64 protein-coding genes, 1 tRNA gene and 1 pseudogene (2 of these 66 running past the window's edge) are annotated in these 52,440 nt (G+C 63.5%); 29 read left to right on the top strand and 37 right to left on the bottom strand.

What is annotated here, in order from left to right; all coding sequences use genetic code 11:
* The 10 genes from fliR to NITMOv2_RS10190 form a co-directional block, all read right to left on the bottom strand.
* On the bottom strand, nucleotides 1–112 hold the 5' portion of the coding sequence (gene fliR / locus NITMOv2_RS10145; RefSeq protein ID WP_053379759.1) for a flagellar biosynthetic protein FliR. It extends 677 nt beyond the left edge of the window; 112 of the gene's 789 nt are visible here — the first part of the coding sequence; the start codon lies at nucleotides 110–112; its stop codon lies off the left edge, out of view.
* Between the two features lie 4 nt (nucleotides 113–116).
* On the bottom strand, nucleotides 117–386 hold the full coding sequence (fliQ, locus tag NITMOv2_RS10150; protein ID WP_053379760.1) for a flagellar biosynthesis protein FliQ: 270 nt from the start codon (nucleotides 384–386) through the stop codon (nucleotides 117–119).
* Between the two features lie 95 nt (nucleotides 387–481).
* Complete coding sequence (gene fliP, locus NITMOv2_RS10155) at nucleotides 482–1,243, bottom strand: flagellar type III secretion system pore protein FliP (protein WP_053379761.1); 762 nt, start codon at nucleotides 1,241–1,243, stop codon at nucleotides 482–484.
* A complete protein-coding gene (locus tag NITMOv2_RS10160; RefSeq protein ID WP_053379762.1) occupies nucleotides 1,230–1,631 on the bottom strand; it encodes a FliO/MopB family protein in 402 nt (133 codons plus the stop codon). Before NITMOv2_RS10160 ends, fliP begins: the two co-directional genes overlap by 14 nt.
* Before the next feature lie 108 nt (nucleotides 1,632–1,739).
* Nucleotides 1,740–2,114 (bottom strand): flagellar motor switch protein FliN, encoded by a 375-nt coding sequence (fliN, locus tag NITMOv2_RS10165; RefSeq protein ID WP_053379763.1) that lies wholly within the window; start codon nucleotides 2,112–2,114, stop codon nucleotides 1,740–1,742.
* Between the two features lie 24 nt (nucleotides 2,115–2,138).
* A complete protein-coding gene (gene fliM / locus NITMOv2_RS10170; protein WP_053379764.1) occupies nucleotides 2,139–3,113 on the bottom strand; it encodes a flagellar motor switch protein FliM in 975 nt (324 codons plus the stop codon).
* 11 nt (nucleotides 3,114–3,124) lie between these two features.
* Nucleotides 3,125–3,682 carry a flagellar basal body-associated FliL family protein gene (locus NITMOv2_RS10175; protein ID WP_053379765.1) on the bottom strand — a complete coding sequence of 186 codons (558 nt, stop codon included), beginning with the start codon at nucleotides 3,680–3,682 and terminating at the stop codon, nucleotides 3,125–3,127.
* Nucleotides 3,683–3,980: 298 nt separating this feature from the next.
* Nucleotides 3,981–5,717, bottom strand: coding sequence for a flagellar hook protein FlgE (locus NITMOv2_RS10180; protein WP_053379766.1), 1,737 nt, complete (start codon nucleotides 5,715–5,717; stop codon nucleotides 3,981–3,983).
* Between the two features lie 57 nt (nucleotides 5,718–5,774).
* The gene (locus tag NITMOv2_RS10185) at nucleotides 5,775–6,431 is read right to left on the bottom strand and encodes a flagellar hook assembly protein FlgD (RefSeq protein ID WP_053379767.1); all 657 of its coding nucleotides are present in this window, start codon (nucleotides 6,429–6,431) and stop codon (nucleotides 5,775–5,777) included.
* A gap of 20 nt (nucleotides 6,432–6,451) precedes the next feature.
* Complete coding sequence (locus NITMOv2_RS10190; RefSeq protein ID WP_053379768.1) at nucleotides 6,452–8,110, bottom strand: flagellar hook-length control protein FliK; 1,659 nt, start codon at nucleotides 8,108–8,110, stop codon at nucleotides 6,452–6,454.
* Between the two features lie 229 nt (nucleotides 8,111–8,339).
* On the opposite strand from NITMOv2_RS10190, the gene NITMOv2_RS10195 reads away from it, so the two are divergent.
* From NITMOv2_RS10195 to NITMOv2_RS10220, 6 genes are all read left to right on the top strand, one after another.
* The gene (locus NITMOv2_RS10195) at nucleotides 8,340–8,750 is read left to right on the top strand and encodes a cupredoxin domain-containing protein (protein WP_053379769.1); all 411 of its coding nucleotides are present in this window, start codon (nucleotides 8,340–8,342) and stop codon (nucleotides 8,748–8,750) included.
* A gap of 110 nt (nucleotides 8,751–8,860) precedes the next feature.
* Complete coding sequence (gene pxpB / locus NITMOv2_RS10200) at nucleotides 8,861–9,562, top strand: 5-oxoprolinase subunit PxpB (RefSeq protein WP_053382050.1); 702 nt, start codon at nucleotides 8,861–8,863, stop codon at nucleotides 9,560–9,562.
* A complete protein-coding gene (locus NITMOv2_RS10205) occupies nucleotides 9,549–10,307 on the top strand; it encodes a 5-oxoprolinase subunit PxpA (protein ID WP_053379770.1) in 759 nt (252 codons plus the stop codon). The genes pxpB and NITMOv2_RS10205 overlap by 14 nt, the downstream gene beginning before the upstream one ends.
* On the top strand, nucleotides 10,304–11,293 hold the full coding sequence (locus tag NITMOv2_RS10210; protein ID WP_083447921.1) for a 5-oxoprolinase subunit C family protein: 990 nt from the start codon (nucleotides 10,304–10,306) through the stop codon (nucleotides 11,291–11,293). The genes NITMOv2_RS10205 and NITMOv2_RS10210 overlap by 4 nt, the downstream gene beginning before the upstream one ends.
* 159 nt (nucleotides 11,294–11,452) lie before the next feature.
* Nucleotides 11,453–12,979 carry a DUF4403 family protein gene (locus NITMOv2_RS10215; protein WP_053379772.1) on the top strand — a complete coding sequence of 509 codons (1,527 nt, stop codon included), beginning with the start codon at nucleotides 11,453–11,455 and terminating at the stop codon, nucleotides 12,977–12,979.
* 119 nt (nucleotides 12,980–13,098) lie between these two features.
* Nucleotides 13,099–13,362 (top strand): hypothetical protein, encoded by a 264-nt coding sequence (locus NITMOv2_RS10220; protein ID WP_053379773.1) that lies wholly within the window; start codon nucleotides 13,099–13,101, stop codon nucleotides 13,360–13,362.
* A 42-nt stretch (nucleotides 13,363–13,404) separates the two neighbouring features.
* Here the strand turns inward: NITMOv2_RS10220 and NITMOv2_RS10225 are convergent, their stop codons facing one another.
* Nucleotides 13,405–13,686 (bottom strand): hypothetical protein, encoded by a 282-nt coding sequence (locus NITMOv2_RS10225; protein WP_053379774.1) that lies wholly within the window; start codon nucleotides 13,684–13,686, stop codon nucleotides 13,405–13,407.
* Nucleotides 13,687–13,823: 137 nt separating this feature from the next.
* Here NITMOv2_RS10225 and NITMOv2_RS23870 point away from each other — a divergent pair, with 137 nt between their 5' ends.
* From NITMOv2_RS23870 to NITMOv2_RS10250, 6 genes are all read left to right on the top strand, one after another.
* A complete protein-coding gene (locus NITMOv2_RS23870; RefSeq protein WP_187299425.1) occupies nucleotides 13,824–14,000 on the top strand; it encodes a hypothetical protein in 177 nt (58 codons plus the stop codon).
* 92 nt (nucleotides 14,001–14,092) lie between these two features.
* Nucleotides 14,093–14,320 (top strand): hypothetical protein, encoded by a 228-nt coding sequence (locus tag NITMOv2_RS10230; protein WP_053379775.1) that lies wholly within the window; start codon nucleotides 14,093–14,095, stop codon nucleotides 14,318–14,320.
* A 292-nt stretch (nucleotides 14,321–14,612) separates the two neighbouring features.
* On the top strand, nucleotides 14,613–14,999 hold the full coding sequence (locus tag NITMOv2_RS10235; protein ID WP_053379776.1) for a hypothetical protein: 387 nt from the start codon (nucleotides 14,613–14,615) through the stop codon (nucleotides 14,997–14,999).
* 233 nt (nucleotides 15,000–15,232) lie between these two features.
* Nucleotides 15,233–15,415 carry a DUF6496 domain-containing protein gene (locus NITMOv2_RS10240; RefSeq protein ID WP_053379777.1) on the top strand — a complete coding sequence of 61 codons (183 nt, stop codon included), beginning with the start codon at nucleotides 15,233–15,235 and terminating at the stop codon, nucleotides 15,413–15,415.
* Entirely contained in the window at nucleotides 15,412–15,687 is a 276-nt protein-coding gene (locus tag NITMOv2_RS10245) for a hypothetical protein (RefSeq protein WP_145976265.1), read from the top strand. Before NITMOv2_RS10240 ends, NITMOv2_RS10245 begins: the two co-directional genes overlap by 4 nt.
* A gap of 262 nt (nucleotides 15,688–15,949) precedes the next feature.
* Nucleotides 15,950–16,228 (top strand): hypothetical protein, encoded by a 279-nt coding sequence (locus tag NITMOv2_RS10250; RefSeq protein ID WP_053379779.1) that lies wholly within the window; start codon nucleotides 15,950–15,952, stop codon nucleotides 16,226–16,228.
* 66 nt (nucleotides 16,229–16,294) lie between these two features.
* Here NITMOv2_RS10250 and NITMOv2_RS10255 read toward each other — a convergent pair whose 3' ends face one another.
* Nucleotides 16,295–16,672, bottom strand: coding sequence for a hypothetical protein (locus tag NITMOv2_RS10255; protein WP_053379780.1), 378 nt, complete (start codon nucleotides 16,670–16,672; stop codon nucleotides 16,295–16,297).
* Between the two features lie 176 nt (nucleotides 16,673–16,848).
* Here NITMOv2_RS10255 and NITMOv2_RS23440 point away from each other — a divergent pair, with 176 nt between their 5' ends.
* On the top strand, nucleotides 16,849–17,076 hold the full coding sequence (locus NITMOv2_RS23440) for a hypothetical protein (RefSeq protein ID WP_145976266.1): 228 nt from the start codon (nucleotides 16,849–16,851) through the stop codon (nucleotides 17,074–17,076).
* A 152-nt stretch (nucleotides 17,077–17,228) separates the two neighbouring features.
* On the opposite strand, the gene NITMOv2_RS10260 is transcribed toward NITMOv2_RS23440, so the two are convergent.
* On the bottom strand, nucleotides 17,229–19,196 hold the full coding sequence (locus tag NITMOv2_RS10260; protein ID WP_053382051.1) for an OPT family oligopeptide transporter: 1,968 nt from the start codon (nucleotides 19,194–19,196) through the stop codon (nucleotides 17,229–17,231).
* A 197-nt stretch (nucleotides 19,197–19,393) separates the two neighbouring features.
* Here NITMOv2_RS10260 and NITMOv2_RS10265 point away from each other — a divergent pair, with 197 nt between their 5' ends.
* The 3 genes from NITMOv2_RS10265 to NITMOv2_RS10275 all read left to right on the top strand — a co-directional run bounded on the left by NITMOv2_RS10265 (nucleotide 19,394) and on the right by NITMOv2_RS10275 (nucleotide 21,330).
* Nucleotides 19,394–19,816, top strand: a complete 423-nt coding sequence (locus NITMOv2_RS10265; protein ID WP_187299426.1) for a VanZ family protein — start codon at nucleotides 19,394–19,396, stop codon at nucleotides 19,814–19,816.
* A 381-nt stretch (nucleotides 19,817–20,197) separates the two neighbouring features.
* On the top strand, nucleotides 20,198–20,503 hold the full coding sequence (locus tag NITMOv2_RS10270; protein ID WP_053379782.1) for a ComEA family DNA-binding protein: 306 nt from the start codon (nucleotides 20,198–20,200) through the stop codon (nucleotides 20,501–20,503).
* Nucleotides 20,504–20,511: 8 nt separating this feature from the next.
* Nucleotides 20,512–21,330, top strand: coding sequence for a cyclase family protein (locus NITMOv2_RS10275; RefSeq protein ID WP_053379783.1), 819 nt, complete (start codon nucleotides 20,512–20,514; stop codon nucleotides 21,328–21,330).
* A 10-nt stretch (nucleotides 21,331–21,340) separates the two neighbouring features.
* Here the strand turns inward: NITMOv2_RS10275 and NITMOv2_RS10280 are convergent, their stop codons facing one another.
* The 5 genes from NITMOv2_RS10280 to NITMOv2_RS10300 all read right to left on the bottom strand — a co-directional run bounded on the left by NITMOv2_RS10280 (nucleotide 21,341) and on the right by NITMOv2_RS10300 (nucleotide 26,466).
* Nucleotides 21,341–21,550 (bottom strand): hypothetical protein, encoded by a 210-nt coding sequence (locus tag NITMOv2_RS10280; RefSeq protein WP_053379784.1) that lies wholly within the window; start codon nucleotides 21,548–21,550, stop codon nucleotides 21,341–21,343.
* A gap of 218 nt (nucleotides 21,551–21,768) precedes the next feature.
* Nucleotides 21,769–23,193, bottom strand: coding sequence for a sigma-54-dependent transcriptional regulator (locus NITMOv2_RS10285; RefSeq protein ID WP_053379785.1), 1,425 nt, complete (start codon nucleotides 23,191–23,193; stop codon nucleotides 21,769–21,771).
* An 8-nt stretch (nucleotides 23,194–23,201) separates the two neighbouring features.
* On the bottom strand, nucleotides 23,202–23,966 hold the full coding sequence (locus NITMOv2_RS10290) for a hypothetical protein (protein ID WP_145976267.1): 765 nt from the start codon (nucleotides 23,964–23,966) through the stop codon (nucleotides 23,202–23,204).
* Nucleotides 23,963–25,441, bottom strand: a complete 1,479-nt coding sequence (locus NITMOv2_RS10295) for a sensor histidine kinase (protein WP_053379787.1) — start codon at nucleotides 25,439–25,441, stop codon at nucleotides 23,963–23,965. The genes NITMOv2_RS10290 and NITMOv2_RS10295 overlap by 4 nt, the downstream gene beginning before the upstream one ends.
* Nucleotides 25,442–25,635: 194 nt before the next feature.
* Complete coding sequence (locus tag NITMOv2_RS10300; RefSeq protein WP_053379788.1) at nucleotides 25,636–26,466, bottom strand: hypothetical protein; 831 nt, start codon at nucleotides 26,464–26,466, stop codon at nucleotides 25,636–25,638.
* 147 nt (nucleotides 26,467–26,613) lie between these two features.
* Between NITMOv2_RS10300 and clpB the strand changes: the two genes are divergently transcribed.
* Nucleotides 26,614–29,211 (top strand): ATP-dependent chaperone ClpB, encoded by a 2,598-nt coding sequence (clpB, locus tag NITMOv2_RS10305; RefSeq protein ID WP_053379789.1) that lies wholly within the window; start codon nucleotides 26,614–26,616, stop codon nucleotides 29,209–29,211.
* 2 nt (nucleotides 29,212–29,213) lie between these two features.
* On the opposite strand, the gene NITMOv2_RS10310 is transcribed toward clpB, so the two are convergent.
* From NITMOv2_RS10310 to NITMOv2_RS10320, 3 genes are all read right to left on the bottom strand, one after another.
* Nucleotides 29,214–29,639 carry a hypothetical protein gene (locus NITMOv2_RS10310; protein ID WP_053379790.1) on the bottom strand — a complete coding sequence of 142 codons (426 nt, stop codon included), beginning with the start codon at nucleotides 29,637–29,639 and terminating at the stop codon, nucleotides 29,214–29,216.
* Nucleotides 29,640–29,721: 82 nt separating this feature from the next.
* Nucleotides 29,722–29,937 (bottom strand): hypothetical protein, encoded by a 216-nt coding sequence (locus NITMOv2_RS10315; protein ID WP_053379791.1) that lies wholly within the window; start codon nucleotides 29,935–29,937, stop codon nucleotides 29,722–29,724.
* 150 nt (nucleotides 29,938–30,087) lie between these two features.
* Nucleotides 30,088–31,617 carry a YifB family Mg chelatase-like AAA ATPase gene (locus NITMOv2_RS10320; RefSeq protein WP_053379792.1) on the bottom strand — a complete coding sequence of 510 codons (1,530 nt, stop codon included), beginning with the start codon at nucleotides 31,615–31,617 and terminating at the stop codon, nucleotides 30,088–30,090.
* Between the two features lie 118 nt (nucleotides 31,618–31,735).
* Between NITMOv2_RS10320 and NITMOv2_RS10325 the strand changes: the two genes are divergently transcribed.
* Complete coding sequence (locus NITMOv2_RS10325) at nucleotides 31,736–32,335, top strand: hypothetical protein (RefSeq protein ID WP_053379793.1); 600 nt, start codon at nucleotides 31,736–31,738, stop codon at nucleotides 32,333–32,335.
* A gap of 15 nt (nucleotides 32,336–32,350) precedes the next feature.
* The gene (locus tag NITMOv2_RS10330; protein WP_053379794.1) at nucleotides 32,351–32,587 is read left to right on the top strand and encodes an Lrp/AsnC family transcriptional regulator; all 237 of its coding nucleotides are present in this window, start codon (nucleotides 32,351–32,353) and stop codon (nucleotides 32,585–32,587) included.
* A 61-nt stretch (nucleotides 32,588–32,648) separates the two neighbouring features.
* Here the strand turns inward: NITMOv2_RS10330 and NITMOv2_RS10335 are convergent, their stop codons facing one another.
* Nucleotides 32,649–33,659 (bottom strand): Gfo/Idh/MocA family protein, encoded by a 1,011-nt coding sequence (locus NITMOv2_RS10335; protein WP_053379795.1) that lies wholly within the window; start codon nucleotides 33,657–33,659, stop codon nucleotides 32,649–32,651.
* Nucleotides 33,660–33,798: 139 nt separating this feature from the next.
* On the opposite strand from NITMOv2_RS10335, the gene NITMOv2_RS10340 reads away from it, so the two are divergent.
* Entirely contained in the window at nucleotides 33,799–34,599 is an 801-nt protein-coding gene (locus tag NITMOv2_RS10340; RefSeq protein WP_053379796.1) for a dienelactone hydrolase family protein, read from the top strand.
* 18 nt (nucleotides 34,600–34,617) lie between these two features.
* Nucleotides 34,618–35,535 (top strand): hypothetical protein, encoded by a 918-nt coding sequence (locus NITMOv2_RS10345; RefSeq protein ID WP_053379797.1) that lies wholly within the window; start codon nucleotides 34,618–34,620, stop codon nucleotides 35,533–35,535.
* Nucleotides 35,536–35,549: 14 nt separating this feature from the next.
* Here NITMOv2_RS10345 and NITMOv2_RS10350 read toward each other — a convergent pair whose 3' ends face one another.
* Nucleotides 35,550–35,933, bottom strand: a complete 384-nt coding sequence (locus NITMOv2_RS10350) for a DUF423 domain-containing protein (RefSeq protein WP_053379798.1) — start codon at nucleotides 35,931–35,933, stop codon at nucleotides 35,550–35,552.
* Nucleotides 35,934–36,023: 90 nt separating this feature from the next.
* Between NITMOv2_RS10350 and NITMOv2_RS10355 the strand changes: the two genes are divergently transcribed.
* The 5 genes from NITMOv2_RS10355 (at nucleotide 36,024) to NITMOv2_RS10375 (ending at nucleotide 38,221) form a co-directional block, all read left to right on the top strand.
* On the top strand, nucleotides 36,024–36,581 hold the full coding sequence (locus tag NITMOv2_RS10355; protein WP_053379799.1) for a hypothetical protein: 558 nt from the start codon (nucleotides 36,024–36,026) through the stop codon (nucleotides 36,579–36,581).
* A 392-nt stretch (nucleotides 36,582–36,973) separates the two neighbouring features.
* Nucleotides 36,974–37,279: a hypothetical protein gene (locus NITMOv2_RS10360; protein ID WP_053379800.1), complete on the top strand. Its 306-nt coding sequence runs from the start codon at nucleotides 36,974–36,976 to the stop codon at nucleotides 37,277–37,279.
* Nucleotides 37,280–37,325: 46 nt separating this feature from the next.
* Nucleotides 37,326–37,592: an RNA recognition motif domain-containing protein gene (locus tag NITMOv2_RS10365; protein ID WP_187299427.1), complete on the top strand. Its 267-nt coding sequence runs from the start codon at nucleotides 37,326–37,328 to the stop codon at nucleotides 37,590–37,592.
* Between the two features lie 27 nt (nucleotides 37,593–37,619).
* Nucleotides 37,620–37,916 (top strand): hypothetical protein, encoded by a 297-nt coding sequence (locus NITMOv2_RS10370; protein WP_053379802.1) that lies wholly within the window; start codon nucleotides 37,620–37,622, stop codon nucleotides 37,914–37,916.
* A gap of 8 nt (nucleotides 37,917–37,924) precedes the next feature.
* Nucleotides 37,925–38,221: a hypothetical protein gene (locus NITMOv2_RS10375; RefSeq protein WP_053379803.1), complete on the top strand. Its 297-nt coding sequence runs from the start codon at nucleotides 37,925–37,927 to the stop codon at nucleotides 38,219–38,221.
* 180 nt (nucleotides 38,222–38,401) lie between these two features.
* On the opposite strand, the gene NITMOv2_RS10380 is transcribed toward NITMOv2_RS10375, so the two are convergent.
* Entirely contained in the window at nucleotides 38,402–38,659 is a 258-nt protein-coding gene (locus tag NITMOv2_RS10380) for a hypothetical protein (protein WP_053379804.1), read from the bottom strand.
* Between the two features lie 766 nt (nucleotides 38,660–39,425).
* Nucleotides 39,426–40,052, bottom strand: a complete 627-nt coding sequence (locus tag NITMOv2_RS10385) for a hypothetical protein (RefSeq protein ID WP_145976268.1) — start codon at nucleotides 40,050–40,052, stop codon at nucleotides 39,426–39,428.
* Nucleotides 40,053–40,203: 151 nt separating this feature from the next.
* Here NITMOv2_RS10385 and NITMOv2_RS10390 point away from each other — a divergent pair, with 151 nt between their 5' ends.
* Complete coding sequence (locus NITMOv2_RS10390) at nucleotides 40,204–40,500, top strand: hypothetical protein (protein WP_053379806.1); 297 nt, start codon at nucleotides 40,204–40,206, stop codon at nucleotides 40,498–40,500.
* Complete coding sequence (locus tag NITMOv2_RS10395; protein WP_053379807.1) at nucleotides 40,500–40,727, top strand: hypothetical protein; 228 nt, start codon at nucleotides 40,500–40,502, stop codon at nucleotides 40,725–40,727. The genes NITMOv2_RS10390 and NITMOv2_RS10395 overlap by 1 nt, the downstream gene beginning before the upstream one ends.
* A gap of 142 nt (nucleotides 40,728–40,869) precedes the next feature.
* Here NITMOv2_RS10395 and NITMOv2_RS10400 read toward each other — a convergent pair whose 3' ends face one another.
* The 8 genes and pseudogenes from NITMOv2_RS10400 to NITMOv2_RS10430 all read right to left on the bottom strand — a co-directional run bounded on the left by NITMOv2_RS10400 (nucleotide 40,870) and on the right by NITMOv2_RS10430 (nucleotide 44,042).
* Nucleotides 40,870–41,472, bottom strand: coding sequence for a short chain dehydrogenase (locus NITMOv2_RS10400; RefSeq protein ID WP_053379808.1), 603 nt, complete (start codon nucleotides 41,470–41,472; stop codon nucleotides 40,870–40,872).
* 391 nt (nucleotides 41,473–41,863) lie between these two features.
* Nucleotides 41,864–42,202, bottom strand: coding sequence for a MarR family winged helix-turn-helix transcriptional regulator (locus NITMOv2_RS10405; protein ID WP_053379809.1), 339 nt, complete (start codon nucleotides 42,200–42,202; stop codon nucleotides 41,864–41,866).
* Nucleotides 42,203–42,279: 77 nt separating this feature from the next.
* Nucleotides 42,280–42,480: pseudogene (locus NITMOv2_RS25025) on the bottom strand (DUF2283 domain-containing protein); the annotation flags it as partial.
* Nucleotides 42,481–42,662: 182 nt separating this feature from the next.
* Entirely contained in the window at nucleotides 42,663–42,905 is a 243-nt protein-coding gene (locus tag NITMOv2_RS10410) for a DUF2283 domain-containing protein (protein ID WP_053379810.1), read from the bottom strand.
* 116 nt (nucleotides 42,906–43,021) lie between these two features.
* Nucleotides 43,022–43,207: a type II toxin-antitoxin system HicA family toxin gene (locus NITMOv2_RS25030; protein WP_083447926.1), complete on the bottom strand. Its 186-nt coding sequence runs from the start codon at nucleotides 43,205–43,207 to the stop codon at nucleotides 43,022–43,024.
* Nucleotides 43,204–43,428, bottom strand: coding sequence for a type II toxin-antitoxin system HicB family antitoxin (locus NITMOv2_RS10420; protein ID WP_053379811.1), 225 nt, complete (start codon nucleotides 43,426–43,428; stop codon nucleotides 43,204–43,206). The genes NITMOv2_RS25030 and NITMOv2_RS10420 overlap by 4 nt, the downstream gene beginning before the upstream one ends.
* Before the next feature lie 84 nt (nucleotides 43,429–43,512).
* Nucleotides 43,513–43,600, bottom strand: a tRNA-Leu gene (locus tag NITMOv2_RS10425).
* Nucleotides 43,601–43,775: 175 nt separating this feature from the next.
* Entirely contained in the window at nucleotides 43,776–44,042 is a 267-nt protein-coding gene (locus NITMOv2_RS10430; RefSeq protein ID WP_053379812.1) for a YtxH domain-containing protein, read from the bottom strand.
* 336 nt (nucleotides 44,043–44,378) lie between these two features.
* Between NITMOv2_RS10430 and lgt the strand changes: the two genes are divergently transcribed.
* Nucleotides 44,379–45,188: a prolipoprotein diacylglyceryl transferase gene (lgt, locus tag NITMOv2_RS10435; RefSeq protein WP_053382052.1), complete on the top strand. Its 810-nt coding sequence runs from the start codon at nucleotides 44,379–44,381 to the stop codon at nucleotides 45,186–45,188.
* A gap of 19 nt (nucleotides 45,189–45,207) precedes the next feature.
* Here lgt and NITMOv2_RS10440 read toward each other — a convergent pair whose 3' ends face one another.
* The 4 genes in view from NITMOv2_RS10440 to NITMOv2_RS10455 are tightly spaced (at most 14 nt apart) and all read right to left on the bottom strand, a layout consistent with a single transcriptional unit that may run on beyond the window.
* Nucleotides 45,208–45,594 carry a metallopeptidase family protein gene (locus tag NITMOv2_RS10440; protein ID WP_053379813.1) on the bottom strand — a complete coding sequence of 129 codons (387 nt, stop codon included), beginning with the start codon at nucleotides 45,592–45,594 and terminating at the stop codon, nucleotides 45,208–45,210.
* A gap of 1 nt (nucleotide 45,595) precedes the next feature.
* The gene (locus tag NITMOv2_RS10445) at nucleotides 45,596–46,024 is read right to left on the bottom strand and encodes a tetratricopeptide repeat protein (RefSeq protein ID WP_053379814.1); all 429 of its coding nucleotides are present in this window, start codon (nucleotides 46,022–46,024) and stop codon (nucleotides 45,596–45,598) included.
* Between the two features lie 14 nt (nucleotides 46,025–46,038).
* Nucleotides 46,039–49,410, bottom strand: a complete 3,372-nt coding sequence (locus NITMOv2_RS10450; protein ID WP_053379815.1) for a UvrD-helicase domain-containing protein — start codon at nucleotides 49,408–49,410, stop codon at nucleotides 46,039–46,041.
* Nucleotides 49,403–52,440, bottom strand: partial view of a PD-(D/E)XK nuclease family protein gene (locus NITMOv2_RS10455; RefSeq protein WP_053379816.1) — the 3' portion only. It continues 142 nt past the right edge of the window; 3,038 of the gene's 3,180 nt are visible here — the last part of the coding sequence; the start codon falls outside the window, past its right edge — the gene reads right to left on this strand; its stop codon occupies nucleotides 49,403–49,405. The genes NITMOv2_RS10450 and NITMOv2_RS10455 overlap by 8 nt, the downstream gene beginning before the upstream one ends.

Genomic DNA, 52,440 nt, shown 5'->3' on the forward strand with positions numbered 1-52,440 from the left:
TGCGGCCGCTCAGGACCGGCAGCGCCGCCAGGAGGCCGCCGATCCGGGAGACGAGCACGAGGAAGGCCTCGAATTCCGGCAATGCGATCTGGATGGTGTGGGCCAGCGCCATGGGTTCAGTGGACGTAATTCGGAATGTTGATCAGCAGATTGGTCATGAACGACGTGAGCACGCCCAGCATCCAGGGCAGAAACAACAGCAGCGCGCCGAAGAGCGCCAGCACTTTGGGGACGAACGTGAGCGTTGCTTCGTTCAACTGCGTCATGGCTTGAAACGCGCTCACGAGCAATCCGACGATCAGGCTCAATCCCAAAATCGGCGCGGACACCAGCAACGTGGTCTCCAGCGCCTGCCGGCCCAGCTCGGTCACGATTTCAGGAGTCATAGTTCTCAGACCCGGTGACGAGTGACAAGTGACGGGTGATAAGTGGGATGCCGCAATGCTTGCTCATCACGGATCACTCGTCACCCGTCACGGGTTTATTGAAAACTCCGCACCATCGAGCCGACGACGAGGTACCAGCCGTCGGCCAGCACGAACAGAATCAGCTTGAACGGGAGCGAGATCACGACCGGCGGCAGCAGCATCATGCCCATCGACATGAGAACGCTGGCGACCACCATGTCCACGATCAGAAACGGGATATAGATGAGAAAGCCGATCTGGAACGCGACGCGCAGCTCGCTCAGGATGAACGCCGGGATGACGACGTGCGTGGGGATCTGCTCGACCCGTTCCGGCTTCGGCAGCTTGCCGAGGCTGACGAACAGCTCCAGATCCTTCTCGCGCACTTGCCGCAACATGAAGCCGCGGACCGGCTCGATGCCCTTCGTCCAGGCGTCCTCGTAGGAGATCTGCTCGGCGAGCAGCGGTTGCAGGGCCTGGCTGTAGACCGTCTGGCCGACCGGCGCCATGATGAACAGGGTCAAGAAGAGCGCCAGCGACAGGAGCACCTGGTTGGGCGGCACCGCCTGCGTCCCCAATGCCTGCCGGAGGAACGAGAGCACGATCACAATGCGCGTAAAAGACGTGACCATGATGAAGAGGGCCGGCGCCAGAGACAGAATCGTGAGGAGGAGGAGGATCTGGATGACGACGGCGGTCTGTTTCGGCGCGTCCGATCCGAGATCGAGGCTGACCGAGGGCCCGGCGGCCCAGGCCGGGGCAATCCAGATCGCCGTCAACAGGCACACTGCGCCGAGAAGAATCGGCAGGCGCCACAGCCGATCAGCGGTCCCCATGGGTCTCCTTGCTTCCATCCGGATGCCCGATCCACCGCCGAAGCCACGAGCCGAGCGGCGTCGATTCCAATTGCGATGCGACGGGCGCCGCGGCCGACGCAGCGAGCAACGCCTGCACGGTGGCCGGATCCCCCACCCGTCCCAAATCGATGAGATCGTCGGCCGTCGTCCCGACGATCAGGTACTCGCCCGCGACCGAGACCAGCGCGATCGTCTTGCGCGGCGCGACGTAGCCGCTGGCGACGACCTGCACCAGCGGGCCTCCGCCCGCGATCCCCGTCCGATTCCCCAGCACCCGCCTCGCCGCCAGCGCCAGCAGCCCCATGAGGATCAGGACGACGGCCAGCGCGGACGCGGTGCGGAGCAAACTGTCCCAGAGATCGATCACAGATGCTCCTTGCCGTGACGAGTGACGAGTGACGGGTGGCTAGAGGCGGTCACGTACGGTCCTCCTTCTTTTGACTGGTCACGCGTCACTGATCACTCATCACTGGCTTCACCCCAGCTGCTGCACCCGTTCGGCGGCGCTGACGACGTCGGTGAGCCGGATGCCGAATTTCTCATTGACGACGACGACTTCGCCGCGGGCCACCAGCTTGTTGTTCACCATCACTTCCATCGGCTCCCCGGCCAGCTTGTCCAGCTCGATGACCGAGCCCTGGGCCAGTTGGAGCAAGTCGCGGATGGCCATTCTCGTGGAGCCGACGAAGACCGAGACGCTCATGGGAATATCGAGAATGAAATCGATGTTCTTCGGCGTGCCTCCGGTCTCGCTCTGTTGGACCGCCGGAAACGCCGCCGGTTGTGGGGCGGTGCCCGCGGCGCCGCTCGTCTGTGTCTCCGCCTGCGTGGTGGATTCTGCGTCGCCCATGGTCGCTCTCTCCGTGAGTGGTGATCAGTTGATAATCTTGGTCACGCGGCAGGCGTGATTGCCCTTGAAGACCCCGGGACTGCCTTGAAATTTGTGATAGCCCTCGATGTAGCAATCCAACGGGTCCCCCGGCCGCTGGTCGAGCAGCACCACGTCGCCCGGCGCGAAATTCAGCACGTCCTGCACGGTGACGGTCGCCGTCCCGAGCCGGACGGTGACGGGCAGCGTGCATTCCTGGAGCTTCTCGCGGAACTTCTGCGTCCAGCTGCCGTCCTGCTCCACCTGATCGGACACAAGCCCCGAGTACAGCTTTTCCTTGATGGGCTCCAACATCGCATAGGGGTAGACGATGAACAGATCGCGCGAGGTCTCGCCGATGATGATCTGGAGCGTCACGACGACGACGATTTCGGACGCCGTCACCACCATGGCGAACTGCGGGTTGCTCTCCGAGCGGACGTATTCCACCTTGACCGGCAGGACCGCCTGCCAGGATTTCTCCAGATCGGAGAGCGCCGCGGACAACAGTTTTTTGATGATCCGAAGCTGTACAGGCGTGAAGTCCCGGCCTTCCGGCTTGACATGCGTCTGACCCTTGCCGCCGAAAAAGTAATCGACGATGAGATAGACGAGAAACGCGTCCATGACGAACAGCGCGTTGCCGCGCAGCGGGTGCATGTGGAAGACGTTCAACGAGGACGGCATGGGGACTTTTTTCAAAAACTCGCCGAACTTGATGATTTGTGTGCCGACCACGACGAAATCGATCGCCTCCCGGAGCAGCGCCGTCCAGGCCACCGACTGGCGGCGGATGAACCGGTCGTTGACCAGTTCCAGCGTCGGCATGCGCCCGCGGATGATCCGTTCCTGGTTGAGGAGATCGTATTGCTTGACCCCGCCGGCGGCCGCCGTCTCCTCTTTCGGCGCCGTGTCGACTTCCCCCGACACCACGCCCTTGAGCAGCGCATCGATTTCGTCTTGCGAGAGGATCTTTTCCATGGACACGGAGCCTATTGAACGACGAAATCCGTGAAATAGGCCGATCGCACGCCCGGCTTCGAGAGCAGGCCGTTGACCCGCTGCGTGATCTCGTCGCGGAGCTGGAACTTACCCTGGGGTGTTCTGATCGTCGTCGAATCCTTGCTGCTCAACAGGACGAGAATGGTGTCCCGCAATTGGGGGACGCGCGCGGACAATTCGGCGGAGGCGGCCTCGTTCTCCGCTTCGAGCTTGACCGTCAATTTCAAATAGCGGATCTCCGGCGAGTCCGCGAGATTGACGATGAAGGGCTCGAGATCGAACATCGCGCCGGGGGCCGCCGCCGCTCCGTGCTTTCCGCCGCCGTCTCCGCGGGACTCCGCTTTGGCCTGCGGCTCCGGTTTGCGCTCCTCCGGCGCGGCGGCCGGCTCGCTCTTGCCGCCGAGCATCTTCACGACGACGAACGCGCCGCCAAGTCCGGCGACGAGGGCCGCCACGACTACGATGATGAGCAACTTGATGGGTAACGCGGGCGCCGCCGGGGCCGGCGGGGCTTTGTCGTCTGCTGTCGCCGCTGCTGCGTCTGCCATAGGATCCTCCTCGCGTCAGGCAATGGTTGGGCGAGACTGCAATGCATATGCCATTGTGGAATGAGCGGAGGAGAGAGAAATCGCCGCTCTATTCAATGCGATGGCGCCCGGGCGCAAGCGGGAGGCGCCTGCCGTCATGGGGTCGTCAGGCGCTCGATTGACGGCGTCAGAAAACTGACGGGAGACGGAAAGAAAGTGCCGAGCCGGAAAGGGCCGGGGGCCGAGCTTCGAAGAATGTCGATAACGCGCTTTTCTACTCGGACCTCGAAGCTCGGCCCCTTTCCGACTTGCTTAGAGGCTACCGTTTCAGATTGACGAGCTCCTGCAGAATCTCGTCGGACGTGGTGATGACCCGCGAGTTCGCCTGGAAGCCGCGCTGCGCGGCGATCATGTCGATGAAGCTTTCGCCGAGATCGACGTTCGACAATTCGAGCGAATTGGACAGGACCCGGCCGAGCCCCGCGCTGTCCGGCGTGCCGGTCACCGGCTGGCCGGAGTTGCCCGACTGTGCAAACGTGTTTTTGCCGGTGCGCGTCAGGCCGATCGGATCCGGGAAGCGCGCGAGCACCACCTGCGCCAGCGCGCGCAGCTGGCCGTTGGAGAACCGTCCGCTGATCGTCCCGTTCGCGTCCACGGAGAAGGCCTGCAGCGACCCCGCCGCGAATCCGTCCTGCGTCTGCTGGACGAGCGCGGACGTCGAGCCGAACTGCGTCGTCCCGTCCAAGCCCGCGCCGCCGTCGGTGGTCACGCTCGTGCCGTAGTTCATGACGATGAGCTGATCCTGCGTGGCGCCGTTGAAATCGATCTGCAATTGGCCGGGCGTCGTCCCAGCCGTGCCCGCGAGCGTGCCGGTGTCGTACCGGATGACCGGGCTTTCCCGGTCCAACGTCCCATTGGTGCCGAAGGTCAGCGTGCCCGATCCGACTTTCACGATGCCCAGCGTCGTGTCGATATTCCCGGTGTGGTAATTGGCCGTCACGACGTCCGACGCGGCGGCGACGACATTGTAGTTCCAGCTGTTGGCGCCGATCTTCGTGAAGTAGGTCGTGAGCAGGTGGCTGTTGCCGAGCGAATCGAACACCGTCATCGACGTTGAAAAGTCCGACGTGGCGGGCGGATCGGAAAGCAGGAAATCCGTGCCCGTGGTCGACGTCGGCGTGAGCATGTTGAGGTTGGCCGCCAGGGTGTCGCCGCCGTTGGCGGTCACCACGACCGTGCCGGTTCCGGTGGTCGAATTATTCGTCGTGCCCGTGATGCCGGAGGTGAACGTGAAGACGTTGGAGGCGTTGACCGACGCCGTGAAGCCGGTATAGGCGGCGGCCTTGAAAGGGTCGTTGGGAATCAGCGCGCGCACGGCGTTCTGGATCGCGGTGGCGAGGGCGGAGCCCGTCAGGCCGTTCGCCACGGTGATGGTCCGCACCCCGTCGCCGTTCAGATTGACATTGAACGAGTTGTTGCCGGCCGCGGTGGTCGTCACCGACGCCGCGGAGGCGACGATATTACCCCGCACGCCCGTGGGGGTCGTGGCCGAATTCAAGTTGGCGGCGACCAAGGCCGTCGTCGTCGCGCGCGGCGAGGCCGTGGTCGAGGGTAGCGCGATGTCGCCGATCGTGCCGGTGATGGTGCCGGTGGTGTCGGCCAGGAACCCCTGCAGCTTGAAGCCCGTGGGGTCCACCACATTATTGTTCTTGTCCAGCCGGAACAGGCCGGCGCGCGAGTAGAACGTGCCGCCTTGGGAATCCTCCACGATGAAGAAGCCGTTGCCGTCGATGGCGAGGTCGAGCACGTTGGAAGAAGTCGCCAACGAACCTTGTGAAAAGTTGCCTTGCACGGAGGTGAGCGCCACACCGATGCCGGTCTGGATGGCGCCCGACCCGCCCGAGATCGACGAGCTGATCAAGTCTGCGAACGTGGCCTTGCTCCCCTTGAAGCCGACCGTGCTGAGGTTGGCGATGTTGTTGCCGATGACGGACAGCGCCGTGCCGTTGGCATTGAGCCCGCTGACGCCGGCAAACAGTGACGACAGAATTCCCATGGGTCACTTCCTCCTTCTTGAATCAAACGATAGCCTCGCCCTGAGCCTGTCGAAGGGCTATCGCACTTCGACGATGGCGGATGGCTCCACCGTGACATCCCCGACCGCCAATTTCGGCTTCCCTTGTTCCATGCGCACGCCGGTGACGGTGAGCTGTGCGCGGCTCTCGGTGACGACCGGCGCGCCCTGGTGATCGACGGCGGCGATCAGATACTCGTACACACCGGCCGGCATGGGCGTCCCGTTGTTGTCGCGCCCGTCCCATTGCGCCTCATTGAGCCCGGCCTGGCGGCCGGCGAAATCCAGCGACCGGACCACGTGGCGCTGCTGGTCGAGAATGGTGATCTGCACGCGAGCCGCGTTTTGTTCGAGCGCATAGGTGAGCGGCGCCGGCCCGTTGTCCAATTGGACGAGCGGGCGATCGAGGCTGATGCGGCGGCCGACCATGGGCAGCAGCGTGAACTGCAACGACGCGGTCTGCGCGTCGAGGCTCTGCTGGAGCAGTTGGGCCTGCTTGGCGCTCTGGTCCAACTGGCTGAACTGCGCCAACTGCGCGACGAACTCGGTATTGTCCGTCGGCTTCAGCGGATCTTGGTTCTTCAACTGCGTGACGAGCAGGCGCAGAAAATCCCCTTGCCCCAATTCGCGCGGCCCGGTTTTGGGGGATGGGTCCGGCGGCGGCGTGGTGGTCGTGACTCCGGAGACGATAGCCATGGCGCGCTCCTCTTCCCTCGCTACGCGACGAGATTCAACATGCCCTGCCGGCGCGGATGTCGGGCTTCGAACCGATCGTTGGAACGGTGGTCGCTCTCCGGCCGCCCGGCATGCGGCCGGTCCTCTCGACCCTGCTCGTGAGACGGCTCATGATGGAACGAACGCCCGGCGCTCTGCCGATCGATGTCCACCCGGAACTGTCCCATGTCGAGCCCGTTGGCTTGCAACGCCGCTTGCAGGCGATCTTGACCGTGGATCAAGAACTGGCCGACCTCGGAGCGATCGGACGAGAAATGCGCGTGCACCAGGTCGTTCGTCATCGCGACCCGCACGTTGACGCGCCCGAGGTCCGCCTGGGCGACCTCGAAGGTGACGGCACGGGCCGCGCCCTGCACAGGCAGGTCGGCGGCGGTGGCCGGGACTGCGACCTGAATGACCGGTCGAGCAGCCGGCGGCTGGCTCAGGTCGGTGGAGCGGCCCTGGAGAAGGCTCTGCGCGATTGCGAAAGGCGACGGATCGGACGTAGCCTGCTGCCCAGAATGATCGATCCGCGCTATGCCGGGCGAAGCGGGCGAGGCCCCTTGTTCCGGCCCGCCGTGGTCGCCGGCGCTGTCCTCGTTACTCGGCCCATCCTGTTCGGCGAACGTCTGCCAGGGATGGGTCTTCAGCGGCTGCGGCTCCGCGTCATCATGTCGGACCTTCTGAATGGTCTGGTCGCTCGGCGATTCGTTCGCGGACAACGGCTTCTCCAGCGGCTGATGCAGCGGGATGGCGAGCGAATCCCCGGTTACCGCCGACACAGGTTCGCGTGGAGGCGGCAGCGGTGATGCTGGTGGGATAGCCGCCGGCGCGGGACCTCCCTCCGGCAGGTCGTCTGCAGCCGCGTGGCTCTCCTTGACGGCCGTGTGCACCGGTGTCTTGTCGGTCTCGACGTCCGCCTTGTCCTGCACCGGAACCTCCGGCGACACCGCTTGCATTGACCTTGCGTCGAACCACTCTCCCGGTTCTTGCTGCTCGACCGGATAACCGGCGGGCACCGGACCCTTCTGGTTGCTTCCGATGGAAGACGGCTCCTCCTCCTGCGCGTCGCTCTCAAAGAGGACCGGCTGCGCGGAGGATGGGACGGTCGCGTGGGCGGCGGGGGCGATGATCGGCGCGCTCGGCGGCATGACCATGGCGGTCTCGACAAGCGCAGCGTCAGCTGCGCCCGCCGGTGCAGTCTCTTCGGGCTCCGGCACAGCGGCCGGTTGCGGCCCCGTGACGAGCAGGGCCGCCGCCATCCCTTGCACGGTTGCGTTCGAAGTCGTTGCGATCGGTCCATCGGACGCCCTGTTTCCTGTCCGGTCCGCTTCCGATTCGCCGTCAGGGATCTCCGCCTCCGCCGCGTCGGCCCGGCGGCCGGCGGCACGCGGCGATGCTTCCTTCGGCAGATCGCGCGCCGCGCGGCTGTTCTCCGCGTGATCCCGCCTGTCGGCGGTCGCCGGCCCGTCCGGTTGCGATTCTTTCCGGCGCGCCGCGCGAGGCTGCTCGTGCTCCTGTCTGACGCCCTGCAGCACGGACGAGAACTGTTTCTTCCCGCGCGGCTGGTCGGGGGCCTTCGCCGGCGCGGGCTGCGGTGGCGAGACCTCTTGCGAGGAGGGCGGCAGCGGAATCTGCGAGACGAAGAGGTTTAGATCCATAGAGTGTCCGGCTCTTACGACAGCAATGCAATGATCACGGCGGCGACGAATTCAATCGCCGTGCCACCGCTCAGGCGGGCAAAATCCTCGCAAATGCCGGAGATGCGGCCGGCGCAGCGAGGCGGGTTCTGTGGAAGGGGCAAAGGTTGCAGGGCGGCTAGGCAGAAAGAGCCGGGCCAAGGCCGCCGCTACCGCGATTCACGGAAGACGTCGAGGAGCGCAGAGCGGTATGATGCCGCAGAACGGACACATGGAATCGATCCCCAGCCTGTCGCGCTCTCGATGCCGGCTGATCCTGCCGGTTTTCCTCGTGTGGCTCTGCTGCGCGTGCGACAGAACGCACTCTGTCTCGTTGACCGCGGAAGATTTCCGGTTCGTGCCGGATGTGATCCGGGTCGCATCGTCCGCTCCGTTGACACTGTCGGTCTACAACGCCGGGCGTGAGATCCACGAATTTGACAGTCCGGTGCTGATCTACGCCGCCACGCCCCGGCGGACAGACAAGGCCGAGTCGGCCGGAATTCTCTTGAAGCCGGGCCAATCGCTGGAGCTCGTCATGGCGCCGCCGCCCGGCACCTATCTCTACATCTGCCGGCGCAAAGGCCATGCAAACATGACCGGCACGCTCATCGTCGAATAGCCAAGGGCCGTCATTCGTCACTCGTCATCGGTCAATCGCATGAATCTCCGAGTTTGACGATCGACGCCCTTTTGGTTGATCCTATGCATACGCACCTCCGATTTATGACCATGCTGGATCACACAGTCCGGCTGCTTCCGCTCGGCGATGCGGCGCTTACCGTCGAATTAGGAGACGCGATCGACCCTGCGGTGAACGCGCGCGTCATCGCGCTCGCCGAACGGATCCGCGGACAATCGTGGAACGGCGTGCTCGATGTCGTGCCGACCTACCGTTCGCTGACGATTCACGTGGATCCGCGCCGCCTCGATCTGCCGGCCCTCATGGAGCGGCTGCGCCTGCTCCCCGCCCCTCCGCCGGCCGAGCCGGCGTCCGGAAAGGAAGTGACGATTCCCGTGTTGTATGGAGGCGATGCTGGGCCGGATCTCGACGACCTCGCCGAATTCGCCAACCTGTCGGCGACCGACGTGATCCGCTTGCACAGCTCGACGGCGTATCGTGTCTATATGCTCGGCTTCACTCCCGGCTTTCCCTATCTCGGCTCGGTGCCGGAGCCGCTCGCCATGCCGCGACTCGAGACTCCCAGGCCGACCGTGCCCGCCGGATCGGTCGGCATTGCCGGCCGGCAAACCGGCATTTATCCGATCGCCTCCCCCGGCGGCTGGCGGATCATCGGGCGCACGCCCCGCGCCCTCTATCGTCCCGTTTCCCAGACCCCCTTTCTCGTGAGCCCCGGTGATGTGGTCCGTTTTGTCCCGATCGACGCAGCGACGTTCGATCGCCTCCGGCGAGAATCTCATGACCAGTCTTGATCTCAACAGCGACCTGGGAGAACGGGATACCGCGGAAGGCCGCGCCATCGACGCCGAGATGATGGGGCTCATCACGTCGGTGAACATCGCGTGCGGCGGGCATGCCGGCACACCGGCGCTCATGCGGCGGACCGCCCGGCTGGCGGCGGAGCACGGTGTCGCGATCGGGGCGCATCCCGGCTTTCCGGACCGCGCGCACTTCGGCCGGACGGAACAGACCGCATCCGCACAAGAGATCACCGCCTTGGTGGTCGAGCAGGTCGCCGCCCTGGCGGACATCATCGGAAAAGACGGACTCGTCGTGCGCCATGTCAAACCGCACGGAGCCCTGTACAACATGGCCGGCCAGGATCGCGACGTCGCGGAGGCCGTCGTGGAGGCCGTCCACGCGATCAATCCGTCCCTGCTTCTGTATGCATTGGCCGGCTCGGTCCTGGCCCAAGCGGCGCAGGCGGCGGGGCTCGGCGTCGTCCACGAAGCCTTCGCCGACCGCGCCTATCATGCCGACGGCACGCTGGTCCTGCGATCGGAACAAGGCGCCGTCCTGCATGGAGACGCAGACGTGCGCCGGCAGCTTCGCCGGCTGCTCACAGGCTCAGTGGCGAGCGTCGAGGGACCGGCCGTGCCGGTACAGGCCCACAGTCTGTGTGTCCACGCCGATACACCGGAAGCCGTCTCGCTTGCGCGCATGATCCGACACGAGCTGGCATCCGCCGGTATCCGAATAGCGGCTCCGCAGCCATGAGCAGGTCGAAAGAGGAGCGTCCCGCATCGCTGCTGGTGGTCAAACCGGGGTGGTTCACCACGGTTCAAGATTTGGGACGGCACGGCCATCAGCAATACGGGATGCCGGTCAGCGGAGCGATGGATCGGGTGGCGCATGTCCTCGCCAATCGCCTCGCCGGCAATCGGGATCAGGACGCGACACTGGAAATCACGCTGAAGGGCCCGGAGCTGCTGTTCGAGCAGGAGGCGGTCATCGCGCTCGCCGGAGCGGACCTCACGCCGACCATCGACGGACGCGAGATTTCGCTGTGGACGTGCCTGGCCGTGCAGGCCGGGAGCCGCCTGTCGTTCGGAGCGAGGCGCGCCGGCGGCCGCTGCTATCTGGCCGTGGCGGGCGGTCTCGACGTGCCGATCGTCCTGGGCAGCCGGGCCACGCACGTGGCCAGCCGCACCGGCGGGTTCCAAGGGCGGGTCCTGCTGCCGGGCGACCGGCTCACGAGCGGCCGCTCATCGTCACACGCGCGCATCGACCGCTCCGTGCCGGCGTCGCTTCGGCCGCGGTATTCCGGCGAGGCACCGCTGCGCATTCTTCCCTGTGCGCAGCGCGACGCGCCGATGCAGGAAGCACTGGCGGCGCTCACAACATCGCCCTACCGGCTCTCCAGCCAATCGAACCGTATGGGCTATCGGTTGGACGGTCCCCCGCTTGGGCCGGCGCAACCGGACCCGACGATCTCCGATGGAACGGCGATGGGCATGCTGCAAGTGCCGCCGGATGGGCGACCGATCCTCTTGATGGCCGATCGGCAGACCACCGGCGGGTATCCGAGGCCGGCGGTGGTGATCACCGCGGATCTGCCGCTCGCGGGGCAGCTCGTGCCCGGCGACGCCATCACGTTCACCGTCACCTCGCTTCAGGAAGCCCGCACAGCTTTCGCCGCGCAATGGGACGCATGGGACAACCTATTGCCGCCCGTTGCGGCACCCAACACGGACCAGCTTTAGACCAGGAGGAAATCCGCAGGACAACCTGTCCCCATCGTTGCAGGTTGTCACCCGCCTTCCTCCTCGATTTCTGAACGGTGGCAAGCACTTCAACCGCTGCTCGGCCGGTACAACGCTTGCAGCCTCGCCTTTTCACACACGACGGACAAGGAGGCGACCATGAACTCACTGGTGACTCTCCGCGCATTGCTCCTCTCATGTCCCCTAGTCATCCCGGCCGGCTGCAGCCATACAATTCCATCGGATACTCCGCAGCCGCAGCCGCCGCCGCAACTCGGCAAGACGCCGCCGACCATCGAACCGCTCAATCCGAGCATGAAACAGGCCCAGGCGCCCGAATCGCTGCTGCCGGTGACGTTGACGGCCGATTTGTCGCCCGTGCAGCGCGTCATTCAACACACGTTGCCGGAGCGGATCACCGACGAAACCCATCCGCTGGGCCGAGACTATCGCTGGCGCTTCATCCGCGAGGGAGATCCGCAGGTCGCGATCCAAGACGGACTGGTCACCTTCCGGGCCGCGTACCGGGGGGAAATTGAATCGACGGCCGCCCGCGCGTGCCGGCTCGATCCGCTCTACCCCGTGATCGAAGGCACGGGCCGGCTTCAGCTCCGGGAGCAGGACGAGGTCTTGCTCGTTACGATGAGCCGGCCGCACACCTCCATGACGCTCAAACCTGAAAGCGACAGCAAGTGCAACATGTTCAACGTTCCGGTGAAGGACCAATTGGCCGAGCTCTTCTCCTTGGAAGCCGTCAATCAGCAGGTCGCTCGCGCGGTCGAGGAGGCCGGTTATTCCATCCCGATTCAGTTGGTGTGGGATCGATTGCAGGAACCGCTGTCCGTGGGTCGCGCGAACCAGGCGCTCTGTCTGTACGGCAAGGCGCGGGACTTCGCCGTCGGCTCCCTGAAGGGCCCGGCCCAACAGACGACGATCACGGGGCTGGCCCGCCAGACGCCCGTTGCGCTTTATCAGACGCCGTGCCAGAAGGTGCGCAACGCGACGCCGTTGAAGGTGCATCTCGACCAGCAGGCGGCGGCGACGCAGGCCGGGCCCTACACGATCCTGCTTACGGTGCCGGTGCCTTACGCCGTGCTGAACCAACAGCTGCAGGACCGGCTGTTCCATCAGAGCGTGAAGCTGCCGACGACGTTCGGCGGCGATCTCCTGATCGAGCGCGCCGCCGCCTCCGACGTCAACGGCCGGACGCTGCTCGCGATAGATACACGCGGAGCTGTGAACGGCACGCTCTATTATTGGGGAACGCCGCGACTGGAACAAGACGGCACGGTGATCAGCATTCCCGATCTGCAAATGGCGAGCGAAACCAAGATGGCGCTGGACGAGGCGAAGACCGGGTACTGGCACATGATGGATCAGGAGTTGCGGGACCGGCTGCGACAAGCCGTTCAGATCGACCTCGCGCAGCGGCTCGCCAACATGAAGAGCGCGTTGAGCGGCCAACATAAGTCCGGCGGGTTGGCCATGGACCTCTTGTTGGCCCGCCAACAGGCCGCCCAGGTGACGTCGACAAAAGAGGCGCTGGTGGCCGACGTGCTCCTGGAAGGCACCGCCAGCGCAGCCGCGCAACTTCCGGTCAAACAGCAGGCGCCAGTCGACAGCGGAGCGTCCCGCTCGGCGCGCATGTCGGACGATCGGCCGGACGATTTTCCGGAGCGCCGGTAAGGAGGCGCGGCGCACCTCCGTCGCCTCGCGCCTGGTCCCAGGGGTTTCCCAGGTAGACCAGGCGCCCGTTTCCTTATACAAGGAAACCCTCTTTCCACAAGGTGAGTGGAGGACGACGAATGCGATGTGACTCTTGGCCGGGACACCGTCCCGAGGAAGTAGACAAGAAGGGCCTGGCCGTGGCCTTGGCGTTCCTGATCGGCATCACGATGCTGGCGGGGGGCCGCGGCGATCGGAGCGCCGCGCAGAATTCGTCACCGGAGCCGGAGCGCATCACGTCCCGGCTGGAGTCCGGGCCTCCTACGGAATCCGTGTTCGATGGGCCGGCCGCGGCCTTCTCCGAGGACCGGAACGCCCGCCGGCCCCCTCCCTTCCGGCACTGATCGCTTCGGCTCCCGTGTGACCTGTCCAGTGTGCCCCGCCGCTCATCGGGCAAGGCCCTCGGCCGAGAGAACCAGTTGCGCCTGCGTGAGCGCGTCCAGCAACATTTGGCGCTCCCGCTCCGCCCGCTTCCACTGCGGTGTGGCCTGTAGGAAGGTTTCGGCTGCGCCGGCGAGGGTCTGCAGCGCTTGCTGGAGCTCGGCTCGCTCAGCGGCAACGGACGTGCTGCGCTCCCCGCCCCCTCGGCCCGTGGTTCTCCGCCGCACATACATCTGCGGCGCCACCGGGTTGTCTTTGATCAGCTCTGGTCGGTTGGATCTGGCCATACTGCCTCCCGTTGTCTTCGGGTCTACTCTACACCAGATCCGAACCCTGTTGGTATCGCAAGGTCGGTCCCCTCCTTGACCGATGCGGCGGCGCTGATTATCTCCTGGACACGGGCCAAACGGCAGGAGGAAGCGATATGGAATGGCTTGATGTGCTGTTCGACAACGCGTTTTTTCAACTTCCTTTCCTGGAAGCGATGATGTACCTCTTCGTCGTGATATCCATCGGGGCCGGCATCGTGGGACTCTGGAACCGCTTTGTCAGCATTCCATCCCGGGAGGCCGGCACGTTGGAGATGAGGAAGGCCGCGTAAGGCCGGGAGCTGTACGTTCCGCCGTGGTGGATTCGGGATGGACGTTCCACTCGCGGCTGTTCATGGGATTGGCACCTAACGAGGGAGGTCACATGAACAACATACGAAAAGAAGTGCGCGATCTGATCTCGGTGAACGAAAAGATTCAAAGCGCCCTATCGATGGGGGAACGGCTGACCGACGATGAAGCGGTCTTGATCCGCATGTGCGCCGGCGAATTGCTGGAGCGGGTGCCGGTTTCCGACTCCGACCCTTGGTACCGGCGCGAGGGGGACGGGAAAGCCGACCAAGCTCGAGGCCGCATTCCGACCGATCGCTGAACAGTTAGGCGGCGGCCGCAGTGAACAATCTCCGCTCACCTCCTCGCCGATCTTACCTCGCCTTTGCGTGTCCGGCCGGCCATGCCTCATTCCTGCGCTCCAAGAAGTCCGTTATCGCCATTCACGTCCAAGCGAAGCTGACATCCATATGAGGGCATACCGCTGGGCTCTCCGTCTGATGATTGCACCCCAGTAACCTGCCGGTAAGGGGAAGGCCCATCTTGCGGCCCCGGCGGCCATCGGTATAATACGCCGACCGACAGCCAGCAAAACCCTAGTTTGGAGGCGTCCAATGCCCTTGCCCGCTCTCTCCTTTTGGATGGTGTTCCTCGCCAGCCTGTTCCTCACTTCGATCAGTCATGCCGGCTTACTGGAAATGGCCGATCTCATGGCGCACCCCGAGCAGTACGACCGCAAAGAAGTGGTCGTGATGGGCGCAGTAAAGCACGTGCAGGCGACCACGGACTCGAAGGGCCAGCCGGCCTTCAAGTTTTTTCTCGAAGACGGCATCGGGACCCTGAAGGTCACCAGCCGGACGGCGGTGCAGGAAGGCGATCACGTCATCGTCGAGGGCACGTTCACACGACGCCGCCAAAGCGGGCGCCTGGCGGTCTACAACGAGGTGAACGCGGTCTCCATCCGGCCGCTCAATCAGCTCAATCCGGATCTCGTCGGATAAGCGCGCGGGCCGGGCCAACCCCGGCCCCCAGTTTGAACGCTCCTCACGGATCATCCCCGCTCCTCCCGCCGGCTTCACCCGGCTGCGCCCTTCCATCGCTAGGCAGCTTCCTAGTCCCCGCGGTATCACGTACAAGACAGTATGGTGTGCGAACGTGTGGATCGGACGCCCGCAGCCCATCTGCGACGTCGTTCGACGCATCCGAAGACGCATCCGAAGAAAGGAGCGTGCGTATGGCGCGATACGGCAAGAAGGCTCAAACATCCGTGAAACGGGCGATGCACAAGCTGAAGAAAGGCACGCTCAAGAGCGGGAAAAGCGGCAAGCGAGTGAAAAATCCCAAGCAAGCGATCGCCATCGGTCTGTCGGAAGCCCGGCGCAAAGGCGCCAAGGTGCCGAAAAAGAAGGCGGCGTGAGACACCTCCATGGGGGCGCGATGCAAATGGTCAGTCTGATATGGGGCATCCTGGCGCTGATCGGGATGCTGATCGCGTTCGTCCCGTTTTTCGGCGCCTTGAACTGGCTGCTCATTCCCTTTGCCGTCGTCGGCGCCATCGTGTCGGCGATCGCCGCCGGCACGGCGCCGCCCGGAGCGAGCAAAGGCAAGAGCATCGCGGGCCTCGTCTGTTGCGGCATCGCCGCGATCTTCGGGCTCATCCGCCTCGTCGCCGGGCTCGGCGTCGTCTGAATCGCCCTCCTTCGTAAGCCCGTTCTCTTCCTCCTTTATTTTCTTACCTGCTGTTCTCCGCAGAAATTCGACACGCCGCGGCGATCGAAAAATCTTTTGGTGCAGATTCCCGTCGTATATTTTTCCCGGAAGCATTGTAGAGACGGGCATCGTCCGGAACAAGCAGGAAATAATGACCGCGTGAATCGTTATTGCATCGGGGTGCGATCACTGACTACATTGACGGTATCGTCATTATTGTCGCGCAACCAGGGAGGATATTATGCGCACGCCGGATTTAATGAAGGCTCTCGAATCGTTTTCGGAAATTATGAAAGAAAAAAAACATGTCGCGGAAAAAGAACGCGACATCGTGGCGCGGCTGAACCGGGCCATCGGGAGTATGGGCTATCACATTGTCCCGATGAACGGGCAGCCGGCAGAAAAACGACGGGGCCGTCCCCTCGGATCGAAAAATAAACCGAAAAAACACGAAGCGGCGTCCATGAACGGCGCCGCGAAACGAGGACCGGGCCGGCCGCGACTCAGAAAAGTGGCATAGCATGCGGCAGGCGCAGCGGGCGCCGGCCCGGGGCTCGGCGCCCGCTGCGGAGACGCGGTATACCGATTATCGATGCTGTGGCTGTTCCTCCATGGCTTGCGCCGTTTTGCCGCCCCTCGTATCCGACGAACCCTGCGATTGCCGCTGTGACTGCTGGCCCTGCTGTCCTCCGGACCGCTCCATGGTGCTGCGCGATTGACCGCTGCCTTCTTCGCCGAGCCCGGGCTTCTGGCCGGTGAATCCTTGATCGAATGACTGTTTCGTATGGGAATCGGGACTCGCGCTCGCGCCTTTGTCCGGATCGATCGCCGATCCGGAGCGCGAACTCCCCATGCTCTCCGATTGCCGCGCCGTGCCTCCTTGAGCCAGCGCGGATCCGTCAACCAGCATCCATGACGCTCCCAGGAGCGTCATGGTCAGAGCGCCGAACGTGAAGCGTGTCATTGCCGGTCCTCCTTGTATAAATGGTTTTGAACCGAATCATGTACACCATAAAAAGAGGAAGCCGGCGTCAGATACTAGGCAGACCCCTACTGGGCCGAGATTTTCCGCGCTTCGACGGGACTGCGGTCCGCGATGCCATTTTCCGGCGTGCGCCGGCTGTCATGCTGAACGAATAAATGGAAGAAGACGGTCGATCGGCGAAGGATGCGAGCCATCTCCTCCGGCGCATGGCGTGGCGCTGGAAGGTGTTGGTGGGCGTCGGGGCCGGCCTCATCGTGCTCGCGCTGGCTATCGATTGGCCGCCGCCGACGGAATCCAGTCTTCCCGAGACCACATCGTTTCTTGTATTTCTGGGCGCCGTGGTGGGCGCAGCCGGTATCATCATGGGATTCTCGCGCGAATGATCCCAGGCGGGCCGGTCACGGCACACGTTTCCAAGGGCAGACGATCTATCTTGCGCGGCAAGAATCCGCGGGAGAGATCAAGACCCTGTTCCTCTGGATCGGGAAAGAAATGACGGTAAATGGGCTATTGCGCGGCGATTAAAGAGAGCCGTTCATCGTGGGTTTTGCCGAAGGCCGGTCGCGATCCGGTAGAGGGTCAGTCCCACCGCCGCCACAACTATGAGGCCCGGCCACCCGCCCAAGGGCGGATGGTCAAAAATCGTAAACGGATCGGGACTGACGGCGGGCCATAGGACGGTCAGCGCAATCGGCGTCGCCAGCAGGATGCCCATCAACGCCTCACCGGTAATCAATCCGGCCGCGAAGAGGAGCCCACGCCGTGATGGATCCTCCTCCATGGACGCCTGTCGAGCCACGGCTGACACGACGCCGCCCAGAACAATAACGGCCGAGAGTTTCAGTGGAAGATACATGCCCAGCGCCACGGCGAGCACGGGCAGACGGAAGTCCCTGCCGCGGACTTCCTGCCGGCGATCGATCACAATAACGGCCGCTCCAATGGCCGCGCCCAATCCGACGAGAGGCCAGGGCAGCCCGGCCCCGAACACGCTCCGTGTCAGGCTCGCCATCAGCGTGGCCTGCGGGGCGCTCAGCGGATGAGGGTGGGTCATCGTCGGTTCGCCGATTCCGTACTTGGCTTCCAAGAGCGACAGCACCGGCATCAGGACGACGGCGCCGGTCAGCACGCCGACCACTTGCATGACTTGCTGCTTCCACGGCGTCGCCCCGACCAGATGGCCCGTTTTCAGATCTTGCAGATTGTCTCCGCCCATGGCGGCGGCACAACAGACGACCGCGCCGATCACCAAAGCCGCCGCCGGTCCCGCCGGATGTCCGGCCCCCATGAACAGCACGAGCAGCAGCGAAGCCACCATAATGGTGGCGATGGTCACGCCCGACACGGGGTTGCTGGAGCTTCCGACCAACCCGGCCATGTAGGCCGCGACCGACGAGAAGAGAAAGGCCGCGACCGCCATCACGCTCGTCATGAGCAGACCGATCGGCGGACTTTCCACCACCGTCGTGTAGATCCAGGCCATCGGAACCAACGACAGCGCGAATGGAATGACGATCCACCACAGCGGCGCATCCCGCTCCGTCCGCTCCACCTGAACGTTAACCTCAACCGTAGCCTTGGTTGCATCATAACTCTCTCTCAACGTCTGCAGGCTCTTCCACACCGGCTCGCGCAATTTCGTGAGCGTCCACAATCCCCCGGTCAGCATGGCGCCGATGCCGACATAGCGGATCTGGCCGCTCCAGATCGCCGTCGCCGCCGACAGGCCTGTCCGATCGGGCGGCAGACCATTGAGAAGTCCATAGGCCGGCATCAGGATCAGCCATCCCATGACGCCGCCGAGAAACACGACCGCCGCCGTATGGAGGCCGATGATAAAGCCCACGGCGAGCAGCGCCGGCGACAGATTCAGTCCCGCATAGAGCACGGTGCGCCCGACTTGCCGGGCCCCTTCCAGCGATTCCGCCCACAGCCGCAGGCCGCTCTCGCCGAACTTCACCGCCCCGCCCAACAGCGCGGCCGACCACAGCGCCCGGAAATCATCGGCCGCGCCGGCGGAGCCCGCGTCACGCCGCTCCGCCGAGGCGACCTTCAACACTTCCGCCGTCGCCACTCCTTCGGGGAACCGCAAGCGCGCGGTGACGATGAGCGCCCGTCGCAAGGGAATGGTAAAGAGCACGCCGAGCAGCCCGCCGACCGTGGCGATCATCATGGTCTGCCAGTAGTCGAATGCGGTCCAATAGCCGACCAGCAGCAGCGCGGGAATCGTGAAGATCACGCCGGCGGCCAGCGCTTCACCTGAGGACGCCGCGGTCTGCACGATGTTGTTTTCAAGAATATTCGAGCGCCGGAACAGGCGCAGAATAGTCATGGACGCGACCGCGGCCGGAATCGAAGCCGACACGGTCATGCCGGCAAACAGGCCGAGGTAGGCATTGGCGGCCGCCAAGACCGCGGCCAGGAGCACCGACAGCACGACCGCTTTGACGGTGATTTCCGGGAGCGACACCGCGGCGGGAACGACAGGCCGGTCGTCGTTCATGAGCAAGGCCGATCGGGGGAGAGCGCCGACATACGTGAGTGCTCGGACCGGGTCCACGGTGCCGGCCGATGCCGCCGCATCATAACGCAGCCCGCGCGGCCGATCCACTCGCGAAGGGAGTTGTCAGAACCTCCCGCCCTGTTGTATCAGTCAACCTGATCTTCTTTCAGAGCTTCTCAGAAAGTCGGCCTCGCCTCATGACCCAACGATCGACGGGGACCATTCCGTGGAGCCTTGTCTGCCTGTGCTGGGCCCTCTTGATTGTGATCGTGTGCACGGTGCCATGGGAAATCAGCCATGCGCACTGGTGGCGGGTGACCTGGGTTCCGTTCATCGACGCACTCCACTCCAAACGCCGTCTCATCGACGCGGCCGGCAACATCGTCCTGTATATTCCGCTGGGCTTTTCCTACGCCAGGACGCGTCGATCCTCGATGCGCCGCGCGATGGTTGAAGCGGGTATTCTGGCCGCTCTCTTGGCGGCAGGCTGCGAGCTCTATCAGGTCTTCTCGCCGGTGCGCTTTCCCTCGATGACGGATGTGGTCTCGAATACCGCCGGCGCGCTCATGGGAAGCTTCTTTGCAGACCGGTGCCGGCAACATCGCGGACTCCTGCGGTGAGGCATGCCGTGGACGCTAAGGATGCAGGCCAGGTGCGTGGCCCCCGCAAACAAGGGGGCTTGCCAGCGACCGCCACTGAGACCGACTCATTAGAGTAGAACGAGGAGAACGCTGAATGCCGAAGGCCAAAAGTGCAAAAAATTGCTACGTGTGTGAGTCGAACGACCGTGTCCGCATGACGTATATGGTTTGCAACCGTTGCCAGCGGTACTTTTGCAGCGAGCACGGCGTCTCGTACATGGAGCAATGCTCCAACTGCCTGGAAGCTGGAGAAGAAACGGACTGAGAGCGGCTCCCTCGCATACCGCCCTTGCGCCTTACCTGAGACACTCCTACAATGGCCGCACCGGTCAGCGCCCAGACCAAACCAAGGAGACCGCCATGACGCGCCATGCCGTACGCTTCTGCGTGTTCCTCTTGGGTGTCCTTGTGCTCGGGCTCCCCTTCTTCCCTCTCCGCGCGGTGGAACCCGCCGCCGTGCAGGCGGCGGAGCAAGCGGACCTGCTCGACATCAACAGCGCGACGGCCGATCAATTGAAGACCCTGCCCGGCATCGGCGACGCCTACGCGGAGAAAATCATCAAGGGGCGTCCCTACGCGCGCAAAGACGAGTTGGTCCAGAAGAAAATCCTGCCGCGCGCGAGCTACGAGCAGATCAAGTACAAGATCATCGCGAAACAGAAGTGAGTGGTCTTGTGGCGGCGCAACGGGAACCTTTGCCGGCTGTTTTGCCGGCCGTGCTACTTCTGATCGTGAGCGGCTGCGCCGCCGGCGCCGATCCCATCGCCTGGCGGGACATCGTGGCGGTCGATCTAACGCATCCCTTCGCTGCCGACACCGTCGTCTGGCCGACCGAGCACGACTTCCGTCTTGTCAGACAGCAGGCGGGTGACACCGCGGGCGGGTACTACTACGCGTCGAACCGCATCGAGATGCCGGAACACGGAGGCACGCACATCGACGCGCCGATTCACTTTTCGAAGGGAGCGCCGACGCTGGATCAGGTGCCGCTCGACCGCCTCATGGGACCGGCCGTCCATATCGACGTCTCCGGCCCCTGCGCGGCGGACCGGGATTACCGCGTCACGGTGGACGATCTCGAACGGTGGGAAGCGGCGCATGGCCGAATCCCGAACGGGACGATCGTGTTGCTGGAGACCGGCTTTGCCCGGTTCTGGCCCGACCGGAAGGCCTATCTCGGAACGGAGCGGCGCGGACGCGAAGGCGTTGCCGAGCTGCATTTTCCCGGTTTGCACGAAGAGGCCGCGCATTGGCTCGTGCGCGAGCGCCGGGTCAAGGCGGTGGGCATCGATACCGCCTCGATCGACTACGGCCAATCCACCGGCTTCGAAGCCCACGTCGTTTTGCTGTCGCACCACGTGCCGGTCTTTGAAAACCTCGCGGATCTGCGCCGCCTCCCCGCCTCCGGATTCGACGTCGTCGCCCTGCCCATGCGGATCGCCGGCGGCACGGGCGGTCCGCTCCGCATGGTCGCGCTGCTGCCGGCTCGCTGATTGAGGTGAGTTACTGGGAGACGGAGATAGGCGCGCGCCGCACCCAGCGGCGGGTGAGCTTGTCCGCCCTGACCGTGGCCATCACCTGTTCCCGCCGGTTCGCCGCAATGATCCGATCGATCATCGCACCGCAGTTGAAGCAGCGCCAGGCATGGAAGACGCGAAAGAAATCGGAAAAGGTCTGGCGCAGCAACAGTCCCTGGCACCGCGGACAATTCATGCGATCCTCAGTGTGAAACGGCCTGAGCCGGCGGCCGGCATGCTCGACGCGGCGCCGTCCCGGGCAAGACAGGCGTAGCATTAGCAGAACTGCTCGGCGCGGGAGTGAGGGGGGCGTAAGCCGGAGGTAAATTGTTGGTAAGAATCGCCTCGAATAAAACACACGGGGCCGCGCCCTCACGGACGCGGCCCCGTCGCTTCCTGGAACCGATGAGGTGGTTACCGCTCCGCTTCGGTTAAGTGGGCGGTTTCCTCCTCTTCCATCTCGCCGATCTCGGCCTCCGGCTTGCCCTTCGTCATCGAGGGATGCAGGCCGTACTTCTTCAGCATTTTGTAAAAGTCCGCCCGATACCGGCCGGCGAATTGCGCCGCACGGGAGATATTGCCGCCGGTAAGCTGGAGCACGTTCTTAAGATAGGTGCGCTCGAATTCCTCTTTCGCTTCGGTCAAAGGTTTGAGCGGAGCGTCCGGCGACACGCCGACCGACGGCAGCAGGTCCGGCGTGATCATGTCCTGGCGGGACATGACGACGGCCTTCTCCACCGCATTCTCCAATTCGCGGACGTTCCCCGGCCAGGGGTTCACCATCAGGCGATGGAGCGCCGCGGGGGTGAAGCCTTTGACTTCCTTGTTGGCCCGCTTGATGCTGAGCTTCAGGAAATGTTGCGCCAGCAGCGGGATGTCGTCGCGGCGATCGCGCAGCGGCGGGATGAACAGCGGCACGACGGAAATACGGTAGTACAGATCATTGCGGAAGGTGCCGTTCTTGACCGCCTCCCCGAGATCCTTGTTCGTCGCCGCGATGATCCGGACGTCGACTTTAGTGGGCGTTTCGCCGCCGACTTCGCGCACTTCCCGCTCCTGCACCGCGCGCAAGAGCTTGACCTGCATGGACAGCGGCATCTCGCCGATCTCGTCCAGGAACAGCGTGCCGCCGTTCGCCATCTGGAACAGGCCGCGCTTGGGACCGTGCGCGCTGGTGAAGGCGCCCTTCACATGGCCGAACAGCTCGCTTTCGAACAACGTCTCCGGAATCGCGGCGCAGTTCAACGCCACGAACGGCCCCTTGCTGCGGCGGCTGTTCGTATGGATCACCCGCGCCATCACTTCTTTGCCCGTGCCGGTTTCACCGAACAGCAGAATCGTGGCGTCGGAATCGGCCACTTGGGCGATCTGTTGGAACAGCCGCTGCATCGCCGGGCTGCGGGCCACCACGTTCTCCAGGCCGTAGAGCTCCTTGACGAGCGATTTGAGGCGTTGGATCTCGCGGCTCATCCGCTGTTGCGCGAGGGCCTTTTCGATCGTCGCCTTCAGTTCTTTGTCGTCGAACGGCTTGGTCAGATAGCCGAAGGCGCCGCGCTGCATCGCCTCAACCGCGTTCGGGATGCTGCCGTGCGCCGTCAGGATGATGACCGGCAAACCCGGATGGTTCCGGAGCAGTTCCTCCGTCACGTCCAACCCGTCTTCCCCGCGCAGGCGCAGATCCGTGATGGCCAAATCGAACATCCGCTTCTTGGACTCAGCCACGGCGTCCTTTCCCGTCGTACAGGGAGTTACGGAGAACCCCATCGCGGAGAGCCGCATCTTCAACAAGTGGAGGAGGCCTTCGTCATCGTCAACGACTAGAATCTGCTCTTGGTCCATAATGTTCCTTATTGGGTGGTCTCGGGTGTGGGCACGGGGGTGGTGGAAGGCGGGCGAATGGGCCGCACCTTCTCACGCATCTCCTGATCGATGCGCTTCAACGCTTCCAGTTGCGTGGAGAGTTCCTCGATTTTTTTCTCGCGTTCCGCCAGCTGCTTCTGCAGACTTTGCACAGCTGTGGGCTCGGGAGCCCCTTTTCCGCCGTCTCTTCGCGACAGGAGCGCCTCGATCTTGCGGTCGCGCTCCGCCAGCTCCCGCTGCAGCGTTTCGACGGTTTGCGAATCGCCATCCTTCGTCGTCCGTAATTGCTGGAGGATCACTTCCCGGTCAAGCAAGTCCCGCACCAGCCGGTCAGCCGTGTGGGTCAACGCCTCGTTGGCATCTTCTAACGCCGGCGCGATCAATACGGCGTGGGCCCAGGAGCGATCCCGCGGAACCGCCGATTCCTGCAGCAGTTGGATCCAGGCCTTGCTGGAGGCCGCCAGCTGGCTTTTCGGCGCCACGGCCAGGACCTTGCCGAAATATTTTTCAGCGACTTCGCGGCTTTCGTAAAGGCCCAGCAAGGCCCGCGTGAAGTACACGTGATCGCAAGAATTGGTCTCGCTGCATTTGGCGCCTAGGCTTTCTTGTTTTCTGGCAAGCGCTTGAAAAGCCTTCACTTCTCCGGGCTCTAATGAGAAATAGGGCTGATTCAGGGGAGTGGGCGATGTCCATGTCGCGCACCCGCCCAGCGTCATACATACAATGGTGAGCAGCCATGTCATTCGTCTCATGCTGAGCCTGCCCCTCCAGGCTTGGTCAACCGTAGGATAAACCGTACAGTCGTGCCCTTCCCCATCTCGCTTTCGATCCAAATCCGCCCGCCATGGGCTTCCACGACTTTTTTGGCCAGCGCCAGCCCCAGGCCGCTTCCGGCGGACGTCTGTTTGGCCCTCGTTTTCCCCTGGTAGAAGCGTTCGAAGATATGCGGCAGATCTTCCGGCGCAATGCCCGGTCCGGCGTCCGAGACGGCCACTTCCAATACTCCGGCCTTGAGGTCCGGCTTCATCTGCATCTTCACGATACCGCCCTCAGGACTGAATTTGAGGGCGTTCGACAACAAGTTATCGATGACCTGCTCGATGCGCGGCGCATCCGCCTTCACCCAGATCCGCTCGCCGGGATGTTCCAGTACCAGCTGGACGTGTTTGGAATCCGCCAGCAGCCGCACCTTGTTGACGGAGATGTCGGCCACGCGCCGCAGATCGACCGGCACGATGCGGTATTCCATCATCCCCGCTTCCATCTTCGATAAGTCGAGGATCGTGGAGATCAGGTGGATCAGCCGCCGGCTGCTGTCGGCCATGATGCGGAGCGTCGTCCGCTGCTCCTGCAGGAGCGGCCCGGGAATTTCATCGAGCAGCAGGTGGGTGCCTTCCTGGATCGAGGCCATCGGCGTGCGCAATTCATGGGAGACGTGCGCGAGAAACTCGGCCTTCATGTCATCCAATTCTTGCAGCTTCGTGCCCATCCAGTTGACTGTGTCGACCAGCTGTTTCAACTCGGCCGGCGCCGTAATCTGCAGCGGCACTCCGAAGTTGCCCTGCCCGATCTGTTTGATGTGGCTCTGCAGCTGGCGCAGCGGGCGCAAAATCGTATAGCTCGCGATGCCGGCGAGACCCAGCCCGAAGACGAGCGCGACCAGCACCAGCTGCTCCGTGACCGCTTCGGCCTGCGCCGCGCTGGCCCGCGACTCGCTGACGCCGACGCTGATGCGGGCCTCGTGCAAATCCACGTAGCTTTGAATCGTCGAGGACATGCGGTCCATCAGCGCGTCGCGCCGATTGTCGTAGCCCGGCACGGGCGCCCGCGTCTTGTCGTTCACCAATTGGAACTCGTCATGAAACAGGACCAGCCGTTCCTGCAGCAGGCGGCCGGTTTCCTGGAGCAAGCGGAGACCCTGCGGCGACGTTTCCTGCGAACGGAGGTGCTGCAGGCTGCGCTGGAATTCTTCCACCTCTTCGTTGAAATTCGTCAGGAATGCATTGTCCTTCGTCGCCATATATTTCTTTTCGCTGTTCAACTGCGCATAGAGCGAGCCGAGCAGGCGCTTCGCCGATTCGACCGCCGGGTAATGATAGGACGCCATCTCGGTGCTCATGGCGGTCAGTTGCCGCAGTTGAAACAACGCATAGAGATTCACCCCTCCCATCACGGCGATAATCACCAGGGAAGTCAGGACCAAACGCCAAAAAATTGAAAGCCGCACGCTAATGTCCCTGGAACCAGCGATCGAAACGAGAAGTGTAGGTAAAGCCATACACTATTTCACCCCTTGGCTCAAGCACTACTATTTTCTGTTACATCGGAAGCGTGTCGAATCCCCCGAGGCAGCTCGGATCTGCGCCGCACGGAACCGGTGACTGACGGGGCTCCGAAGCGCGTCGCCGGTCAACTGTCCGCCTAGCGATCGACATTCACTTGGCGCGCAAAGAGCCGTTGTCGCCGTGACGTTCCATGCAGCAATGCAAAGAGGTGGCCGCGGAACAACAGAATCGCCATCGCGACCGGTGGGGTGAGCAGGAGGACGAGCAGCCACTGCACGTCAGGCTGAATCCCGATATAGGTCATCCAGCCGCCCAACAGCGTGAACGGCAGAATGAGGATCTGAAAAAAATCCAGCCCCGCGCCGCGGCCCACGCGCCCGGAGAGGGCGAAAAACTCCCGCAAGCCGGCGGGTGACAGCACGATCGGCAGAATCAGCACCACAAAGGGCAGAAACCATTCGATCCAATGTTCCAGGACAAAATCGTAGGAGGATTTGAACACGTCCAGCGGCGAATCGTGGCGGACCTGGTAGATGACCTCGGGCGCGGGATTGAGCAACAGAAAGGCCAGCAGGAAGACCGCCGATGAAAGGAACTGGCCGTAGGGATTGTTCTGCGCGCCCATCTCGAGGGCCATCATCGGGAGCCACAGCACGAAGCCGACGCCGATCACATCCCAGAAATAATGGCCAAAGCTTTCCGTCACGTCTTGCACCGTGATGGTCCGGGAGGCGCTCAACGCCTGCTCGATGAGGCGCAAGGTGGCGCCCACGAGCAGCGCGTTCGCCGCGCCAAGCAGGAAGCCGCCGGCGATGCCCAGGGGAGCCGCGATGCGGGTTGCGGCCACGAACAGGAGGGCAAAGACGACCAACGCGACAATGCCGATCAGACCGCGACGCAGAGAGCGACCGGTGGCGCGCAGCGCTTGGCGGTAGAGATCCAGCATGACCGACAGATCGTTCAACATGCGGGGTACCCTAGTCGGGATCGCCGGACAGGTCAAGAGTCGGCCACCGGAGGCGAAAGATCGAGCCATACGGTTGACTTACCGGGTCGCGTGCTTATCACGTCCCTTAGCACTTCTTCATCTACAGCGCCCGCGGGGGACCTCTTTATGGATATGAACCGGATGACAATCAAGTTACAGGAAGCGCTGCAAACCGCCTCGTCGCATGCGCAGCGGAGAAGCCATCAGGGAATCGACGTGGAACATCTGCTCCTGGCCCTGCTCGAGCAGGAAGGCGGCACCGCTCCGGCTTTGCTGGAGCAGGCCGGCGTGGCCCTTCCCGCCGTCCGGCAGGCGGCCGAGCAGGCGCTCGCCAAGCTTCCGCAAGTTCAGGGAGCGGGTGCGGGACCGGGTCAAATCCACATCGCGAATCGGCTGGCCCAAGTTCTGGCGAAAGCCGAAGACGAGCAAAAGCAGCTGAAAGACGACTACCTGAGCGTCGAGCATATCCTGCTGGCGATGGCGCAGGAGGGCGGCGTCTTCAAGAAGCTTGGGCTCACCCGAGACCGGTTGTTGGCCGGGTTGCAGCACGTGCGGGGCAACCAGCGTGTGACCAGCCAGGACCCGGAAAGCACCTATCAGGCGCTCGAAAAATACGGACGGGACCTCACCAATCTCGCCGGTCAGGGCAAGCTCGACCCAGTGATCGGCCGCGACGATGAAATCCGGCGGGTGATCCAAATTCTCTCCCGCCGCACCAAGAACAATCCCGTGCTCATCGGCGAGCCGGGCGTGGGAAAAACGGCCATCGTCGAAGGGCTGGCGATCCGGGTCGTCAAGGGCGACGTGCCGGAAGGGCTCAAAAACAAGAAAGTCGTCGCCCTCGACATGGGATCGCTGGTCGCCGGCGCCAAGTACCGCGGCGAGTTCGAAGAGCGGCTCAAAGCCGTCCTGAAGGAAATCCAGTCTTCTCAGGGGCAGATTCTCCTGTTCATCGACGAGCTGCACACCGTGGTCGGAGCCGGCGCCGCCGAGGGCGCGATGGACGCGGCCAATCTCTTGAAGCCGATGCTTGCGCGCGGCGAATTGCATTTGATCGGCGCGACGACGTTGGACGAGTATCGCAAGCACATCGAAAAAGACGCCGCGTTGGAACGCCGGTTCCAGACCGTCTTCGTCGATCAGCCGTCCGTCGAAAACACCATTTCCATTTTGCGCGGGCTCAAAGAACGGTACGAGGTCCACCACGGCGTGCGGATCAAGGACAGCGCGCTCGTCGCGGCAGCGAAGCTCTCGCATCGTTACATCGCCGATCGGTTTCTCCCGGATAAGGCCATCGACCTGGTGGACGAAGCCATGGCCCGGTTGCGCACCGAGATCGACAGCATGCCGGCGGAACTGGACGAAGTCTCGCGTAAGGTTTTACAACTCGAAATCGAGCGGGAAGCGCTGCGCAAGGAAAAGGACGAGGCCAGCGCCGCCCGCCTGACGGCCTTGGAAGCCGAGTTGGCCGACAAGCAGCGCGATCTGCAGGCGCTCAAGACCCGGTGGGAATCCGAAAAAGTGTCGGTCTCCCGCCTGCGCAAGATCCGTGAGGCGATCGAGGAGACCAAACTCAAGATCGAGCAGGCCGAGCGGGCCTACGATCTCAACCGCGTGGCCGAGCTGCGCTACGGCGAATTGCCGCGGCTGGAGCGCGAGTTGGCGCTGGAACAGGAACATCTGGGCAAAAAGCAGGACGGCGGCGCCAAACTCCTGAAGGAAGAGGTCGACGAGGACGAGATCGCCGCGGTCGTCAGCCGCTGGACCGGCATTCCGGTGTCCCGCCTGATGGAAGGCGAAACCGAAAAACTGCTCAAGCTCGAAGAGCTGCTGCACCAGCGCGTCGTCGGGCAGGATCAAGCCGTGCGGGCGGTGGCGGACGCCGTGTTGCGCGCGCGCTCCGGCATCAAGGACCCGAACCGGCCTATCGGCTCCTTCCTCTTTCTCGGTCCGACCGGCGTCGGAAAAACGGAGTTGGCCCGGGCGCTCGCCGCCATCCTGTTCGACGACGAAGCCAACATGGTCCGCATCGACATGTCGGAATATATGGAAAAGCACACGGTCGCCCGTTTGATCGGGGCGCCTCCGGGTTACGTCGGCTACGAGGAAGGCGGGCAGCTGACGGAAGCGGTCCGGCGGCGGCCTTTCTCGGTGATTCTCTTCGATGAGATCGAAAAGGCGCACCATGACGTGTTCAACGTGCTCCTGCAAGTGCTCGATGACGGACGATTGACCGACTCGCAGGGCCGGACGGTGGATTTCAAGAACACCGTGCTGATCATGACGTCGAACATCGGCAGCCCGCAGATTTTCGAAGCCCAACAACGGGGCGCTTCGTATGACGAGATGCGCACGGTGGTGACGGCGGAGCTGCGCCAGCATTTCCGGCCGGAGTTCCTGAACCGGGTCGACGAGATCGTGGTCTTCCATCCCTTGGGGACGGAGCATCTCGTCAAGATCGTCGAGATCCAGCTGGAGCGCCTGCGCGCGCGCCTGGCGGAGCGGCGCATCGCCCTGTCGCTCACGCCGGCTGCGCTACGGCGGCTGGGAGAGCGCGGCTACGATCCGGTCTACGGAGCGCGGCCGCTGAAGCGGTTGATTCAACAAGAGTTGGAGACGCCGATCGCGCGAATGCTGGTGAAGGGAGAATTGCGGGACGGCGATACGGCGTCGGTCGACGTGAAGAACGGCGGGATCGTGATCGTGCCGACGGTGACGGCGTAGGTTCAGCCCAGCTTCACCGGCCCACCGTTCGCGTCCTGGTTGAGACCACTCTTCTGCTGCTTGTCCACTTTCCATTCCTTCGGGGTCACTTGGAACAAGTGGCCCTTCATCGTATGGAACTCGCCTTTGGTCCAGGCCACGACATGGGGCGCCTTCAGCTCCATCTGCAGGAGCGTCTTGCCGGAGGCGGCTTCCTTGATCGCCACGCTCTGCGGGGTTTTCGTGAGATCGTAGGCCCGCCGCTCATTGAACATCATCGTGCTGTCCACGACTTTGGCGAGCATCTTCCCGCCGCCGTCGAACAGCGCAAAGTTGACGAGCAGCGCGCCTGTGGAAGGATGCTGCGCGACCTGAATTTGCGGCACGCCCTCGATCTCGATCGTGCCGTCCGAGTTGCGATACAGGTTCGATCCGACTTCGACGTCCATCTCCGTGTGCCCTCCAAGTGCAACAAGTACGATGTGGTGATTGGGCGATTCGGTGAAGTTCAGAGGCCGGCAATCACCCCATTCACGATTTTTTGATCCGGTCCAAAATCAGCGCGATGCAGCCGCCCAAGAGGCCGCCGCCCATCGTGGTGGTGAGCAGCTCCACCAGCTTCAATTCCCACACCGAGCCCTGACTCTGCATGATGTCGCGGATGCCGCCCTGCAGCATGATGACGGCCAGCGCCATCGTCGCGCCCACCACGAACCACCAGAGAAAGACTTTTAGGGTCGGCGGCATCGGTTGCTCAAATCCTCCTCGCAGCCTGTTCAAAAAGGCGGTCCAGCAAGGTGCGCGACGCGAGGAATAACGAGCGTCAAGTTTACGCACGGGCGCGAGATGGTGAGCGCCCGGTATTTCTCGCCGCCGGCGGACTTTCTCAACAGGCTGCTAGACGTCCGCGTTGCGGTCGAACGCCCGATATTGGATCGCTTCTCCGATATGGGCTGCGTCGATCTTATCGGAGCCGGCCAAATCGGCGATCGTCCGGGCCACCCGCAGAATCCGTCCATGGGCGCGGGCCGAGAGCCGCAGTCTCGTCATGGCCTGCTCCAGCAGATCCTGGGCCGGCTGATCGAGCCCACAATACCGCTTCACCTGGCGCGGCTTCAACTGTGCGTTGGTATAAATGCCGTCGTGGCGGTACCGCTGCCGTTGGCGGTCGCGGGCTGCCAAGACCCGCTGCCTGATGGCTGCGGAGCCTTCCGAAGGAGGCAGCTCGCTGCGCAATTCCCGGACCGGCACCGGCGGCACGTCGAGATGGATATCCAGCCGGTCGAGCAACGGCCCGGACAGACGCGCCCGGTAACGGCGAATCTGCGTGACCGTGCAGACGCAGGGCCGCGAGCGGTCGCCGTAATAGCCGCAGGGACAGGGGTTCATCGCCGCCACCAGCATGAAGCGCGCAGGATAGCGCAGCGAGCCGCTCGCGCGCGTGAGGGTGACATGGCCGTCTTCTAAGGGTTGCCGCAGCCCTTCGAGGACCGGTCGCTTGAATTCCGGCGATTCATCGAGAAACAGCACGCCGTTGTGGGCCAACGAGACTTCACCCGGCTTCGGCACGGTCCCTCCGCCGACTAAGCCGGCGTCGGAAATGCTGTGGTGTGGAGCGCGAAAGGGTCGTGTGGTCAGCAGCGGCCGGTCCGGCATCAGTTGCCCGGCCACGCTGTGGATGCGGGTGGTTTCAATCGCTTCGTCCAATTCCAACAACGGCAGCACCGAGGGAATGCGGCGAGCCAGCATCGTCTTGCCGGACCCCGGCGGCCCGACCATGAGGATGTTGTGGCCCCCGGCCGCCGCGACTTCGATCGCCCGCTTGGCATGGTCCTGCCCGCGCACGTCGGCGTAATCGTCATCGTCCGCCGGCCTGGCCGCTTCCAGCAGATGGCCATTGAACGGGCTGGGGATCAAGACCTGTTGTCCCTTCAGAAACTCCACCGCCTCCGGCAAGGTATGGATGGGATAGGCGGACAGACCTTCCACCAGCGAGGCCTCCGCCGCGTTCTCAGCCGGGAGCAGGAGGTCATGGCCCTTCCGGCAAGCCAGCCCGAACGACAAGGCGCCGGTGATCGGCTTCACGCGGCCGTCCAGTGACAGCTCGCCGAGCAGCACGCGATGGTCCAGCATCGCCTGCGGAACCACCTCTTCGGCGACGAGGATGCCGACGGCGATGGCGAGGTCGAGCCCCGATCCCTCTTTCTTGATGTCGGCCGGCGCGAGGTTGACGGTAATGCGTTTGGCGGGAAAATGATAGCCGCTGTTCTTCAATGCCGAACGAACGCGGTCGCGGCTTTCCTTCACGGTGGCGTCCGGCAGGCCGACCACCGAGAATTGGGGCAAGCCGCCGGAAATATCGACTTCGACATCGACCAGATGGGCATCGAGGCCGACCAGCGCCGCGCTGGTGACTTTGGCGAGCATCAGGCGAACCTTTCTGTGACCGGGAAGCCGCGGCGATTATAGGAAGTGTTCCGCAGTGGTTTCAAGAGAGACTTCTCGGCCGTAGCGGTGACGGGACGCACTCGGTATAATCGCGGCCATGCGGCGCTCGTTACGACTCGTGCTGTGGTCCGTCGTCTTGTCCTGTTTCACGGTCGGCGCGGCTCAGGCGTCGATTCGGGTGATACAGGAGAGCGGCAAAGCTTCGAAGCCGCATGTGGGATCGGCCATGGCGGTCCTGGCGACACTGGCTCAGGCGCAAGTCCTTCCGCCGGAGCAGACGCCGGAAGCCAACCGGATCATCAAGTCGGTCATCCAGTTCCAATCGGCCTTTGCGAAAAGCCGCGATCAGGCCATTCATGACTTTGCGGCCCAGGCCCTCTCACTGAGGTACGGCGCGCAGGCGCCGGTGCTCATGGCGGAGTTCCAGTCGTCGGGCTGGACGGCGGCCGTATTGGAATCGCTGGCGGAAGCGGAGCCGCGGACGAGCGGCGAGCAACTGCAGGCCCTGGCCGCGGGCTTCGGCGAATTCAATCTCTCGACGAAGGATTTCCAGCAGTTCATGAGTTTGGTGCGGGCGGCGCGGCACTCACTGCAGGCGCGCGGCCTCACCTTCGAACAGGTCTACGCGGCGCACCGGCGAACGATGCCGGGCGCGCCGAACGAGCCGCAGGGCAAGCCGTCCGACGGACAGCTGTGAACAAGGAGGGATCGCATGGCGACGAAGGCGTACATTCTCATCAAAGTCAAGGCGGGCAAAACGAAGGACGTGGTGCAGGCGTTGAAGCGCCTCCCGGGAGTCGAACAGGCCCACTCCTGCTTCGGCCGTCCGGACATCATCATGTTCATCAGCACGCAGGATGAACGGTCGTTATCGGATGTCGTGATCACGAAAATCCACTCGATCGAAGGCGTCGAGGAAACGGACACCCATATCGTGGCGGAGACATAGTTCGGCTGATGTGGCGATCGAGTGATTGAGTGAAGAGGCGGGAACTTCGCGAAATCGTACTTCACCCACTCGTACGTTTCTCCAGCGGCAGCGTCACCGGCTTTCCTCCGGCTTGCGCGGAGCGATAGCAGGCCTCGGCCGTTTCCACCGCGCGGAAGCCGTCCCACCCGGTGATCGGCATGGGACGCTGCGCGCGCACCGCATCGAGAAACGAAGTGAGCGTCGCCAGCACCGTCGGGCGCGGCGCGAAGGTCCATTGGTCCGTTTGACGGTCGAGACCGGTCCAACTCAGCTCCTGCGCGATCCAGTCCGCGGCCAACTCCCCGTTTGAACCGGTCCACACCGCCGTGCCGACGCGCCCGCTCGAGACCCGCCTCACATCGATCGCGCAGTCGGTGCCGCCTTCGGTGGTCAGTCGAACCGTGGCCACCGTCTCGGGCGCAGCGGACGGGATGACGTCCATCGTGCAGCGAGCCTCCCGCACCTCTTCTCCGGTCAGGAAGCGCACGAGGTCCAACAGGTGGACGCCGAACTCCAACAACGCGCCGCGCTTGCCATAGCCCTCCGCATGGTCAGGTGCCCGGCCTTTGATCTCGATGTGGCTGGCCAACCGCAGTTGCCGCGAGCGGCCGATCAGGCGGCGCTTCGCCTTCATCTCGTCCACCGTCGCGTCGAACCGAAGCGTCTGGCCGGTCATGAGCGGCACGCCCGCCGCCTCGGCTTGCCGCGCCATCGCCAGCGCGTCCGGGGCGGTCGTGGCCAGCGGCTTTTCGATCAGCACCGGCTTGCCGGTTCGGACGGCCAGCAGACAGATGTCGTGTGAATACAACGGCGGGGTCACGACGACGATCACGTCCACCGCCGGATCGGCGATCAGCGAGGCGGCGTCGCCATACATCGTCACGCCATCGGCGCCGGGCAGCGGCAGCCCCTGCTCCGGATGTTGCCGGCAGGCGGCGGTGAGGCGCGCCGTTGGAATGTCGTGGAGGATGTGGCGCGCATAGCGGATGCCGTGGCGGCCGACTCCGATGAGTCCGATGCCGATGATCGAGGAGTGCTCCAGGCTGCCCACGATCCCACTCTAAAGGGACAGGGGATTCCGGTCAATCGGCCTGTGCCGGGGCGCGTCCGTTGACATCCGCGAGGACCGCTCCCTATAGTACCGGCGACGGATAGTCGCTCCAAAGCCAGGCTGGGAAAGGCATCGGGACATGACCACGACTCACAGCGCCCCGTTCACACTAGAGCAGATCGGCACCGGCACGGCCCGATTTCCAAGCGGCGTGCCGATCCCGACCCACACCGATCAGATGGTCGATCCCTATTTCAAGACCCGTATGCCGAAGGAGCACCAGATCGACAGCATTCTCTTCTGGCCGCAAGAGAAGGGCGTCTATCCGGGGCTTGTGCTGCTCCATGATTGGTGGGGCTTGACCGGCCAGATGAAGGATCTCGGCGCGCGGCTGGCCTGCGAAGGCTATGTCGTCATCATTCCCAATCTCTATGGACGATTGGGCGGGATGGTGACGGCGAACGACGAAGTGGCGGCGGCGCTGCAGGGACGGTTAAATGACGCACACGTCGTCACCGACATCAATTCCTGCTGCGAATATCTCAATACGCGCGATTTTGCGAAGCGCAACATCCACGGCGTGGTGGGCTACGGCATGGGCGGCACCTATGCCGTCCGGTTCGCCTGCCACCGGAAGCGCCTTCGAGCCGCCGTGTCGTACTACGGCCAGATGGTACAGCCCAAGGAGCTGCTGAAGGATCTGTTTGCGCCGGTGCTCTACCACCGGGCCGGCGCCGATACGTCGGTGACCGCGGGGGACATCGAACAATTCCAGGCTGCAGCGGCTGAATACCGGAAGACGGTGGAGATCGCGGCCTATGCGGACGCGCCGCGGGCCTTTACCAACGAGATGAAGCCGGACGCGTATCGTCCCGATACCACCGCGGCCGCCTGGGAACGAACGGCGGCGTTCCTGAAGACCTGCTTCCAAGGCACCTGAGTCCAACTCCTCGCGCATATGCCGAAACGATTGGCGACATCCTGGCATGTCTTGTTTCGCCGTCACACGGCGGTACTCTGCGGCCTCTGGCTTCTGTTTACGGCGGCCGGTGCATCGGCGGAGCAGCCGTCGTTCCCCCTCGCCGACGTCGTGAAGCGTCACGCGGCTCAATTGGCGAGTGTGGATTCCAACGCCGGGGCACTCGCCGCGTTTTCGACGTCTATTGGACCAGCGATCGACTTGCGGGACGCGGCCGGCACGCTGGCCGCAAAGAGCATTCCCGCCAAGATGGCGAAGGAGCTCGGCGTGGCTGAGCTGTCCGCCTCGGCGCAGGAGCTCATGGCGGCGCTGGCCGCCTGGCAGTTGGCCGATCAGGTGCTGCAGGCGGTGGAACCGGATGCCAAGACGGAGCCGCCGGCAATCACTGCCCCGAGCGGCGCACGCGGGGAATGGCTGGCGGCAAACGGACCATGGCATACTCTCCCCGACCTGCTGCGTCTGATGAAGGATATCCAGCAGGTGCAGAAGCAGGACCTCGCGTTGGCCGCCAATCGCGTGGCGCTGGAAGCCTCGCAGCGGGCCACGGCACAGTGGTGGGACTTGCACAATTGGAAAGACCGGGTACGTTTGGCGCGGGGCCGCGCACGACTCTGCGGGACCTGGCAATGGGTCATCCACAACCATCAAAATCACCAGGAACAAAAAGCCAGCATGCTGTTCCTGCCGCCCGGCTTGGAAAAACCGGGCGTCCCTACACCGGCCGAGATGGTGATCCTGGGCGACAGCGTCTATTTACGCTGGGAAATGAACGGCCGCGTACAGGAAGACAGTTTGTTGTTCATCAAGGACGGCACCAGGTTGGAAGGATCGTTCGTGAACAACGCCGGCGGCTGGGGCTCCATTACCGGGAAACGCACGGCGGGATGCCAGCCGTGAGCCACATCACCACATCATACTTTGATCGCTCTCCATCCCAGCAGCGCCCAGCCGAGCATGAAGGCGACGCCGCCCAGCGGCGTGATCGCGCCCAGCCAGCGGACCCCCAGCAGCGCCACCGCATAGAGGCTGCCGCAAAATAAGACCGTTCCGGCCGCGAAGAGCCAGCCTGCCACGGCGAATCGGGCATCGCTGCAAATGCGCGCCGCCGCGCCCGCCATCAGGATGCCGAACGCATGATACATCTGGTACCGCGTCGCCGTGTCGTACACGGCCAGCATGGGCGGATCGAGCACGCTTTTCAGCATGTGCGCGCCGAATGCGCCGGCGGCCACCGCCAGGCCGGCGAGCACCGAACCCAGCAGGACCAGCCGGCGAAATGCCGTTTCGGAAGTCATGTGGAAGGCGTCCGCGTCGCGCTGGTTCCTGAGCAAAAACTAACTTGTTGCTGGCGGATCGGGCGGCATTCTAGCAGACTACTCTCCGATATGCCCGTCGAATGTCCCCGCTGTCTGGAAACCAATCCGGATTCCAACTTCACCTGTTCCTGCGGCTATGACCTGACCCCGCTCGTCCGCCGCCGCCTGGTCCTCGAACGGGCGTGGACGGGAGGCGGCGAACCGGCGCGCGGCCGAACCCGTGAAATGTCGCATTGGCATTTCTTCGTCGGAGTCTCCATTGTCTGGCTGTTACTGTCGCTCGGTGAAGGGTTCAAGTTGAAGCTCGACCTGGCGTCACGGGCCACGTCCCGTCTGATCGGCGACAGCCTGATGATCGGCGGCGCCGATCTCGCGGGCGCCCTCGTCGGCGGCGCGCTCGCTTGGATCGGCGTGTGGGTCATGCGCTCGTACGAGGCGATCCGTTACCGTCCTTGCCCTAAACGCACGACCCTGGCGGCCACCATCATCGCCGCCATGCTCATCTTCGTCGGGCGCATCACTCCGTCCGGCGTGGTCGCCCAGCAGATCATTCAAGGCTTGACCATCGTCGGCCTGATGGGGGCCGCGTACTTCGCCGGCTCCCGCCGTTGGCTGGGAAAGTGGTAAGGACGGTGCGAAACCATCGGGACCGGCGGGTTGGGAAAACTGTTCAGGAGTGCGGAGCCACGGAATAGACATCGCGTCCGATCGAAGGCCATACCTGGTGTGACGACGCTCCGAATTTTTTAATGTCCCGCTCCCGCCTTCTTGTTCGCTATCGCCCATACCGATGTGGTAGCCTCTGAAGGCCGACGTACCGTGCCATCCCGTTTTTTCGCACTCTTCCCTCCGTCCCGTTTCTGCGGTCCATAAGTCAGCGTCCGGTCGGGTACCCGGCGCTTCTGTCCGTCCGGTTGTTTACCAATCGATCACGCAGGATCATCTGGATCTCGAACGCTCGATTGTTGCGGGGCATGATGAGCGTTATTAGTCACCGCCCGTATTCGGAGGGCCTCTCCATGTTGTTCTCACTGTTTCGTCTCGTCGCGTTGTCGGCGGTCTTGTCAACGGTTCCGGCACTCGTCGCGGGCACACTGATGCCCGGCGCTGAGGCGGCGGCGGATGCGTCCGTTGCGGCTCCAACGCGTCCGGCCGGCGTCTCGGCCGGCAACGACGTCGCCGCCGGGGCGGTCGAAGATTCGTTACGGGCGTGCCTGGCCCGCATTCCCCAGGATGCCTCGCGCGGCCAACGCCTCATCGCGGAACAGACCTGTCACCGTGATGATGGTGACCGGCAGCCCGTGAAAGCTACGGGAGGCCGGTAGCGTGCCCGTCCATTCCGGCGGAACCGCTCGTGCCGGCGGAGAGGCCGTGAGTAAGCGGGTCCTCTATGTCGGAGGCTTGTCCGAGACCGTCTCCGACGAGCAACTCAAAGTCCTCTTCGCACACTACGGGGTGGTGATGCGGGCCTACGTCATCCGCCACAAACACAGCGGGAGATCGGCCGGCTACGGATTTGTGGAAATGAACTCTGGGGAAGCGGCGTTGAAGGCCGTGTTGGGTCTTGAAGGCGCACGGGTGAACGGGGATTGTCTCCGGTTGTATGTGACCCCCTATGCGTCTGCCGCAGCATCATGACCCCGTCAACCGGGGAAAGGAGTCCTCATGAGTCGCCTCAATTTGGATCCCCTCATAACATTTGCGGATGGATCCCATCTGGTTGTCAGCACGCAATGCTTGAAAGAAGGTGATTTCTCCTGTGCCTTGTACCGGGCCAGCATCGCCCCGGACGATGGGGCGTCGTTCCAGATCATTTCCAACCATCTGGCGGCCGCCACCTGCCTCAACGCCCAGGAACATGCCTATAGCTACGCTCTCCGTCTCTATCCGAACGCCGGCGCCCAGCTGAGGAAACCGCCCTACCTTATCTGGCCGGGGCCGCGCGCGGGCATCATACAGTAAGGAGCCGAATGAGCGAAACGCTGTTGAATCTCGATCTGGCTGACGTGGGGACGATCAGAATGGTCTGCACCGCCTGCCGGGCGTCGGCAGAGTTGCCGGTGGCGCCGCTCGAAGGCGATCTTCCGGAGCGATGCTTCCATTGTCGGGCCGAATGGTTCCTCCCCGGGAGTCCGCCGGCTGTCGCGCTCCAGCATTTGTTCCGTTCCTTGGTGCAGTTGCGCAACCGCGATTATCTCGTCGGCATCCAAGTGCAGCTGGGAGTCCGGCCGGATCGCGGCGCTCTGATGATTCGCGCGCCGCAATGACGCCTGGAAGAGCGTGCCGGCTGGCACGATCGTGACACCGCTTCGTGCGCCGAGAGCGGCCGGCAGGATTGAAGCAACCCATCGATCCCGCGGCGTCCCAGCCGCATGAACGCGCGTAGGTGCGCGGTAGGGCGACACGGCACGTCGCGCGCGCGCCTCGTGTCCCTGTGAGGGCCGTCGTTACGTGTCTGATTCGGCTCGCTGCGGTGATAACTTTCTGCCGCGAGGCTTTGCCTTGTGCGGGAGCGTCAGCAGATAACGGCCGTCCCCCAGTTGCGTCAACCGCAGTTCACCGAGCCGGTTCAATCGATCCACTTCAAGAAAAATCTGACTCCATGAATATTCTTGGCACTCCGCCGCCAACTCGTCGAACTCACAGGATGCACGGCGCTTCACGGCTCTCAGCACCTGGGTGGTGATGGCAGCGGTTTTCGCCATGTCGCCTCCTTTCACGGCCGCATGGCTTGCATGCGGTAGTTCACGTTGAAATGCACCCAGCCGCGATAAGATCGAAGAGGACCTCACCGCTAAAGGGACGGTTTAATCCCCAAAACTGACGGAAGCGGCTATCTCCGCGGCCTCGATCGAGCGACGGGCGATCCGGGCACGCGCGCCCCGGTTCGAATCACAGGCGGCGGGTTCAGTCGATTGGCTTCGATGCACGCGTCGGTGGATTCACCGCACAACAGGCATCGCCATCCCGGCTCGAGATCGGCGGCCGTAGAAGGCTCACTGGTCGCACTGGGGACCATCAACCCGTGGCAACGCATACAGTGCACAGACGCCTCCTCCCGCCTTCACGCGCGGACCGTCATGGTTGCGGCACCATGTGCAGTCCCGCTACCGCTCTTCACGCGGAAGGGACGCCCAGATCGCCAGCGCCCAAGTCGATCCCATCGAATGAATGATTGAGATGCGGGCCCGATAGAGCGGCGGAGACCGTGGAATCAGACGCGCGGGGCGAGAGGAACTGTGCGCGAGAGATGGGACAGTCGGCGTAGCTCGATCCCGTGAGCCACCCTACACCCCGGAGTGAGCAGTGTCAAAGGTCCATCAGCGCGCGGGCGATGTAAGCGGTTGTTTGTACGGGGCGATAATTATTTGTGGTATCGCCGCTTGGATGTCTTTTGCGGGAGCGACCGGTGCGGTTCCGCAGCACTCGTATGACCATCCGGCGGCACGCTTGACCCGAGCCCGTCTTGGTCTACGAACGGCAGCGGCCCCGGCCGTTATTCGCCGCCGACGCCTCCACCCATCGCTCCGGCGCGCAGATCGCCCGCGCGATCGCATAGGCCGTCAGCTCGCGCACATGTTCGCCGGCCCGCTCGATCGGTTGTGACCACCGCGCCGTTCCCTCCAGAGCCACCGTGCCGGTCTTGACGCCGATCCCCTTCACCGAGACACGCTCATCGTGAAGATGACCGGCTCCGGTTTTGTTCGGAACGAGTGCATCCGTCACCTCGACCACAATGACATGGTCCGCGCCGATATCTTTGCCGAACGTCAAAAACGGATTGTCTTTCGGCTTCTGGTCCGGCCGTGGGGGTCCCTGCGCCTCCGTTATGGCGGCGGGCGGCGCTTTGTCGATCACGGTCACGCCGCCCCGGCGGAATAGGTCTTTGGCTGCCGCGACAGCAGTCATGGCGGACGGGTTGCGCTGCGCGCTGAGAATCACGACTTTCGAGATGGCTGTGTCGGGCGCATGGGTGATGCTGGAAGTGACGGGATAGATGGCGAGGACCTGCTCCGACTTATCGCGGTCTACAGCCTTGGAGGGCAGAGGCATAAGCGCCAACGCAATTGCGACCAGCCGAAGGATTGCCGTGGTCATGGTGGGCAGTCTACCAACCGCACTGGCGCGAAGCCATGATGGGCGTCGGTGCTGCTGCATGGCGGTGAAGCTCCTTGACAGGGCGTCCCGCTCCTCCTACAATGCCCATGTGCATGACATGCACATGTTTTGAGTTAGAGGGAGGTCGTCTATGCCCACGGCCACTGAACGGATTCCCATCCTGGTCAGCAAAGTCGATAAGTCCCGCTATACCAAGAAAGCCAAGTTATTCGGTTTTCAGTCGATCAGTGAGTTTGCTCGCACGGCCATGGACCGATTCGCCGCTACCAACGAAGACGAGGCGGCCCTCACCGCGCTGTTCAAGGAAGTCAAAGCCGGCACAAGGCGGGCTGAACAGAGCCTCGATCAGACCATCGCGTTCTGCGATGCCTCGAACGATCGAATGCAGGCGCTCGACGCCTGGATGCGAGAGAAAGGATATCGCTGATGGGGTGGGCAGAGAAAGCCTGGGACGCCTTCCGCGATGTCATCCGCCTCCAGGATAAAGTTGAAAGCCTCGACAAACGGGTGGTTGCCCAGCAGGTGAAGCTGGAGACGATGAACATCGAACTCGCGCAGCTTCAAGTCGCCGTTTCTATTCTCCTCAGCCAAGCCGGTATCCAAGCGCCTCCCAAACCACCTTTTAGTCCCCCGACACCGCCTGCGCTCTCGTGAGCATGGGTTGAAAGAAGTCGCCCTGCGACATAGTGTATTGGAAAACTGAACCCATGATCGAATCCGATCAGCGTTCGCGGCAACCCAGCCAGCCGCTCGCCAAGCCAATATGCGATACCCTACTCGCCCAATACCAGTCTCATCAGGCAAACGCCCGTACCTCGATGACCGTTCCGGTCTTCTTGCCTTCAACGCTGTCCACATAGGCCAGCGCCACGTTCATCGCCGGCATGCCTTGTATTCCTTTCATGCCGAGCGCATCGAGCGTCTCCTGAACCCAGGGCGGACTCACCACATTGACCCGAATGCCGCGCGGCAGCTCAAGCGCCGCCGCTCGGACAAATCCCTCCACCCCGGCGTTGATCATGCTGATCGACGCGCTGCCCTTCATCGGCTCCCGACTCAAGACGCCGCTGGTGAGGGTAAACGAGCCGCCATCGCGGATCGAACGATAGCCGAGTCGGACCAGATTGACCTGTCCCATCAGTTTGTTGGCCAGGCCCAACGCATAGTCGGCATCGGTCAACTCCTCGAAGCTCTTGAACACGGCACTCCCCGCAGTTGAAACCACTGCGTCCACTGGACCAAGCTTGTCGAATAACGCTTTGATAGAGCCGGCCGATGCAATGTCCACCCGAAACTCGCCGCTGTTATGGCCGACATTCACCACCTCATGCCGGCCTGCAAGCTGCTGCACCACCGCCTTACCGATCGTCCCAGTCGCACCGATGACGACGACTCTCATGGTCAATCCTTTCGTCAGGCCATTGCGACACGATAGCAAATCCTGCCGTGTCGTTCAGCATGGAAGCTGGAGACTTACCAGCGAGTGAGAATTAGTAGCGGTGCTAGAGAATATGACTCCCGACCCCTTTGTTTCACCGACCTGCCGATCGTGCCAGTCGCACCGATGACGACGACTTTCATCTGCAACTCCTTTCGTCAGGCCATTGCGACACGATAGCAAATCCTGCCGTGTCGTTCAGCCTAAAGACCGGAGGCTTACCAGCGAGCGAGAATTAGTAGTGACGCCAGACAATAATATGACTCCCGACCCCTGTGTTTTGACGCGGATGCCGCTCATGGTCACGTCGACAAGTAAATCTTACAACGTAGGAAAATTTACTTATTAAAATTCATGTTTGTCCCTCTCCTATCATTGCGGCCATTTGTTTCTTGAGCTGGCGACCCTTCGCTGTGAGGCGGACGGTCTTCCGGCGCAGATCCTTCGGGTCGGGCAGCGTCTCGACCAACCCAAGGCCCGGTTTATTCAACCAGTGCCGGTCCGATAGCGCCGCCACGTTCCGGGACGCGGATGACGACGCGAGACCCACCTTATCGCATAGCTCGTTTATGCTGATGCCCTCGTTTCTAGCGATCTCAAGAAAGACCGCCAGGGTCTGCACCGGAAGCGCGTCGTCCAGCATACGGACGGCCGATACAGCCAGTGATAACTTCCCTAGTTCTTTCAACATAAGACCTCCGCATTTCCCGCAACCGACGCGCGGATGTGACAAAGTAAAGGTGTCGAGAGTCTTTTCCAGGGATAGTATCAGTGTTGAGACGTCGGTGGGGCGGGAACCGTCTCAAATTCCAGCGTCGCCACATCGAGCTTTGGCGTTCTTTTTGAGAGATGTAACATCTCGATTCCGACTACGGTGTCCTGCTCGCTATAGTCAACGATGATACCGGGAGAAACCTCTTGCGATTCCACAGCGATAGCATTATCCAACGTGAGATAGAGCGCATCAGCTTCTTGATCGACGGTTCGATCTCACCCTCCGGGCACCGAACCATGCGAGGCAGATGATGAAGCTGAAAAAATCCCTCTGCCCATGTTTCTCATCGGCAACGTCCCTTAAGACGGCATCGTAGACTTGATGAACATCTATTTTGCAATCACCGCCCGTGGACGTGGTGGGAGAATCGCGAAGGTTATGCACTTTTCTTCACCCGCTTGCTCGCGCGGAGAACGGTGAAGCCAATAACTTCTTCGCCTTCGTATCGAACGATGACGTCGTCATCCGTCATTTCGCTGTCCGTAGCATAACTTGGCTTTTTGAAGTTGACGTAGAGAGCATCCGCCTCGTCGTCGTATGTGAGCCACACAGCATGCTGCGGAGACCGGTTCACGGCGGGAATGAGTTTAAGGTATTCCTGAATATCCGCTAGAACCATAGCTGTCTCCCATCAGGGCAATGTGATGTGGTGCCGGAGACCGGGATCGAACCGGTACGGGCCTTTTGGGCCCGAGGGATTTTAAGTCCCTCGCGTCTTTCCACACAACCCCTCACCTAGTCGGTAGGGAGGCCTAGCTGTTTTCGAATGACCTTGCAAAGCGTATTGGCAATCTCGGTGTGCCGGGGAACTGGAGCCGATTGACCGGTGGTTGGGTTGTAATAGATATCGTGTTTTCCGCTTGAGCGCGTGATCTCGCAGCCTGCCTCTTCGAGACTGCGAACGAACTCTCTGCGCTTCACGCCGGGACGCTAATGGGAATGGACTTGGAGCGGGATCGAGGATGGGCCGAGCGCGAGCGGCTGTCTCGCAAGACGAGTTCGTACGCGTCGCGGATATTCTCCTGCAATTCCTCCAGGGTCTCTCCCTGGCTCATCACGCCGGGGACTTCCCGCAACTGGCCTACATACCACTTCTCGTCTTTCCAATACTCCAGAGTGAACGTGAGGCTTTTCTTCTTCATGAGCAAAGACACCTCCCAGAGAGGCGGCCTAAACACTACGGGTACCACGTAGGATCATAAAATACCAGACGGTCTTGTAAGGAATGGTGCGGATGGTGGGACTTGAACCCACACGGGCTTTTGGCCCCCAGGATTTTAAGTCCTGTGCGTATGCCGGTTTCGCCACATCCGCTCTCGTTGTGAGCGGAATCTAGCACCGGGGTGGGGACGATTCAAGCAGGGTTCGGGAAGTGGCAGGTGATCAGTGATGCGTGATGAGTTTCGGAGTCTCCAAAAACGCAGACAGCCTGTGCCGAGGGGGATCGGCGACAGGCTGGTCCGCTGGTTTCGGCCCTTCCTGGGGAAAATCAGTTCAGCGCCGCGGTGAGCTCCCGTTGTTCTTCACGGTTCTTCACCATCGCGCGCCCGCGATCCACGACTTCTTTCACACCCGACTGCACCGCCCGGCCCCAGCGCGTAGCCTGCACCTGCGCCTTGCGGGCGTAGCGGCTGATGTCCCGGCGGGTTTCCGCGCCGGTCTGAGGGGCGAAGAGGAGCCCGAGTCCAGCGCCGATGACGGCGCCACCGGCGATGAGTGCTGCGGCCTTGGCGACTTGTTTCCCTTGCTCCGACATGGCGAACCTCCCTGGTGATTGGTGATGGCAGAAGAGGCTACGGCGTCCCTTCTTGGGACATCGGTCTCAGCATGCACTGTGCCAGGGGAAATTCGGGCAGGAGCCGGGTTGTTTTCGCAGAAAAACGAGGGAGCATACCGGCCGCGAATAATCGGACGCTAATAAAGGGTCTCCTTTTCCCGACAGCGGACGACACAGTCGTTTCAGAAACCCAACAGTCGGCGATTGAATCCGTGCAAATCGGCCAGGGAAGCGGCTTTATAGGATATCTTACCGCGCGCTTGCATTGATCGGTGCGCTCCCCTATGATCCGCGCCCATGGATTCGTTCGCCGCCATCCCCTATCCCCATATCAACCCGGTATTTTTTGAATTCGGTCCCTTGCAGTTCCGTTGGTACGGGTTGATGTACCTGATCGGGCTGACGGCCGCCTACTTCCTCATTAGACGAAAGGCGGCGGCGAAGGGCCTCTCGCTCACATCGGACCAAATCTACGATATGGTGGTGTTCGCGGCCTTCGGGGTCTTCATCGGGGGGCGCTTGGGCTATACGCTGTTTTACAACTTTTCCTACTATATCGAGCATCCGTTGAAGATCTTCGCCGTCTGGGAAGGCGGCATGTCGTTTCATGGCGGCCTGATCGGAACGACCATTGCGCTCGTCTGGTTCAGCAAGCGGCGGAATTTACCGGTCTATACGATCGCCGATTTGGCCGCCTCGGTGACGCCGATCGGCCTGGGCTTGGGGCGGCTGGGCAACTTCATCAATGGGGAACTGTACGGCCGGCCGACGGATGTGGACTGGTGCATGGTGTTCCCGACGGGAGGGCCTGCCTGCCGCCATCCGTCACAGCTCTATGAGGCGGCGCTGGAAGGGGTCGTCCTGTTCACGGTCCTCTGGCTGATCGATCGGCGGCCCACGCCGCCCGGCACGGTCTTCTGGAGCTTCATCACCGGCTACGGGATCAGCCGGCTGATCGTGGAGCTGTTCCGGGAGCCGGATCAGCACATGGGCTTCGTGCTGGGGCCGATTACCATGGGACAGATGTTATCCGCCCCTATGGTGCTGGTCGGCATCTTCATGCTGGTCTGGGGGTACCATAAGGCAGGGATGAAGACGGTGCAAAGACAGCCCATTCAACAGTAACAATGTAAAATTTCGCTTATCAATACGGCATTTCTTCGTCCCCTAGCCCGACATGGTGGCCCAGCTCATGGACGACTGTGTCGTACACTTCCTGAATCACTTCTTCCGGGGTCTCGCACAATCTCAGGATCGGACCGCGATAGATCGAAATCTGCGGCGGCGGCTCGCCGCCCGGTCTGAAGAAGGACTCGTCGGCGAGCGAGTGGCCCTGATAGAGGCCCAGCAAGTCATCCTCACTGTCCATCTCCAAATCCCGCAGGACTTCGGCCGGCGGTTCTTCTTCGACCACGACCGCAATGGATTCCATCAGCTTGGCATAGGGTGGCGGCAGGTCGGCGATCGCCTGCTGCACCAGCTGCGCGAAGGCCTCGGGCGAAATGGGATCGTGCCGTGGCCTGTATGCCATATCAGAATCCGCCGCGTGGATTGGGGTCGAGATAGGACTTCTGCCGGATATTATAATTGAGCCCGATCTCCCGGAGCGGCGGCGAATCCCAAATCACCTTGTTGCCCGGCGCCAAGTTGGCGGCGGTCACGTAATGCTTCTTCGCCTCCGCCTTCTCCCCCAGGCGATCGAGACAGACCGCCAGATTGTAATGGGCTTCGGCAAGATCCGGCTGCGCCGCCGCCGCCGCTTGATACGATTGACTCGCGCCCCGCCAGTCCTTGGCGGCAGCCAGCCGGTCCCCGTTGCTCATAAAGGGCGCGGCCTTCGCCGAGGTGCCGGCGGGCGCAGGCAGAATGACGATCGAAGAAGCTTTTTGACCGGCACAGGCCGCGAGCATAGCGGCAATGACAATGAGCGACCCCAGCGACCGAGACATCAATCTGTCCATTGTCCCCCTCCCTCTTAGAGTTCAACGGCCATGGCGCATCGTAAAAACAGACAATGGAACCGCACCGGCTCCGATCCCAGACTGTGTGTGACGGCGGCTTTGTAGACCTCGCTTTGCGGACGGTACCGTTCCGCGTGGGCCGCCGCTTCTTCGGCCGATACCGTGTCCGTTTTATAGTCGGCAATCCAGAGCTGTCCGTCAAGCCGGTAGAGGACGTCGATCACGCCGTCCATCACTTGTGCGTTCTGCGTGCCGCCCCACGGCATGAGAAACGGGATCTCGCGGCCCAGGATGGTCGCGGCCCGAAGTCTGGCATACGACTCAGACCGCCCGAAATCCTTGAACAGCTCGCGTAGCGACTCGGTGACACCCTCCGCCAGAGCCCGCTGCTCCGGCGCGAGACCGGCCGCCACGGCGGTCGCGATGCGGGCGTCGAACCGAACTGGATCGTCGGCGAAGTCCCACTGTTCGAGAATCCGGTGCGCCAGGATGCCGGCCATGCGGGCGACCTCGGCGTCGGGCCCCGGGGCCTTGCGGAACGGTGGGGCAGGCGCCGCCTCAGGCGCCGCCTGTTTGCCCAGCAGCGTCGGCGTGAGATGCCGCGGCGTGCGGCGGGCCTCGTCCCAGGCGATGGTCCGCCGCTCCCACCACGCGGCGATCGAAGCGACATCGATCGCCGGTCCGGCGATCTCATCGGTTTCAGCGCGCCGCGGCCGTCTCCGCTCCGGCGCGGAACGCACGCGCTGGGGAATGGCGCTCTCTCCGACCCTCAGGGCGCTCGTGGCTGCCGCGCCCACCTCGCCCTCGCCCACCTCCTGCAACAGCCCCAACACGGTGTCGCCGTTGGATCGCGCCGTGAGACCTCCCGAGAGCACAAGCAGCTCTTTAGCCCGCGTCATGCCGACGTAGAGGACGCGCCGCCGTTCCGCCTCTTCGCGCAGTCTCCATTTTTCTTGAATCAGCACCGAGCCGAGCGTCCGGCGATCGCCGAGCGAGAGGCCGTACGCGCCGCTCGACCAATCGTAGGAGGCCGCAGGAAGCGAACGCTCCCGGCCGTTCCCCTGCCCCTGATGGAGGCCCGGCAGGATGACGATCGGAAACTCCAGCCCTTTGGCCTTGTGGATCGTCAGCACTTGCACGGCCTCGGGCGACTCCTCCACCAGCGGGCTTTCCGCTTCATCCGGCTGCTCGTCCAACCGGGCGATCATCAATTCCACGAATCCGCTCAGGGTCAGGTGGGGACGATCGGCCAAGGACGCGGCGGTGTGCTTGGCTTTCAGCAGATTGGCGACCGCCTGTTCTCCGTGGAGCGAGGCGGCGGCCAGATCCAGGAGGGGTACGGTCTCGAAGATTCGTTGGATCGCGTCGGACAGGGCAAGAGTCGTGATGTCGCGATGGAGCCGGTCCAGGCGGTCGTAGAGCCGGCGGACCGGCTCCGCGCAGGCCAGCGGCGATCCGCCGAGGCGTCGGTGCTTACGATAATCGAAGCAGCCGGCCTGGCGCAGGTCATACACCTCCCGATCGGTCAGCCCGCCGAGCGGCCCCCGCAGGACACCCGTGAGCGCGATCGCGTCATGCGGATTGTCCAGTACACGGAGCATATTGATCAGATCGATCACTTCCTGGCGGCGGTAGAAATGTTTTTCGCCCTCGATGACGTAGGACAGGCCGTAGCGGCGGAGCGCGTCGAGGTAGACGTCCGCCTGCGTGAGCTTGCGGAAGAGCAGCGCGACGTGGCCGGGCTTGATGGAGGGCCGCGCCAGGACCTCGTCGCGCAGCCACTGCGCGAGCGCTTCCGCTTCCGCCCTGGTCGCGCCGGCCGAGTCGAACGGCTCTTCCCGGTCCGACGGCCCGACTACCTGCAGATGGACGCCGGGATCGATGGATGCCTGGCGCCGGTTGGGCCGCACCGTCAGCCGGACGTTGGCCGGCTGGACATGGGGGCGCCGTTCAAAGAGCCGGTCGAAGACATCGTTCACCGGCTCGAGCACCGCGGCATCGCTGCGAAAGTTCGTGGTGAGCGTCTGAACCGACCCCTGTTCCGCCTCGATTTTTTCCACGACCCGGTCGAAGGCCTCGATGTCCGCGCGGCGAAAGGCGTAGATGGATTGTTTGGGGTCGCCCACGATGAACAGTTTGCCCGGCTCGAGCGCCATGTCCTTCCAATCGGCTGCACGCGTGCCGAGCCGCTCCGCCACGGCCAGGATGATCTCGTACTGCACCGGGTCCGTGTCCTGGAACTCATCCACGAGGATGGCGCGATAGTCCTGCTTGATGCGCTCGCGGACCGCCGGATGGTCCAGCAGCAGCCGGCGCGCGCGCGCCAACAGGCCGTCGAAGGACAGCCATCCGCCCTGGACGAAGGTGTCGCGCACCTGCGTAACCAGAGGCGTCAAGAGGCTCAAGGCTTGCTTGAAGAACTGTTCGTCAACATGAAGACACGCCTGCGCGGTCTTGATGAGGCGTGCCGCCTCCTTAAAATCGGCCGGCTCCCATCCGCCCACCGGATTGCCGATCTCTTTCGCCAGGAGCGCTCGCTCTTCGGCCGGCCGATCGAGCAACGCGGCGGACCCTTTCTCCGCGAGATGCCCGAACAGCCCCGCGGCCGCCGCGAGCATCTGTTCGACCTTCCGGCGTTTGGGGCCGTCATGCGCCTGCAGCAGTCGGTTTGCCTGGTCGTGCAGCTCCGACAGCCATCCACAAACGACGGCGTCGCCGGCGACCTCGCGGTGGTCCTGGAGGCGCGCGGGATCGACCAGTTCGCTGCACAGAGCCTGCGCGAAGGAGCGCACCTCCTCCAACGACACCTGCCGCAGCAGGGTCCGCCACTGGGCGTGGTGCGATCCGCGGCGGCTCAGCTCCCGATCGATCCAGAGATCCCAGGCGGCGGCGAAGTGCTCCGCGAAGCGGGATCCATCGTCTTCCTGAAAGGCCGGGTCGACGCCGCTTTCGAGCGGATGCAGCCGGAGCACATGCGCCGCAAAGCTGTGCAGCGTGCCGATCTGCGCCTTCTCGAGGTCGCGCAGCGCCGCCTCGGCGCGTCCGGCGAGGATCTCCGGTGACAGGTGATAGCGGGCGCGGAGGTCCTGGGCGGACACCGCGCCCCCGTCCGATCGCGGGTCGTCCGCCGCGGGCCGCAGCAGGCTCCACAGCCGCTCCCGCAGCCGGACTTTCATCTCCGTGGCGGCCTTGTTCGTGAAGGTCAAGGCGACGAGGCGGGTGATGGGAACCGGCTCCGGTTCTTTCATCAATAGATGGATGAGCCGGTTCACCAGCAACGTCGTTTTGCCGGTGCCGGCGCCCGCGATGACGACGATGTTGCGGTCGAACGTCGTCTCCGCCGCGTCGCGCTGCCGCCGATCCGGAATGTCGTCCTGGCTACGCATCTTTGATGGTGAGCCCCCGCAGCGCCCGCAGCTCGTGCGGCTCGGCCGCCCGATAGGCGCGCCACCAGGTCGGGGTATGGTCTCGCCGGCAGGCCACGCGGAACTCGCACCGGTCGCAGTAGCCGTCGGGCAGGATGAAGAACCGGCCGGCGCGAATGCCGTCGAGCAAGAGCCTGATCGTGTCCCGGATGCGGGCGCCCGGTGCGGACGACCACACGGCCGACTCGAAGGTGGCGCGCGCGATCGGCGTCGGCCAGCGCGGGGCGAGGAACACGAGATGGACGTCGGCGGGCTTCCGGCCTCCGGGCGGAAGGTCGAGGCACGCATACAACGGCGGCTGCAGGCGCAACCCTCTCGCCGCGGCCTGGACGAGATTCCGGTCTTCCGGCTTTCCCGATGAACCGATCTTGAATTTGTAATCGATGACGCGGAGCCGCTCGCCGTCGCGATGGCGGTCGATGCGATCGACCCGGCCGCGGATCTTGAGCGGCGCGTCGCCGTCGGCGAGCGGCGGCAAGCGGCCTTCCGCCTCCACTTCAAACGCAACGGGAAGAAACGGCTCCTCCGCATATGCCGCCTCGTCCGCCTCGACCGCCGCAGCGATCAACTCGACGATCAGCTCCTTGGCCAGCTCCCAGAGCAGGTAGTGGCCGGTCCGCCAACGGGCCTCGTGCTCTTCGGCCGCCTGCGTGACGGCGGTATAGACGCACCATTCGACCGTATCGTCGGTCACCGGGTTCGCCGGCCATCCCATGGGGATCAGCTGCTCGTAGCAGCGGCGGAGCGCCGCATGGCAGACGGTGCCGATCAGCGCCGGATCCCATTCGGGCGTGAGCGGTTGCCGCACCGGCTCCAGCCGCAGGACGTCCGCGGCGAAATACTGAAAGGGACAATGGGCGTACCGCTCCAACGGCGTGGGCGCGAGCCCGCGCTGCTCCAGGCGACTCCAATGGTCCGCCAATTCGCCGGTGATCCCGTCGCAGGCGCTCAGGACGAATCGATCGTGTTCGAGCCGTTCGAGGGCGTCCCGCCCGCGGCGGAACGAGTCGGCGTCCCGCCCGACCGCCTCCAGCAGTGGGGCCGCGTCCCGACCCGTCAGGGTGAGCCACAGAGCGAGATCGTCGGGCGGCAGAAAATTCTTAAGGACCGGTTTCTGCCTTACGCGATCGGTCAAGCGGCGGGGGACGGATTCGATCGAGACGTCGTCGTGGCCGCAGAGTCGCGCGGCTGCGGCGACCGCGGGCGAGGCGGTCAGCTGGCGCCCCTGCTCGTCCGCCCGTTGATAGGAGAGGATCAGCCGGTCCGCCGCCGCCTGCTGCATGAGCGTGAGCAGCAGCGTTTCCTCCTCGTAGCCCGCCAGCTTTTCGTCGATCTTGAATCCGAGCGTGGCGTCCAAGACCCGGCGATGCCGGTCGCGCAGAAACGGGTCTTCACGGATATAGCGGGGAAAGACCGTGTCGTTGAGGCCCAGGAGGAACAGGGCCTTGAACGGGAGGCCGCGCGCCGCCATCGCATCCAGCACGGCGACGCCGCGATGCGCGGCCGGCGCCGGCGGCACGGTGGTTCGTTCGAGGACATGCGTGAGTAAGTCGACGAACTCCTGCCACGTGATCCGATCGCCGATGGCGTCCAGCTGCGCCAGCGTGCGGAACACCCGGTCGAGTCCCTGCTGCACCAGCCCCGCAGGGCTGTCCTGCGACTCGGCGGCCTCGTCCGGGCGGAAGAGATGCCGATCCAGCGTCTGTTGGAGCGACGCGGCCAGTTGCGCGACGGTGCCGTGAGCCGGCCAGGCGGCTGTGTCCTCCAGCAGCTCGGACACCACGAGCCACAGGAGCCGGATGACTTCCGGCGGCACGGCGATCGGCCCGATGTGTTCGGGCTCGTCGTCGCCATCGATCGCCAACGCCGCCTGGCCCGCCTTTTCCAGCCGCGTCCACTCCTCCGTCCCTCTCGTGATGTGCAAGGCCGGCACGAGAAGCTTCCAGAGATCCGGCCTCACATGGGCCGGCGGCGCCTGATCGCAATGCCGGCTGCGGTAGAGCGGAGACGTCACAATGTCCAGCATCGTGGCGCGATAGTATTCGTGCAGCGGCAGCGCCGCCAGTTGCAGCAGGGTTTTGCAGAGGGGCTCCTGAATGAGGGGGAGGCCGATTCCGCTCACAAGGGGAATGCGGTGCCGTTCGAAGGCGGGCGGAAGGACGGTCCGATACGCGTCCAGCGAACGGGCGACGACGCCGATGTCCTCGAAGCGATAGCCGTTGGTTTCCACGAGGTCCAGAATCTGCCGGCAGGTCGCCGCGACTTCCTCTTCCGCCCCGACCACGCTGCGCACCGTCAGCGAGGGAGCGCGGGGCGCCGGAGCCTTGGACGCGGGCGTGCCGGCCAGGTGGACGACATGATCCGAGGAAGGCACGAGCGGCTGAATCGCGCGATCGAAAAAACGGCGCGCGAATCGGAACGAGGGGCCGTCGTCCAACGGAAAGAAGAGCGTGGTCGGGGCCGCCGTCGCGACAGCTTCCAGCAGCGAGAGCTGCACCTGCGTCAGATCGTAAAAGCCATAATAAAAGACTTGGCCGACGCCGCGGATCCAGCCGGACCGCGGTACGAACGGGGTGATCGCTGCGGCCAGATCGTCCGCGGTGCCGACCGCCAGCGCCTTCCCCGCTCCCTCCACGGCGGCCTGCAGCGAGAACAGCGCCGCGAGCCACGCGCGATCGTCCTGGCCGAAACAGTCTTCTTCCACGGCGCGGAGAGCGGCCGCCGGATCGACGCCTCCGTCCTTGAGATCCCGCACGGTGGACCAGAGCGCGGCCCAGGTTCCGGAGGAATGGCCGATCTGTTGCAGCGGGGCGACGGCGGTCAGGCGGCTCCGCACGAGGTGGCGGACCAGTTGCTCGAAAAACAGGTCGTCCACGACATCCGGCACGGCGGCGAGTTCGCCGGCTTCGGCGGCGAGACTCAGTGCGAGTTGGTGAAACGTCAGCAGGTGGAGGTTGAGGAGCGACAGCCGGTGCTCAACCGCGAGCAGAT

Origin of the sequence: Nitrospira moscoviensis (assembly GCF_001273775.1) — a bacterium.
GTDB lineage: Bacteria > Nitrospirota > Nitrospiria > Nitrospirales > Nitrospiraceae > Nitrospira_D > Nitrospira_D moscoviensis.

Coding starts and splice junctions, on each gene's coding strand:
- NITMOv2_RS10210 (WP_083447921.1), top strand. CDS start 10,304: ATGAGCAGGTCGAAAGAGGAGCGTCCCGCATCGCTGCTGGTGGTCAAA.
- NITMOv2_RS10250 (WP_053379779.1), top strand. CDS start 15,950: ATGCGCACGCCGGATTTAATGAAGGCTCTCGAATCGTTTTCGGAAATT.
- NITMOv2_RS10310 (WP_053379790.1), bottom strand. CDS start 29,639: ATGGACGTCGAAGTCGGATCGAACCTGTATCGCAACTCGGACGGCACG.
- NITMOv2_RS10405 (WP_053379809.1), bottom strand. CDS start 42,202: ATGTTGAAAGAACTAGGGAAGTTATCACTGGCTGTATCGGCCGTCCGT.
- NITMOv2_RS10280 (WP_053379784.1), bottom strand. CDS start 21,550: ATGAATTGTCCGCGGTGCCAGGGACTGTTGCTGCGCCAGACCTTTTCC.
- NITMOv2_RS10255 (WP_053379780.1), bottom strand. CDS start 16,672: ATGACACGCTTCACGTTCGGCGCTCTGACCATGACGCTCCTGGGAGCG.
- NITMOv2_RS10235 (WP_053379776.1), top strand. CDS start 14,613: ATGCCCTTGCCCGCTCTCTCCTTTTGGATGGTGTTCCTCGCCAGCCTG.
- NITMOv2_RS10375 (WP_053379803.1), top strand. CDS start 37,925: ATGAGCGAAACGCTGTTGAATCTCGATCTGGCTGACGTGGGGACGATC.
- NITMOv2_RS10355 (WP_053379799.1), top strand. CDS start 36,024: ATGCCCGTCGAATGTCCCCGCTGTCTGGAAACCAATCCGGATTCCAAC.
- NITMOv2_RS10370 (WP_053379802.1), top strand. CDS start 37,620: ATGAGTCGCCTCAATTTGGATCCCCTCATAACATTTGCGGATGGATCC.
- NITMOv2_RS10380 (WP_053379804.1), bottom strand. CDS start 38,659: ATGGCGAAAACCGCTGCCATCACCACCCAGGTGCTGAGAGCCGTGAAG.
- NITMOv2_RS10445 (WP_053379814.1), bottom strand. CDS start 46,024: ATGGACAGATTGATGTCTCGGTCGCTGGGGTCGCTCATTGTCATTGCC.
- NITMOv2_RS10400 (WP_053379808.1), bottom strand. CDS start 41,472: ATGAGAGTCGTCGTCATCGGTGCGACTGGGACGATCGGTAAGGCGGTG.
- NITMOv2_RS10265 (WP_187299426.1), top strand. CDS start 19,394: ATGACCCAACGATCGACGGGGACCATTCCGTGGAGCCTTGTCTGCCTG.
- NITMOv2_RS10350 (WP_053379798.1), bottom strand. CDS start 35,933: ATGACTTCCGAAACGGCATTTCGCCGGCTGGTCCTGCTGGGTTCGGTG.
- NITMOv2_RS10330 (WP_053379794.1), top strand. CDS start 32,351: ATGGCGACGAAGGCGTACATTCTCATCAAAGTCAAGGCGGGCAAAACG.
- NITMOv2_RS10195 (WP_053379769.1), top strand. CDS start 8,340: ATGATGCCGCAGAACGGACACATGGAATCGATCCCCAGCCTGTCGCGC.
- pxpB (WP_053382050.1), top strand. CDS start 8,861: ATGCTGGATCACACAGTCCGGCTGCTTCCGCTCGGCGATGCGGCGCTT.
- NITMOv2_RS10190 (WP_053379768.1), bottom strand. CDS start 8,110: ATGGATCTAAACCTCTTCGTCTCGCAGATTCCGCTGCCGCCCTCCTCG.
- NITMOv2_RS10320 (WP_053379792.1), bottom strand. CDS start 31,617: ATGCTCGCCAAAGTCACCAGCGCGGCGCTGGTCGGCCTCGATGCCCAT.
- fliM (WP_053379764.1), bottom strand. CDS start 3,113: ATGGAAAAGATCCTCTCGCAAGACGAAATCGATGCGCTGCTCAAGGGC.
- NITMOv2_RS10205 (WP_053379770.1), top strand. CDS start 9,549: ATGACCAGTCTTGATCTCAACAGCGACCTGGGAGAACGGGATACCGCG.
- fliQ (WP_053379760.1), bottom strand. CDS start 386: ATGACTCCTGAAATCGTGACCGAGCTGGGCCGGCAGGCGCTGGAGACC.
- NITMOv2_RS10220 (WP_053379773.1), top strand. CDS start 13,099: ATGCGATGTGACTCTTGGCCGGGACACCGTCCCGAGGAAGTAGACAAG.
- NITMOv2_RS10240 (WP_053379777.1), top strand. CDS start 15,233: ATGGCGCGATACGGCAAGAAGGCTCAAACATCCGTGAAACGGGCGATG.
- NITMOv2_RS10385 (WP_145976268.1), bottom strand. CDS start 40,052: ATGACCACGGCAATCCTTCGGCTGGTCGCAATTGCGTTGGCGCTTATG.
- NITMOv2_RS10450 (WP_053379815.1), bottom strand. CDS start 49,410: ATGCGTAGCCAGGACGACATTCCGGATCGGCGGCAGCGCGACGCGGCG.
- NITMOv2_RS10270 (WP_053379782.1), top strand. CDS start 20,198: ATGACGCGCCATGCCGTACGCTTCTGCGTGTTCCTCTTGGGTGTCCTT.
- NITMOv2_RS10430 (WP_053379812.1), bottom strand. CDS start 44,042: ATGTCGGAGCAAGGGAAACAAGTCGCCAAGGCCGCAGCACTCATCGCC.
- fliP (WP_053379761.1), bottom strand. CDS start 1,243: ATGGGGACCGCTGATCGGCTGTGGCGCCTGCCGATTCTTCTCGGCGCA.
- clpB (WP_053379789.1), top strand. CDS start 26,614: ATGGATATGAACCGGATGACAATCAAGTTACAGGAAGCGCTGCAAACC.
- NITMOv2_RS10325 (WP_053379793.1), top strand. CDS start 31,736: ATGCGGCGCTCGTTACGACTCGTGCTGTGGTCCGTCGTCTTGTCCTGT.
- NITMOv2_RS10345 (WP_053379797.1), top strand. CDS start 34,618: ATGCCGAAACGATTGGCGACATCCTGGCATGTCTTGTTTCGCCGTCAC.
- NITMOv2_RS23440 (WP_145976266.1), top strand. CDS start 16,849: ATGGAAGAAGACGGTCGATCGGCGAAGGATGCGAGCCATCTCCTCCGG.
- NITMOv2_RS10300 (WP_053379788.1), bottom strand. CDS start 26,466: ATGTTGAACGATCTGTCGGTCATGCTGGATCTCTACCGCCAAGCGCTG.
- NITMOv2_RS10390 (WP_053379806.1), top strand. CDS start 40,204: ATGCCCACGGCCACTGAACGGATTCCCATCCTGGTCAGCAAAGTCGAT.
- NITMOv2_RS10315 (WP_053379791.1), bottom strand. CDS start 29,937: ATGCCGCCGACCCTAAAAGTCTTTCTCTGGTGGTTCGTGGTGGGCGCG.
- NITMOv2_RS23870 (WP_187299425.1), top strand. CDS start 13,824: ATGGAATGGCTTGATGTGCTGTTCGACAACGCGTTTTTTCAACTTCCT.
- fliN (WP_053379763.1), bottom strand. CDS start 2,114: ATGGGCGACGCAGAATCCACCACGCAGGCGGAGACACAGACGAGCGGC.
- NITMOv2_RS10260 (WP_053382051.1), bottom strand. CDS start 19,196: ATGAACGACGACCGGCCTGTCGTTCCCGCCGCGGTGTCGCTCCCGGAA.
- NITMOv2_RS10360 (WP_053379800.1), top strand. CDS start 36,974: ATGTTGTTCTCACTGTTTCGTCTCGTCGCGTTGTCGGCGGTCTTGTCA.
- NITMOv2_RS10285 (WP_053379785.1), bottom strand. CDS start 23,193: ATGGACCAAGAGCAGATTCTAGTCGTTGACGATGACGAAGGCCTCCTC.
- NITMOv2_RS10230 (WP_053379775.1), top strand. CDS start 14,093: ATGAACAACATACGAAAAGAAGTGCGCGATCTGATCTCGGTGAACGAA.
- NITMOv2_RS10340 (WP_053379796.1), top strand. CDS start 33,799: ATGACCACGACTCACAGCGCCCCGTTCACACTAGAGCAGATCGGCACC.
- NITMOv2_RS10420 (WP_053379811.1), bottom strand. CDS start 43,428: ATGAAGAAGAAAAGCCTCACGTTCACTCTGGAGTATTGGAAAGACGAG.
- NITMOv2_RS10290 (WP_145976267.1), bottom strand. CDS start 23,966: ATGAGACGAATGACATGGCTGCTCACCATTGTATGTATGACGCTGGGC.
- NITMOv2_RS10180 (WP_053379766.1), bottom strand. CDS start 5,717: ATGGGAATTCTGTCGTCACTGTTTGCCGGCGTCAGCGGGCTCAATGCC.
- NITMOv2_RS10215 (WP_053379772.1), top strand. CDS start 11,453: ATGAACTCACTGGTGACTCTCCGCGCATTGCTCCTCTCATGTCCCCTA.
- NITMOv2_RS10185 (WP_053379767.1), bottom strand. CDS start 6,431: ATGGCTATCGTCTCCGGAGTCACGACCACCACGCCGCCGCCGGACCCA.
- NITMOv2_RS10395 (WP_053379807.1), top strand. CDS start 40,500: ATGGGGTGGGCAGAGAAAGCCTGGGACGCCTTCCGCGATGTCATCCGC.
- NITMOv2_RS10225 (WP_053379774.1), bottom strand. CDS start 13,686: ATGGCCAGATCCAACCGACCAGAGCTGATCAAAGACAACCCGGTGGCG.
- NITMOv2_RS10410 (WP_053379810.1), bottom strand. CDS start 42,905: ATGGTTCTAGCGGATATTCAGGAATACCTTAAACTCATTCCCGCCGTG.
- NITMOv2_RS10175 (WP_053379765.1), bottom strand. CDS start 3,682: ATGGCAGACGCAGCAGCGGCGACAGCAGACGACAAAGCCCCGCCGGCC.
- NITMOv2_RS10440 (WP_053379813.1), bottom strand. CDS start 45,594: ATGGCATACAGGCCACGGCACGATCCCATTTCGCCCGAGGCCTTCGCG.